At 43.1% G+C, this 57,671-nt stretch carries 41 protein-coding genes, 1 tRNA gene and 1 riboswitch (2 of these 43 running past the window's edge); of the genes, 8 read left to right on the forward strand and 34 right to left on the reverse strand.

All coding sequences use genetic code 11. The features are described from left to right. Positions 1–154, forward strand: partial view of a sugar transferase gene (locus tag MusilaSJ_RS05210; protein ID WP_274988996.1) — the final stretch only. It extends 1,190 nt beyond the left edge of the window; 154 of the gene's 1,344 nt are visible here — the last part of the coding sequence; its start codon lies beyond the left edge, outside the window; the stop codon is at positions 152–154. A gap of 251 nt (positions 155–405) precedes the next feature. After that, positions 406–1,044: an MgtC/SapB family protein gene (locus MusilaSJ_RS05215; protein ID WP_274988997.1), complete on the forward strand. Its 639-nt coding sequence runs from the start codon at positions 406–408 to the stop codon at positions 1,042–1,044. Between the two features lie 113 nt (positions 1,045–1,157). Here the strand turns inward: MusilaSJ_RS05215 and MusilaSJ_RS05220 are convergent. The 6 genes from MusilaSJ_RS05220 to kdsA form a co-directional block, all read right to left on the reverse strand. Beyond that, positions 1,158–1,242: transfer RNA gene (locus tag MusilaSJ_RS05220), tRNA-Leu, on the reverse strand. A 93-nt stretch (positions 1,243–1,335) separates the two neighbouring features. Further along, positions 1,336–2,124 carry a helical backbone metal receptor gene (locus MusilaSJ_RS05225; RefSeq protein ID WP_274988998.1) on the reverse strand — a complete coding sequence of 263 codons (789 nt, stop codon included), beginning with the start codon at positions 2,122–2,124 and terminating at the stop codon, positions 1,336–1,338. A 1-nt stretch (position 2,125) separates the two neighbouring features. Beyond that, on the reverse strand, positions 2,126–3,529 hold the full coding sequence (locus tag MusilaSJ_RS05230; protein WP_274988999.1) for an undecaprenyl-phosphate glucose phosphotransferase: 1,404 nt from the start codon (positions 3,527–3,529) through the stop codon (positions 2,126–2,128). Between the two features lie 209 nt (positions 3,530–3,738). Further along, positions 3,739–5,070, reverse strand: a complete 1,332-nt coding sequence (locus tag MusilaSJ_RS05235; protein ID WP_274989000.1) for a nucleotide sugar dehydrogenase — start codon at positions 5,068–5,070, stop codon at positions 3,739–3,741. Between the two features lie 111 nt (positions 5,071–5,181). Then, entirely contained in the window at positions 5,182–6,117 is a 936-nt protein-coding gene (locus tag MusilaSJ_RS05240; protein ID WP_274989001.1) for a KpsF/GutQ family sugar-phosphate isomerase, read from the reverse strand. Between the two features lie 26 nt (positions 6,118–6,143). Continuing rightward, positions 6,144–6,920, reverse strand: coding sequence for a 3-deoxy-8-phosphooctulonate synthase (kdsA, locus tag MusilaSJ_RS05245; protein ID WP_274989002.1), 777 nt, complete (start codon positions 6,918–6,920; stop codon positions 6,144–6,146). 340 nt (positions 6,921–7,260) lie between these two features. Between kdsA and MusilaSJ_RS05250 the strand changes: the two genes are divergently transcribed. The 4 genes from MusilaSJ_RS05250 to MusilaSJ_RS05265 all read left to right on the forward strand — a co-directional run bounded on the left by MusilaSJ_RS05250 (position 7,261) and on the right by MusilaSJ_RS05265 (position 9,153). Further along, positions 7,261–7,590, forward strand: coding sequence for an ArsR/SmtB family transcription factor (locus MusilaSJ_RS05250; RefSeq protein WP_274989003.1), 330 nt, complete (start codon positions 7,261–7,263; stop codon positions 7,588–7,590). Positions 7,591–7,596: 6 nt separating this feature from the next. Continuing rightward, positions 7,597–8,016, forward strand: a complete 420-nt coding sequence (locus MusilaSJ_RS05255; protein ID WP_274989004.1) for a VOC family protein — start codon at positions 7,597–7,599, stop codon at positions 8,014–8,016. A 124-nt stretch (positions 8,017–8,140) separates the two neighbouring features. Beyond that, on the forward strand, positions 8,141–8,629 hold the full coding sequence (locus tag MusilaSJ_RS05260) for a VOC family protein (protein WP_274989005.1): 489 nt from the start codon (positions 8,141–8,143) through the stop codon (positions 8,627–8,629). A gap of 23 nt (positions 8,630–8,652) precedes the next feature. Further along, positions 8,653–9,153 carry an SRPBCC family protein gene (locus MusilaSJ_RS05265; RefSeq protein ID WP_274989006.1) on the forward strand — a complete coding sequence of 167 codons (501 nt, stop codon included), beginning with the start codon at positions 8,653–8,655 and terminating at the stop codon, positions 9,151–9,153. 106 nt (positions 9,154–9,259) lie between these two features. Here MusilaSJ_RS05265 and MusilaSJ_RS05270 read toward each other — a convergent pair whose 3' ends face one another. The 3 genes from MusilaSJ_RS05270 to MusilaSJ_RS05280 all read right to left on the reverse strand — a co-directional run bounded on the left by MusilaSJ_RS05270 (position 9,260) and on the right by MusilaSJ_RS05280 (position 14,007). Further along, positions 9,260–9,460: a cysteine-rich CWC family protein gene (locus MusilaSJ_RS05270; RefSeq protein WP_274989007.1), complete on the reverse strand. Its 201-nt coding sequence runs from the start codon at positions 9,458–9,460 to the stop codon at positions 9,260–9,262. Positions 9,461–9,865: 405 nt separating this feature from the next. After that, entirely contained in the window at positions 9,866–12,190 is a 2,325-nt protein-coding gene (gene metE / locus MusilaSJ_RS05275) for a 5-methyltetrahydropteroyltriglutamate--homocysteine S-methyltransferase (RefSeq protein ID WP_274989008.1), read from the reverse strand. Positions 12,191–12,366: 176 nt separating this feature from the next. Then, positions 12,367–12,558: riboswitch (cobalamin riboswitch) on the reverse strand. 210 nt (positions 12,559–12,768) lie between these two features. Beyond that, the gene (locus MusilaSJ_RS05280) at positions 12,769–14,007 is read right to left on the reverse strand and encodes an MFS transporter (RefSeq protein ID WP_274989009.1); all 1,239 of its coding nucleotides are present in this window, start codon (positions 14,005–14,007) and stop codon (positions 12,769–12,771) included. Positions 14,008–14,358: 351 nt separating this feature from the next. Between MusilaSJ_RS05280 and MusilaSJ_RS05285 the strand changes: the two genes are divergently transcribed. Further along, on the forward strand, positions 14,359–14,955 hold the full coding sequence (locus MusilaSJ_RS05285) for a TetR/AcrR family transcriptional regulator (protein WP_274989010.1): 597 nt from the start codon (positions 14,359–14,361) through the stop codon (positions 14,953–14,955). Positions 14,956–14,960: 5 nt separating this feature from the next. On the opposite strand, the gene MusilaSJ_RS05290 is transcribed toward MusilaSJ_RS05285, so the two are convergent. Then, positions 14,961–16,406 (reverse strand): TlpA family protein disulfide reductase, encoded by a 1,446-nt coding sequence (locus MusilaSJ_RS05290; protein WP_274989011.1) that lies wholly within the window; start codon positions 16,404–16,406, stop codon positions 14,961–14,963. Positions 16,407–16,683: 277 nt separating this feature from the next. On the opposite strand from MusilaSJ_RS05290, the gene MusilaSJ_RS05295 reads away from it, so the two are divergent. After that, on the forward strand, positions 16,684–19,050 hold the full coding sequence (locus MusilaSJ_RS05295) for an alpha-L-rhamnosidase-related protein (protein ID WP_274989012.1): 2,367 nt from the start codon (positions 16,684–16,686) through the stop codon (positions 19,048–19,050). A gap of 64 nt (positions 19,051–19,114) precedes the next feature. Here MusilaSJ_RS05295 and MusilaSJ_RS05300 read toward each other — a convergent pair whose 3' ends face one another. The 24 genes from MusilaSJ_RS05300 to MusilaSJ_RS05415 form a co-directional block, all read right to left on the reverse strand. Beyond that, positions 19,115–19,723 (reverse strand): MCP four helix bundle domain-containing protein, encoded by a 609-nt coding sequence (locus MusilaSJ_RS05300; protein WP_274989013.1) that lies wholly within the window; start codon positions 19,721–19,723, stop codon positions 19,115–19,117. 108 nt (positions 19,724–19,831) lie between these two features. After that, on the reverse strand, positions 19,832–20,854 hold the full coding sequence (locus MusilaSJ_RS05305) for a LacI family DNA-binding transcriptional regulator (protein ID WP_274989014.1): 1,023 nt from the start codon (positions 20,852–20,854) through the stop codon (positions 19,832–19,834). 108 nt (positions 20,855–20,962) lie between these two features. After that, positions 20,963–22,198 (reverse strand): L-fucose:H+ symporter permease, encoded by a 1,236-nt coding sequence (fucP, locus tag MusilaSJ_RS05310; RefSeq protein WP_090527285.1) that lies wholly within the window; start codon positions 22,196–22,198, stop codon positions 20,963–20,965. A 68-nt stretch (positions 22,199–22,266) separates the two neighbouring features. Next, positions 22,267–25,233 carry a discoidin domain-containing protein gene (locus MusilaSJ_RS05315; RefSeq protein ID WP_274989015.1) on the reverse strand — a complete coding sequence of 989 codons (2,967 nt, stop codon included), beginning with the start codon at positions 25,231–25,233 and terminating at the stop codon, positions 22,267–22,269. Between the two features lie 289 nt (positions 25,234–25,522). Continuing rightward, entirely contained in the window at positions 25,523–27,799 is a 2,277-nt protein-coding gene (locus MusilaSJ_RS05320; RefSeq protein ID WP_274989016.1) for a GH92 family glycosyl hydrolase, read from the reverse strand. A 140-nt stretch (positions 27,800–27,939) separates the two neighbouring features. Next, complete coding sequence (locus MusilaSJ_RS05325; protein ID WP_274989017.1) at positions 27,940–29,130, reverse strand: DUF5005 domain-containing protein; 1,191 nt, start codon at positions 29,128–29,130, stop codon at positions 27,940–27,942. Positions 29,131–29,140: 10 nt separating this feature from the next. Then, positions 29,141–30,313, reverse strand: a complete 1,173-nt coding sequence (locus MusilaSJ_RS05330; RefSeq protein ID WP_274989018.1) for a prolipoprotein diacylglyceryl transferase — start codon at positions 30,311–30,313, stop codon at positions 29,141–29,143. An 83-nt stretch (positions 30,314–30,396) separates the two neighbouring features. Next, positions 30,397–33,489: a SusC/RagA family TonB-linked outer membrane protein gene (locus MusilaSJ_RS05335; protein WP_274989019.1), complete on the reverse strand. Its 3,093-nt coding sequence runs from the start codon at positions 33,487–33,489 to the stop codon at positions 30,397–30,399. 41 nt (positions 33,490–33,530) lie between these two features. Further along, the gene (locus MusilaSJ_RS05340) at positions 33,531–35,237 is read right to left on the reverse strand and encodes a RagB/SusD family nutrient uptake outer membrane protein (protein WP_274989020.1); all 1,707 of its coding nucleotides are present in this window, start codon (positions 35,235–35,237) and stop codon (positions 33,531–33,533) included. 28 nt (positions 35,238–35,265) lie between these two features. Continuing rightward, entirely contained in the window at positions 35,266–38,364 is a 3,099-nt protein-coding gene (locus MusilaSJ_RS05345) for a SusC/RagA family TonB-linked outer membrane protein (protein WP_274989021.1), read from the reverse strand. Positions 38,365–38,460: 96 nt separating this feature from the next. After that, complete coding sequence (locus MusilaSJ_RS05350; protein WP_274989022.1) at positions 38,461–39,465, reverse strand: DUF4961 domain-containing protein; 1,005 nt, start codon at positions 39,463–39,465, stop codon at positions 38,461–38,463. A 24-nt stretch (positions 39,466–39,489) separates the two neighbouring features. Next, positions 39,490–39,933, reverse strand: coding sequence for a DUF5004 domain-containing protein (locus tag MusilaSJ_RS05355; protein ID WP_274989023.1), 444 nt, complete (start codon positions 39,931–39,933; stop codon positions 39,490–39,492). A 25-nt stretch (positions 39,934–39,958) separates the two neighbouring features. Then, complete coding sequence (locus tag MusilaSJ_RS05360; RefSeq protein WP_274989024.1) at positions 39,959–41,710, reverse strand: RagB/SusD family nutrient uptake outer membrane protein; 1,752 nt, start codon at positions 41,708–41,710, stop codon at positions 39,959–39,961. 284 nt (positions 41,711–41,994) lie between these two features. Further along, a complete protein-coding gene (locus MusilaSJ_RS05365; protein ID WP_274989025.1) occupies positions 41,995–42,825 on the reverse strand; it encodes an alpha/beta hydrolase in 831 nt (276 codons plus the stop codon). A gap of 15 nt (positions 42,826–42,840) precedes the next feature. Continuing rightward, on the reverse strand, positions 42,841–44,226 hold the full coding sequence (locus MusilaSJ_RS05370) for an SGNH/GDSL hydrolase family protein (protein ID WP_274989026.1): 1,386 nt from the start codon (positions 44,224–44,226) through the stop codon (positions 42,841–42,843). Positions 44,227–44,268: 42 nt separating this feature from the next. Further along, entirely contained in the window at positions 44,269–45,963 is a 1,695-nt protein-coding gene (locus MusilaSJ_RS05375; protein WP_274989027.1) for an RICIN domain-containing protein, read from the reverse strand. Positions 45,964–46,093: 130 nt separating this feature from the next. Further along, a complete protein-coding gene (locus MusilaSJ_RS05380) occupies positions 46,094–48,430 on the reverse strand; it encodes a GH92 family glycosyl hydrolase (protein WP_274989028.1) in 2,337 nt (778 codons plus the stop codon). Between the two features lie 208 nt (positions 48,431–48,638). Next, the gene (locus tag MusilaSJ_RS05385; protein ID WP_274989029.1) at positions 48,639–49,694 is read right to left on the reverse strand and encodes an acetylxylan esterase; all 1,056 of its coding nucleotides are present in this window, start codon (positions 49,692–49,694) and stop codon (positions 48,639–48,641) included. 247 nt (positions 49,695–49,941) lie between these two features. After that, positions 49,942–50,355, reverse strand: a complete 414-nt coding sequence (locus MusilaSJ_RS05390) for an SRPBCC family protein (RefSeq protein WP_274989030.1) — start codon at positions 50,353–50,355, stop codon at positions 49,942–49,944. 3 nt (positions 50,356–50,358) lie between these two features. Then, complete coding sequence (locus MusilaSJ_RS05395; RefSeq protein WP_274989031.1) at positions 50,359–50,862, reverse strand: SRPBCC family protein; 504 nt, start codon at positions 50,860–50,862, stop codon at positions 50,359–50,361. Continuing rightward, the gene (locus MusilaSJ_RS05400; protein ID WP_090527244.1) at positions 50,859–51,179 is read right to left on the reverse strand and encodes an ArsR/SmtB family transcription factor; all 321 of its coding nucleotides are present in this window, start codon (positions 51,177–51,179) and stop codon (positions 50,859–50,861) included. Before MusilaSJ_RS05400 ends, MusilaSJ_RS05395 begins: the two co-directional genes overlap by 4 nt. A 50-nt stretch (positions 51,180–51,229) precedes the next feature. Beyond that, positions 51,230–51,610: a MauE/DoxX family redox-associated membrane protein gene (locus MusilaSJ_RS05405; RefSeq protein ID WP_091162734.1), complete on the reverse strand. Its 381-nt coding sequence runs from the start codon at positions 51,608–51,610 to the stop codon at positions 51,230–51,232. Positions 51,611–51,698: 88 nt separating this feature from the next. Next, entirely contained in the window at positions 51,699–56,528 is a 4,830-nt protein-coding gene (locus tag MusilaSJ_RS05410) for a RecQ family ATP-dependent DNA helicase (protein WP_274989032.1), read from the reverse strand. A gap of 216 nt (positions 56,529–56,744) precedes the next feature. Further along, positions 56,745–57,671, reverse strand: the 3' portion of a protein-coding gene (locus tag MusilaSJ_RS05415; protein ID WP_274989033.1) for a Gfo/Idh/MocA family protein. The gene runs 273 nt beyond the window's last position; the window shows 927 of its 1,200 coding nt (coding positions 274–1,200); its start codon lies off the right edge, out of view; its stop codon occupies positions 56,745–56,747.

Genomic DNA, 57,671 nt, shown 5'->3' on the forward strand with positions numbered 1-57,671 from the left:
AGGACAGGTAAATTATGGCTATGCCGAAAATGTTCAGGAAATGCGTCACCGGGTTCGTTACGATCTTATATATTTAAAAAACATCAACTTTAATAACGACTTAAGCATAATTTTCCAAACCATAAAAGTGATGGTTCAACTTAAGGGAAAGTAAACATTATTCTAAAACCCGGATATCGATCTTCTCGAAGATATAATAAGTATTCAAAAGACAGAGCAGGATGGTTTCATTACCATCCTGCTTTATTTTTATAAACCAATTTACTTGTTAACCTCCACCTAAATTATGACAGTACCATCTCTTATCGAATCTCTTTTTTTAATAGCTCAGTAATGATGAAACCCGGCAGGTTCAGGTATCTATAAAAATCATATATTCGAGTATAATCAAATAAAATTGAGTTTATGGCTTTCAATACAGAAATCCTGATCAGGTTTTTGCTGGCCCTGTTGTGGGGTGGACTTGTAGGCGCAGAAAGAGAATATCATGGTAAAGCCGCTGGCTTCCGTACAACCATTATGATATCTTTTGGCGCTTGTTTTTTCACCCTCATGTCAACAGCTATTGGAGCGCCCAATAATGCAGACAGGATCGCTTCAAACGTGGTTACCGGGATTGGGTTCCTTGGCGCCGGCGTTATTTTCAGAGGCGAAAACCGGGTTAATGGAATCACCACCGCAGCTACCATCTGGGCCGTTGCGGCAGTAGGCATGGGTATTGGAGCCGGTTACTATTTAGCTGCCGGGTGCGCCAGCATAATGATCCTGTTTATACTTTCCGTACTTCCTTTCTTTCAAAAAAAAATAGATTATTATAATCAATCCAAAACATTTTATATTAAATACCCGGTCTCGGCAAATGGTATCATGTTATGCGAAAATATGATGCGAACTCATAAATTGAAATTCAGGATGGTTAAGAGAGTGAAAGATGGCGACTATATGCTTTTAACGTGGCAGCTTCACGGGCCTTCAGTTAAAATGGATCTGTTCATCAACTCAATTAGCGACATTTCGGTTATCGAACATTTTGAGTTTTCGTGATACCAATTGAAGCTTTAGAGCAGTTTGGAAATCGAAAAATAGCGGCTTTTTAGAATTAAAAAGGGCCACTCTTTTAAAGTGACCCCTTTCAGGACTTAGACACAGTCCCTACATGGTGCGGAAGAAGGGACTCGAACCCCCACGCCGTGAAGCGCCAGATCCTAAGTCTGGTGCGGCTACCAATTACGCCACTTCCGCGTTTCTGATTTAACAGGCTGCAAAGATAGCGTTTAAAATTATACTTAAAAACATATTTCTCATTTTTTTGCTATCATGCTCATTTAGTAGCGATTAATTTTTTACAAGCCCATTTATCAACTGTTTGAAGTATGCCGGTGCGTATAAAAGCCTGCTGCCATACCATGAAAACATTTCACCGTCTACCAAAACCACTTCAGCATTTGGTAAAAGCACCTCAAACTCCTCTATATGTTTTTGAGCGAATGGATATGGCTCCGATGACAGAAAAACAAGATCGGGATTAACTGCGGCTAAAGCAGCTGCATCAATCTCCGGATAACGTTCGGCATCTGTTACATTGCTTAGCCCACATCTTTGCAGCATACTATCAATGAAAGTTCCCCTGCCGGCAAGCATATAGGGTCTTCGCCAAATGAGATAAGCAACTTTCAGCCCTGTTACAGGAAGTTTTATACCGCTAAAACGATCGTTGATTTCCATGCAAAGCATGTTTGCCTGCCCGGGCTTACCTATAATATCACCAATGCAAGCAATCATTTGCAAAGCCGAATCCAGATTAAAAATATCACTGATCCACACCGGGCATATATTCATTAACTCTTCTACCTGGAAACGGTCGTTCTCTTCTTTATTGGCGATAATTAAATCGGGAGCCAGCAACCGGATTTTTTCGACATCAAGCTGTTTAGTCCCTCCTACTTTCGTTGTTGAATTAAACCTTTCTGCCGGATGGATACAAAATTTAGTAATGCCTATCACCTCAACGTTTAAGCCAAGGTAAAAAAGCAATTCTGTTTGTGAAGGGACAATAGAAATGATCCGCCTGGGGGTTCCGGAAAGTTCAACCTTTCGGCTTAGCTGGTCCCGGAATACCAGCATGTTAAAACGCGTTCTTTTCGCCTTTAAACACGTTCCATACGGTCAGGAAGATAATCTTCATATCCAGCAGGAACGACCAGTTTTCAAGATACCAAACATCAGCCTCAACACGCTCAAGCATAGCCTGTGTGGTTTGAGTTTCGCCCCTTAGGCCCGACACCTGGGCCCAACCTGTAATACCCGGTTTAAGAAAATGCCTTACCATGAAAGTATCAATAAGCTGCGAATATTGCTGCGTGTGGCTTATCATGTGTGGCCTTGGGCCTACTACCGACATATTGCCTAATATTACGTTAAAGAACTGTGGCAATTCGTCGATACTTGTTTTACGGATAAACGCCCCGGATTTGGTTATGCGTGAATCGCCACGTGTAGCTTGTTTTTTATCCGAATCGTGATTAACTCGCATGCTGCGGAATTTGTAGCATTTAAATGGCTTATTGTCCCTGCCTGAGCGCTCCTGTACAAAGAATATCGGCCCTTTTGACTCGAGCTTTATAATGATGGCCAAAATGGGGAATAACCAGCTAAAAATAAACAGGATCACAAATATTGAAAAACAGATATCAAACAAGCGTTTGATAGAGCGGTTCAGCATGTTCTCCAAAGGTTCGGGCCTTACGGATATAACCGGGATATGGCCAAAGCTTTGTATAAAAGTTGGCTTTTTAGCGTAGTCGTAATATTCAGGTACAAATTTAAACCTAATCAGGTTTTTATCTGCATCAAGCATTAACTGCTCTATCTTCTCGGCTTCAGAGTTTGGTAGTGTACAAAATATTTCATCCACTTTATTGTTAAGCACATAGCTTATACAATCATTAGTGCCGCCTAAATAAAGGCTTTGGTCAAGTACACTGTTCAACCCATCATCAAAAAAGCCAACAAGTTTATACCCACGTTCGGGATTTTGTTTAAAAAAGCTATACAAGTCTGACCCGATGCGGCCCCCACCTATAATGATAACAGTACGTGTATCAATAAGTGACGCGCGGTCGCTTTTACGGATACTCAGGAATATTAGCTTCCATAAACCAAGCAGGAAACCGAATAATGCCAGCGAGTAAAAAAGATACTCGCGTGTTATAAAATACGCTTTGGTGCCTATTAATATGATGATCGTGAAGCAAATAAAGCTTACAAACAGCAAATAGGTTTTAATTACGCCGCGATAAGTTTTAATTGAATCCTTATTGAGAACATGTTCATAAAGCCCGGTGATATTAGCTGATAACAGCCAAATTAGATTAAAAACCAATACAATAGGCAGGTACTGCCTGTTGTTAATCCAAAAAATATATGACCGGTCTTCGATGAAGTAAGAAATTACCATACTCATATTAAGTATAATATAATCAATGGTAAGGTTCACTGCTTTAATAAAAGTAGCGTATCTGTGAATCATGTATATGTGCTTATGTAGTATGCAACCCTGCTAAAATTACTATAATTATTTACTAATAACAATGTCATAATTAAATGGAGACACGGTTACGAATGTATTATTTCCACAGCCACAAAATTAGAAATTAAGAAATTTATTCAAAATGAATTCTCTGTTAACAGTGAGAAAAAAATGATTTCTATGTGAAAAAACAACTGTAAAAACAACACTTACAACCGTCCGCTTACAACATCCTTGTTTAAAATGCCTTTTATGTCATAAATTACTGACGATGGTGTATGTTTTAAGCTTGCGTAGTCTAAATCATAAAACTCGCGATGTGCCACAGCCATAACAATAGCATCATAAGCGCCGCTTAGTTGCCGGTAATTTTTTAATGTAGAGATACCATATTCTCTTTTTACTTCATCCGGGTCAGCCCATGGATCATATATTTCACAGGCAGCGTCAAAACCATCAAATCCCTTAATAATATCGATCACCCTGGTGTTACGAACATCCGGGCAATTTTCCTTGAAAGTAAAACCGAGCACAAGGATCTTTGAGTTTTTTACCGAAATATCATTCTTCACCATTAGTTTAATGACCTCAAGGGCAACGTACGTACCCATTCCATCATTAAGCCTTCGCCCGGCCAGGATAATTTCAGGGTGATAACCCATTTGCTGGGCTTTTGCTGCAAGGTAATACGGATCAACTCCTGTGCAGTGCCCGCCTACAAGGCCTGGTTTAAAATTCAGGAAATTCCACTTGGTACCTGCCGCCGCCAAAACCGCATGGGTGTCAATATCCATGATGTTGAATATTTTGGCGAGTTCGTTTACAAAAGCGATATTGATATCCCGCTGCGAATTTTCAATCACCTTACAGGCTTCTGCAACTTTAATGGCAGGGGCCTTATGCGTTCCTGCTTTTACTATTGACTGGTATAAGCTGTCAATAAAATCAGCAGCCTCGGGTGTTGAGCCCGATGTTACTTTTAAAATATTGGTCAACGTATGAACTTTATCCCCCGGATTTATGCGCTCGGGCGAGTATCCTGCAAAAAAATCCCTGTTATAATGCAAACCTGATTCTTTTTGTAAAACAGGTACACAAACATCCTCAGTTACGCCGGGATAAACTGTTGATTCATAAATAACCACATCCCCCCTCTTCAATACACCTGCTATTGATTTACTTGCCCGGATAAGCAGGCTCAGATCGGGCCGGTTGTGCTGGTCGGTAGGTGTTGGTACCGAAACAATATAAACGTTACAGGAAGCAATGTCCGTTATCTGCGATGTAAAAGTAAGTCCTTTGCCTTCATCCTTTAAATTTAAAACTGCCGATAGTTCGTCGCTACTGGTTTCAAGGGTACGGTCAAATGCGTTATTCAGCTCATCAACCCGGCTTTGTTTAATATCGAAACCTTTTACAGGATATTTTTTGGCAAATTCAACAGCAAGGGGCAATCCCACATAGCCAAGACCTATTATTGCAATATGAATATTTGCAGGAGCCTGAAATTTATTAGTGATCGAATTTGATTGATCAGACATTTAATTTAACACGGTAGAATATGATAGATACCGGTAAAGATAATCAAATATTACCGAAATCAGCTGTCTCCCTGTCTAAAGAATTGGCGGCTTGGGCCAATCAAAACTGTTTCAGGCCGTATATATCTGGTAAACACCTGTTATTGATCGGTTTTGTGCAGAACCTACCAGTAAGGTAGTGATCTTTTTCTCAAGCATTAACTGCTCGGCATAGCCTACAAATTCATGCTCATCAATAATAACCGGGTTAACGGTCATGATTTCGGCGATAGTTAACGTTGAGGTATCCGGGTGTTTAAGCAAAGCCCGGCGAAGGTCGCCATCTGTAACCACCCCCTTAATCCGGGACGCATCGCCTACTATAACCATACCTAACCTGCCTTCAGACATGCGCAGTAACAGATCCATAAATGAAGCCTCTTCATTGATAAAAGGAAGCTTATCAGTACGCATGAGGTCTTTAACTTTTACCAGCAGTTTGCGCCCAAGGCTACCTCCCGGATGAAAACGTGCAAAATCATGCTGCTGAAAGTTTCGCGACTCCATTAATGCTATAGCAAGGGCATCACCCATAACCAACGCCGCGGTAGTTGATGAGGTTGGCGCCAGCTCGAGCGGGCAAGCCTCCCGTTCAACTTTTATATTAAGGTGATAACTGCAATTTTTGGCAACGGTTGAAACCGGGTTACCCGTTATACCGATCATCACATTCTTATTCCATTTTAAATAAGGAATAAGTTTCAGCACTTCGTCGGTTTCGCCCGAATAGGATATCAACAAAACAATATCATTAGGGCCTACCATGCCTAAATCGCCGTGAAAAGCCTCTCCCGGATGTAAAAAAAAGCTCGGCGTACCTGTACTGGCCAATGTGGCGGCTATCTTTTTCCCTATCAGCCCCGATTTGCCAATGCCAATAACAACCACCTTTCCTGTTGATTTTAGTATGGCATCAACAACCTTTGCAAACTCATCATCAATTGAGCCGGCTACTTGCTGCAGCGATTCTATTTCAATATCAAAAACCCTTTTTGCAATATCTTTCATAGATCCGGACATTCAGAACAAAAAACTTATCCTACTAATGGCGCTAAAACCTTATCCAGTTCGTGCAGCTTAACCATGTTAGGGCCATCGCTCAAGGCATTATCAGGATCGGGATGTGTTTCTAAAAAATAGCCATCGGCTCCAAAAGCCTTTGCTGCCAGCGCCATCATGGGCACAAAAGTACGGTCGCCGCCGGTTTTTCCTCCCGCTCCGCCAGGGCGCTGAACCGAATGGGTACAATCCATACAAACCGGGTGGCCAAAAGCTTTCATATCGTAAATATTCCGGAAATCGACAGCTAAATTATTATAACCATACATATTGCCCCTCTCGGTTAATATCACCTGGTTATTGCCGGCTTCAATAACTTTTTGAGCCGGATAAAACATATCATGGCCCGAAAGGAACTGGGCTTTTTTTACGTTGACAATTTTACCGGTTTCGGCAGCCGCAACCAACAGGTCTGTTTGACGGCATAAAAAAGCGGGGATCTGCAATATATCGGCAACCTCGGCTACAATAGCTGCCTGGAATGGCTCATGGATATCTGTAGTAACCGGTAAACCAAAACGCTGCTTGACATTCATCAGCATTTCCATGCCTTTCTCTAATCCAGGGCCGCGGTATGAATGAATAGATGTGCGGTTGGCTTTATCAAATGACGATTTAAAGATCACCGGCACATTGTATTTCTGCCCGGCTTCGGCTACTTTTTCGGCAACGGTATATAATAACTCCTGGCTTTCCATTACACAGGGACCAAGAATAAAGAACGGCTTTTGGCTTATTTGTTCAAACAGCATATTGTTAGGATCTATTTATCAGCCACAAAGATGATGATTTTTTTGAGAATCGTACAGAAGGGCCATTTCTCTCGAGGGCAAACGCGCATACGTGGGGTTAACAGGGTTAACACTTTTTTAAAATATCACTCACAAGATATTCATAATCAAATATTTATTTTTTTGCGGGGTTACACTACGCTAATGTTTTTGAGCGCTTAGGCAAGCCCGAATATTTAAATGTTGGCCCTGTACTTCTCCCCCTTCTTTATTTACAAATAAAAATATTCAAAAAACTTGCGTAAGTGATTGCTTACATATAAATTTGTAAGCAATCACTTACATATTATATTTGATTTAGATGAGACGAGATGTTTTCCAGGCCATTGCCGATCCAACCCGCAGGGATATCATTAACCTGATAGCCTTTAAACCCATGAACCTGAATGCCATAGCGGATAACTTTGATGTAAGCCGCCCCGCTATATCCCAGCATATAAAAATCCTGACCGAATGCGGTCTTATCGCTATTAAAAAACAAGGCCGTGAACGGTATTGCGAACCCCGGCTGAAACAGCTTGATGAGGTAGCTCAATGGGTAGAGCGATACCGGAAGGTTTGGGAAGAAAAATTTGACACACTCGATAGCCTGCTTGAAGAATTAAAAAACAATGATAAACCTTTAAAATAATCAATTATGACGAAGCAATTCTGGATCAATCTGCCTGTAAAAAATGTTAATGTATCAAGGGAGTTTTTCAGCAAACTCGGCTTCCGGTTTAACTCGCAATTTGGCAACGGCCCAAATTCTGCGGCCATGCAGGTTGGCGAAAAGGATGTTACCGTAATGCTTTTTGACGAAAGTACCTTTAAAGGCTTTGTTGAAAACTGCGGTCTTGCGGATACGGCAAAGGGAGTTGAAGTTCTGCTGTCTATCGACGCGGAAAGCAAGGAAGAAGTTGATGAACTGGCTCAAAAGGCTATCGAAGCCGGTGGCAAAAGCAATCACAAGCCCCGGGAAATGGATGGCTGGATGTACGGCTGCCTGTTTACCGACCCTGATGGCCATAGCTGGAATGTGTTGCACATGGATATGAGCAAAATGCCGGGGAGATAAAAAATCAATTTGTCGCTAATGCCCCCTTATCTCGTCGTTTTTGGACACTATTAGCCCTTGCCAGGGCAGGTAACTTTGAGATATCAAAAGCAACAAATTTTAAACATTAAAAAAACAGAAACCAATGGCAACATTTAAAGCAACCCAGAAAGTAACCCCTTTTTTATGGTTTAACGGCAACCTTGAAGAAGCATTGAAATTTTATACCTCGGTATTTAAAAACTCCGAAAGCGAAGTAAGCTCACTCACCGATCCCGGCAATGGCCGTAAAATGTTAGTTGGAACATTTCGTATCGAAGACCAGCAGTTTTTAGCGCTGGATGGAGGACCGATGTTCAACTTTTCGCCTGCTACATCATTTTACATCAACTGCAAAACACAGGAAGAAATTGATTACCTGTGGGAAGCCTTACCTGCCGATGGCGGTAAAACCAGTCAGTGCGGCTGGCTTGATGATAAATTCGGTGTTACCTGGCAAATTGTTCCTGAAGTTATGAGCGAGTTACTTTATAATAACGAAAATCCTGAAAAAGCCAAAAAAGTTATGGCTGCCATGATGAAGATGACCAAAATGGACATCAAGCTTTTGCAGGAAGCTAACGATAACGATTAACCAATCACCTAAATAAAAACACCATGATCACCACAAAAAATCAAACAGAAATTAAGGCCGAACCCGGCAAGCAGGAGCTTTTTATAACCCGCGAATTTGAAGCACCGCGTGAGCTGGTTTTCAGAGCTTTTACCGATCCTGAGCTTATTGTTAGATGGCTGGGCCCACGCGAACTTAAAATGCGCATAGATCAATTTGACTGCCGTAGCGGAGGCGCTTACCGCTACATTCATACCGACCCTGCCGGTAATGATTATGGCTTTCATGGTGTTATCCATGATGTAACCGCGCCTGAACGTATCATCCAAACATTTGAGTTTGAAGGATTGCCCGAAAGTGGTCATGTAACGCTTGAAACCACCAGGTTTGAAGCACTACCAGGGAACCGTACAAAAGTGACTGTACAATCTGTTTTCCAATCGGTGACCGATCGTGACGGCATGCTGCAATCGGGCATGGAACGCGGGGTAAATGATTCACACTGGCGTTTGGATGAGCTTTTTGAAGCAGGAGAAATAAAATAGATGCAAAAGGCTTAATGCATAAAGCCAAAAGCTTTTGATTGTCAGCACCGGGCTTGTACTATTACTTACCTTTCCTGATTGCTTCAAGTATCGTTTTCATTTTTTCCTAAGCTGCGGTTGAACTGATCTCATGCTTCATAACCATCAGGCATTTGCGGCAAAGGCAATCCGGGTAGGTTAAGCGGATATAATCGCGCTCCTGGTCGGTAAAGCTGATGCCCTGGCACTGACACAACAGGATGCTGCCTACTTTGCATTCAAAAGGAACACCACATCGTGGGCAGTGTTTATTTTCGTGATTTGCCATATATTAAGTATATAAATCCCGTGGCCCTTTAGGCCTGTCAGTCTGAGTGTTTAAATACAGAGGCCTCTGAAGGTGAAATGACAAAAGAGGGACCGTCAGTCTGAGCCTGTCGAAGACTCGCGCGCAGAGGCCCTGCCCACCATGCTTCGACAGGCTCAGCATGACACCCATTTTTTAAGTTGTCATGGGTAGCCTGTCGAAGACTCGTGCGCAGAGGCCGTGTCCGCCATACTTCGACGGGCTCAGTATGACACTCCTTTTTTTAAGTTGTCACGGGTAGCCCGTCGAAGGGTCGCGCGCAGAGGCCCTGCCCACCATGCTTCGACGGGCTCAACATGACACCCATTTTTTAATTATACTATAAAACTATTGTGTACCCGTAAGGATACACAGTAGTTTTTTTATTTAAGCAGTTACATTGCTGATAATATTTTCGCGGACAGCTTTCGCGGCTTCAACCATCTCTGTTAAGGCTTTTTGGGTTTCATCCCATCCCCGCGTTTTTAAACCACAATCGGGATTTACCCAAAGCTGGGCATCGGGTATTACCGCCTGGGCGCGTTTAAGCAAACCAATCATCTCCACCCTGTTGGGCACACGGGGCGAATGGATATCATATACACCGGGGCCAATTTCATTAGGATACTTAAAATCGGCAAAAACATCCAGTAGCTCCATTTGCGAACGCGATGTTTCTATCGTGATCACATCGGCATCCATGTCGGCTATGCTTTTAATGATGTCATTAAACTCCGAATAGCACATATGCGTGTGAATCTGTGTACTGTCCTGAACGCCGCTTGCCGAAATCCTGAAAGCTTTAACTGCCCAGTCGAGGTAATTTGCCCTGTCATTCCTGCGGAGCGGTAACCCTTCGCGAATGGCCGGTTCATCTATCTGGATGACTTTTATACCGGCGCTTTCCAGGTCACAAACTTCATCACGAATGGCCAAAGCTATTTGCCTGCAGGTTTCGGAGCGCGGCTGGTCATTGCGCACAAACGACCATTGCAAAATAGTTATCGGGCCGGTTAACATGCCCTTCATCCATTTTGAGGTTAACGATTGCGCATAAGCCGACCATTTTACCGTCATGGGCTGTGGCCTTGATACATCGCCATAAATAACCGGTGGCTTAACACAGCGGCTGCCATAGCTTTGCACCCAACCGTTTTGTGTAAAGGTAAAACCGGCCAGTTGTTCGCCAAAGTACTCAACCATATCATTGCGTTCAAACTCGCCATGTACCAGCACATCCAACCCTATTTCCTCCTGCCATTTTATAGCTTTTTCAGTTTCGGTAGCTATCAGTTTATTATACTCCCCCAGCGTTATCGCACCTTTTTTTAATTGGGCCCGCCAGCTTCGTACTTCGGCTGTTTGCGGGAACGAACCAATTGTTGTGGTAGCAAAAAGCGGCAGGTCGAGCAGTTGCTGCTGCTGTTCTTTCCGTGCAGGAAAAGCACTTATACGCTTTGCATCATTTTCGGTAATGGCGCTTACCCGTTGTTTAACTGCCGGGTTATGGATCAGTGCAGATGTTCGGCGGGCCTCGTTTGCCTGCCGGTTTTTTGCCAGCTGATGCAGGCTGCTATCGCTAACAACATCTTCCGATAATTTACTGAGCAATACCACTTCGTTTATTTTCTGCCGCGCAAAAGCCAGCCACTGCTTAATTTCGGGAGTAAGCACTTCGTCGTTGGTTTCATTTTGCAAATCGCATGGCGAATGGATCAATGAGCACGATGGAGCTATCCAAACGCGGTCGGCACCTAACTTATCCTTCGCATTCTTTATAATGCCAAGGGAATTAACAAAGTCATTTTTCCAGATGTTGCGCCCGTCAACAACACCTAAAGAAAGGATAGTTTTTTGGGGCAGATGCTCAATCACTTCATTCAATTGCTGGGGCGCCCGAACCAAATCGATATGTAAAACGTCAACAGGTAAAGTTGCCGCTAATTGAGTGTTATCGCCCAGGCGTTCAAAATAAGTTGCCAAAACTATCTTCAGGAAAGGAAATTCTTTCCTCAATTGCTTATAGGTATCTTTAAATACCTCCTGTTGTTTTTCGCTTAAATCAAGCGCTAAAAACGGTTCATCAAACTGGACCCATTCGGCACCCAAAGCTTTAAGCTTATTCAGGATATCAAAATAAACAGGCAGCAGATTTTTGATCAGGTCTATCCTATCGAAACCAGCCTCTTTCTCCTTACCTAACAACAGGTACGATACAGGGCCAAGAAATACCGGCTTGCTAACGATACCCAACTGTTTAGCCTCATAAAACTCATCGATAACTTTGGTGGAGAAAAGTTTAAACTGCTGGTCTTTATAAAACTCGGGTACGATGTAATGGTAATTGGTATCAAACCATTTGGTCATTTCCATAGCAACCACATCCAATCCATCTTTTTGATAACCGCGCGCCATAGCAAAATACAGATCGAGCTCGGTATTGCCTTTTTGACTGATCACTTCATGATAGCGTTTAGGAATAGCGCCAAACATCAGTGAATGATCAAGCACCTGGTCATAAAATGAAAAATCATTTGATGGGATCACGTCAATCCCGGCTTCCTTTTGCAGCAGCCAATTTTCTTCCCTGATGTATTTACCCACGGTAAGCACATTTTTTAAACCCGTTTTGCCTGCCCAGTAGTTTTCGCAGACTTTTTTTAATTCGCGCCGGCTACCAATACGCGGGTAGCCTAAATTTTGCGTTAGCATTTCTTTTAATTGATTAAATGAATAAATCGGTTAAAAGCTCTTTCAGCTAAGCTTCGTAATGGTTTGTGATATGTAAAATATGGAGAGAATATATGGGCACACAGCCTGTCATAACGGGCTATGGACCCAAACAGGCAAGTAATCATAACCCAGACCAAGCTTCATACCGCGAAAGCATTGTCAATTCAGTATTAGGCAGGTCTCCTGACTTGTAACATTTTTGCCGCCCTTCCCATCCCTGTTTATCAGGACAGTGGACATTACTGGCAAAAACCTTTGTGTTACTTACAGTTGCGCGACAGTTCGTGATTTGCACACGATTCCCTATTAATCTACAATTAAGTAAAACCTATACCGGTTGATGAAGTAAAGTAAAGAACTTATCAGGGCAAATATAAGGATATGCCGGCTGAATATTCAGGTTATTTATTGGTTAAATTGTAGATTATACCATGATCAATAAATAAGTTAGGCTGGCAAACCGTTGAATTGTACCGTTCTTATGTATCATTGTAAAACAGGTGAAGCCGATAATTAATTACCGGCTTCACCTGTTATTTAAGGCAATGTCATTCAGCTTATACTGCTATCTCAGCAGTTAAAATAACGGAAGCTTCTTCTTGTTTTTGGTGCGAAGCCCTCGCTTTGATGAAAAGCATCAGCGTAACAACAGCCAGTATCGCAAACGATAGATAAGCGGTTCCTAATAACTGCTGATTTTTGATAGCCATAATATTTACAATGCCGTAGCTAAAAAATGAAGTGATAATATAAAGTGAGCCGCCGGTCACGCCGCTTGCAATACCCGCATTTTTTGAAAACCTGCCTAAACAGTAGGCAAATATATTATTGAATATAAAGCCAGATAACAGGTGAACCAATGCTGTAAATGCCATTAGCGTAAATAAATTTGTTTTAATCCCTGCTGTAAACACCATTAAAGCGGCAAAGCCTAATTGCAGTGCAAGCGCTATAGATACTTTTTTGATAAGCGGTTTCCTGATGAGGGTTTTTGAAATAATACCGCCTACCATCAATGATACCCCCGAAAGCAGCGAACAATAACCGGTTACCACAGGCGACAAATGAAATACATGCTCAATTATAAAAGGGCTGCTCATACCATACACAACCAGCATGGCATAGCTCAGGGAGATCAGGATGAGGCCCAGGGAAAAATCACGGGTTTTAATGGTAGCCAGGTAAACCTGCAGAATACTTTTAGCCTTAAACGGGTGATAATTTTTCAATGATTCACCACCGTATACCAGCTCTAAAACAAGTAGGGAAAGAGTGGCTATCCCCAGGAAAAGGAAATTGGATTCCCAGCCAAAAGCTGCTTCAAGGTAACCTCCAATAAAAGGCGCTACAATAGGCGCGGTTGCCCAGATAATAGAAAAAAGGCTGGTATAATGTTTAAGCTGCTCGCCCGAGTACATATCTACAAAGTATGCCCTCTTCCCTACCACAATAAGCGCTACCGTGATGCCCTGCAAAATACGCATGGCATAAATAAGCTCGATATTATGACAGATAGCTATGACAAAACTTGCAAATGCAAACACCAGCAAGGAAACAGTACCGATACGGTACCGGCCAAAGCTATCGAGCAAGCTGCCAACAAACAATTGACTAACGCCCGAACTGATCATAAACGCGATGAGCGAAAGCTGAACGGCCGAATTATTAACAGCTAATTCCCTGGCCATGGAGGGCAGGGAAGGTATATAAATATCAGTTGCAAAACCCGAAAGCGGGATCAGCGCGAACGCTAAAACTGTGCTGATGCCCCTGTGGTGTTCTTTTATAAGTTTCATAGCTTAATGTTAAAATTTAAAAGATCGTAAAAACAGTATTGTGATCCGTTTTTTTTATTAAAACAAAAGTAGACTAATTGGTTTATTAAATAAAACCATTCAGTCTATTTTTAGCCATATTTACATTGCTGTGTCAATCGCTGTTTAATCAGCTTTATAAATACACGTATTCATAAGATCAGTGTAAAAAAACCGCCCTAAAGTTATACAATCACGAAACGAATATGAAAATAAAACACTAATTAACAGTCATTTACAAATAACAAAACACACAATTAATTTCAACAGGCAATCAACCGATTTTATTTTTTCAAACCATTTAGTCTATATTTGCATAGTAAATAACTGAAGATGAGCAAAGGCGAGCAAAAAAGGCAATTCATTATTGAGCAGGCAGCGATTTTATTTAATGAGAGGGGAATTGCCGGCACTTCTGTTGATGAGGTACTTGAAGTTGCCAATACCAGTAAGGGGTGTTTTTATGGCCATTTTGAAAGCAAAGACGAACTGGCACAAGCCGCTGTTGATTACCTTTTAGGAAAACTAAACGACAGAAGGAACAACACAGTAAGTAAACATAAAACTGCCATTGCCAAGATCAATGCCGCTTTAGACAACAGCAAAAATCCACTGAAAAGCTATATTGAAGGCGGCTGCCCGATAGTTAATTTTTCGACAGAGACGGATGACACTAACCCGGCCATCAAAAAAAAGCTAAAAGACATGGTTGATACCGCAATAACAACCTATGCCAATATTATTCAGGAAGGAATTGATAATGGGGAACTCTCAAACGCCATAAATCCCGTTGAATTTGCAACCCGTATGATGCTTTCGATAGAAGGAGGCAACGCGATCTGCAGGGTATTAAACAGCACAAAACCAATGCAGATCATGATCAAAAGCCTGAAAACCGAACTGGCATCATATGCCCTGGAAAAAGCATAAACAGACTATTGCTTCGCGATAGCTTCATTGATTAATTGTTCGGCCTGCGCACTCCCCGGGCCGGGAGCGTCAAAACTGAGCATTTTGCCTTCTTTATCAATAAGTATATATTTTGGAATTGCATAGGCTATGTATGATTGTGCAACTGTACCATCTTTGTCATAAAGCTGCAGCCAGTCCGGCTTTTCTTCTTTGAGCGCATTCCGCCATTCCTTTTCTCCGTCATGTACGGCAATACTGACAAAAGCAACCTGCTGATTAGTTTTAAACTTATAGCTTAGTTTTTTATATGCTGGCATCTCCTGACGGCACGGCCCGCACCAGCTGGCCCAAAGATCAATATAGATAACTTTCCCTTTAAAATCGGCCAAATTAAAAACCTTGCCACGGTCGCTGGGCAAAGTAAAAGCCGGGGCCGGTTTCCCAATTTGTACCTGCATCAGCTGTAACTTTTTTTCGGTAAAATTACCGGCGATGTTATTTTTTAAAGCCGGGTTATTAATTGCGTCAATGAACACGCGCATCTCCTTTTGGGCTATATTCAACTGTTCAAGAGATTTGGCACTACCAATTCTTTTTTCAACGTATCGGTTCAGATAATAGTCCCTAACCTTACCGGTAAAAAGCTGTTTAATTTTGCCGAGTGTGTACCCGGGCTGCTTTACCGATGCAGAATCGCGCAGCAGATCCAGCCGCAGTTCATAAGCATAATAAAGTGGCAAAACCCATGATTTATAATCTTCTGATACTAAATATTCGTCATGCGATATCCCTTTTGAAAATGCTGAAGGGGTGTTTTTTGATATCAGCTCGCGCATCTGCGCTGCATTGTATTTATTCAAATCAAGATGCTGAAGCAGCATGTAAAAATTTAAGCTTTGATTATCTAAATCAATCATTTTCTTAAACGTATTGAAATAATGATCCTGCTTTGCCGGTGTGTTAAACACAACATTTAGTAACGAATCTTCCAAAGCCTTGCTTTTTTTAAGGAATTGGATTAACTCATCGGTCTTGAGTTCATACCACGCTGTTTTGTCGTTCCGGGCTACCAGGGTTGAATCTAATTTTACACGGTATTGATTGGTTTCGGCACCTATACCAGTTATCTTTTTAGTTTTCGACAGGTTGACATAATCAATAGCGTCACCGGTTATGTGTAGATCATAGCCTGGTGCCACATAGATCCGGTTGATTTGAGTATTGTTTTGCTGGATGCTGGTGCGTTGAGGCTTGGCTATTTTGTATGTTTTTAAATAAAACTCACCCGAATCATTAAGCCTGATTGTATCCATAAGAAGTTTACCGTTGGCATCTTCAAAAAAGATCTTCAACATTTTTTCGGCCGAATTGCTGAGCTTTCCCTGGATAATAAGTGGCTGAACCGGGTTTTGAGCTACCCCCCTGCTGATAAAATAAAATGAAAGCAGGAACAGGATTATTTTTTTCATAGACGTAAAGGTAGGTTTAAACAAATATAAAATTCAGCAGCTGATTTCAATATAACTTCAGGATTTAGTTTGCATGTTACCCAACCCGGAGGAATAGGCCGAACATGCCGTCGGGCCACAAGTGAAAACGTAACCACACCGGCCTGAACAATCATAAAAAAACAAAAAAATTTGATAAAATGCTAAATCGATTTAATTATATTAGTCGAACCAATTTATCTACTTAATGCAAGCAGGGAAACAACCCTACCATCACCAATTAACCAATGAAATCTGCATGAAACACTTTCTGATTTTAATTTTTTCTGTAACTACACTTCTCTCATCACAAAACAGTAATGCCCGGTCTGTTCATAAAACTGCAGAGGAAAAGACATGGAATGCGCAATGGATCTCCGCACCCGGCATCACCGGGAATGAATACGGCATTTATTATTTCCGTAAAAACATTGAGCTGACCAACAAACCGGCCGGCTTTATTATTCATGTATCGGCAGATAATAGGTATAAACTGTACGTAAACGGCACATTGGTATCATTAGGCCCGGCAAGAGGCGATACTTTTTACTGGAACTATGAAACCGTCGACCTTGCGCCCTATCTCGTAGCCGGTAAAAATACCGTAGCTGCTTTAGTGTGGAACGAGGCTCAATACCGCCCTGAAGCGCAGATCAGTGTCCGTACCGCTTTTATTATACAAGGCAATTCAGCAGCCGAAGAGATCCTTAATACCAATAACACCTGGAAAAGCATTCAGGACAAAGGCTATCAGCCCATCTGGGGCTATTTCGCTGCCAGCACCGGCGAAATGGTGGATCTGAATAAAAGTATTATGAACTGGTACTCGCCTAACTTTGATGATAGCAGCTGGCCAAAGGCAGCTAACCTCTTCGGCGGGCAATTAAAGGGCCGGTGGGATGGGTTCGGATGGCAATTGGTCCCATCCTCCATTCCGCACCAGGAATTAATTTATGAGCGGATCCCTGTTGTACGTAAAGCCTCCGGGATAGATGTTCCCCCGGCTTTTCCGGGCACTAAAACACCGCTTACTATTCCTGCAAATACTACAGTTACCATGCTGCTTGATCAAACGTATCTTACCAACGCCTATCCTACTATTAATTTCAGCGGTGGGAAAGATGCCGGGATCTCTTTAAGTTATGCTGAATCGCTTTTTGATAATTTAAGCAAATATGGAATGCGCAAGGGCAACCGTAACGATGTGGAGGGCAAGGATTTTTCGGGCAGAAATGATAGTTTGATCTCCAACGGCAGCAAAGGGCAATCATATACTACGCTCAACTTCCGTACTTTTAGGTACATCCGCTTAATTGTGCATACACAAAACGAGCCTTTGATTATTGATGACCTGTACGGCACCTTTACCGGGTACCCGTTTAAGCAGCGTGCCGTTTTCAATACCGATAACAAGGAAATAAAACAAATGCTCGATATCGGCTGGCGTACCGCCCGTTTGAATGCGTTTGAAACCTATACAGATTGCCCTTATTATGAACAATTGCAATATATCGGCGATACCCGTATCCAGGCCATGATATCCTATTATTATAGCGGCGACGACCGGCTGGCCCGCAATGCCATTAACCTGATGGACCACTCCCGTTTAACAGAGGGCGTTACCCAAAGTCGTTACCCTACGCATGATACCCAAATTATTTCAACTTTTTCATTATGGTACATAGGCATGCTGTATGATTACTGGATGTACCGCAATGACAGTAATTTTATTAAGGATAAGCTGGATGGCGAACGGGCAGTATTAAAGTTTTTCAGCAAATACCAACAAACTGATGGCTCATTAAAAAACACCCCTTACTGGACTTTTGTGGATTGGGCCAGCGGCAAAAACTGGGATATAGGCTCGCCGCCAAAAGGCACCGACGGCAGTTCGGCCGTTATTGATTTGCAATTACTTTGGGCTTATGAGTGGGCTGCCGCTATGGAAACAAAAATGGGCATGCCCGGTTACGCCACTTTATACAACAAAGAAGCTGCGAAACTTAAGCAAACCATTCAACGCAAATATTGGGACCCGGCAAAAATGCTGTATGCCGATACATGGGACAAGAAACAATTTTCGCAGCATGCCAATTCATTAGCCATACTTACAGGCATGGTGAAAAACGCAGATCTGCCTGTGTTATCCAAACGATTATTAACCGATACCTCATTGACCCAATGCACCATTTATTTTAAATATTACCTGCACCAGGCCTTAGTAAAAGGTGGTTTAGGTAACGATTATATGAACTGGCTGAGTATCTGGCGCGAGAATATTAAAATGGGCTTAACTACCTGGGCCGAATATTCCGACATTAAATACAGCCGTTCAGATTGCCATGCCTGGGGAAGCAGCCCTAACATTGAATTTTTCAGGACTGTTTTGGGTATTGACAGCTATTCGCCCGGATTCAGCAAGATCAAGATCGAACCTCATTTGGGAACAATGACCAATGTGAGCGGCGAGATCCCGCATCCTAACGGTAAGGTTGCAGTAGATTATATTTTAGAAAATAAAAAGTGGAAAATAAAGGTCAGTTTACCGCAGCGTACATCCGGCGTATTGGTTTGGAAAGCAAAATCATACCCGCTTAAAGGCGGTGAAAATATGATAGTTATTTAAGAAACTTTGAGACTTACGAAGTTTTAAAAACTTCGTAAGTCTGGATTTCATTATTAAAACTACTTTAATTGAGCAAATGCCTTTCGTCCTGCCTTAAAATCATTTGTTCCCTGGCGCTTAGCAGCACCATAATAAATAATCCAAGTAAAATACAAACAACCACACCAAAATTGGCTGTAAGTATACTTGAACTTACATTTCTTTGTCCGCTTTGCAGCAGGCGGTTGCTCTCGCCAACCTGTATAGCTATCAGTTGATCAAGCGATTTAAGAGCCTGATTAAAAACATACTCTGCATTATTCAGGCCAGCTTGCTGCTGCTGCAGATGACGCAATTGCACACGAAAGGTCTTCCATTTTGCTGATTCTTCGCGTGTTAATTGAGTGGCCTCATATTTCTTTGCTAACGCTTCTATAGCTGCATAATTACCATTAATTTTTACCTGGACATCTGCACCAGAAACAGCTGCCAGTTTATTTTCATAAAGCCGAGTGCTTATTTCATGTACAAAAGTAGCCGGCAATAAGCGGTCCTTCATAATGGATGTCAACGTTTTATCCAATTCTTTAACATTGTCGCGACCATTCCAGTTGGCTAATAAAAGCATAGCAGTAAGCACAGCTAAGGCCAATACCATTCTTGCTTTATTTTTTATAATAAAAGCCCGTTTCATAACAGTAAATTTTTATTAAAGGTAAGATACAAACTGAATATTTACGAAATATCCATCTTTACAAATACTTCACTTTTACCTGCTAATATATGGCACTACTAAATTAAATCATCCTTTTAATCCGGATGATGAACCCCTGATCTGCAGATTAGTTTTAAGAATTATGGAATGAGAAGCAGTACTAACTCCCTTGGTATTAAGCTTTTTGAGTAGCACGGTGATCACATTATCCGCAATTTCTTCAACCGGCTGAGCTATGGCGGTTACTGGAGGAGAGTATAGCTTAAAAACGTCATAATCATCAAATGATATAACAGCCATATCCCGGGGCACTTTAATGCCCAGCGTGTTAAATACTTTTAACCCGCAGGTGCCTACATGGTTGGTGCCAAAAACTACCGCGTCGAGATCTTGATGCTTTTTAAAAAAGGCAGTCATCGGCTTAATGATCATTTCCTCGTCCTGGTTAAAAACAATCTCTTTAACCACGGGGGCAAAACGGCTTTCCTTCAGCGCATCCTTATAGCCCTGCATCCGGGCGAGCATTTGTGTTTGTGACGAAGCGAAAGTAACGAAGCCTATATTTTTGTAACCCTGTTGTATTAAGTGCCTGGTGGCATTATAGGTGCTGAAAAGATTATCAACCTCTACATAATCGGTATTTACCTTGGGTAAATGCCTGTCGAACATTACTACCGGCAAGCCATCCTTAAGCAGTTGTTCTACATCGTCTTCGATACCCTCGGGCGGAGCAATAATATAGCCATCCACATGCCTGTCACGAAACATGCTAATTAGTTCCCTGGTTTTTTGGGTATCGTTATCGGTACTGCAATAAATTATTTTGTAGCCGTTTTTATAAGCTCTATCCTCAATAAGCCGGGCTATGCTGGCAAAAAAGGGGTTTGAAATATCTTCAACCATTAAACCAATGGTATTTGATTTACCGGTACGCAGGCTTTTAGCCAGGGAATTAGGTTTATAACCCACTTCTTCCACGTATTTGGTAACACGCTCTACCAGGTCCTCACCTATCCGTTTTTCCTTGGCGCGCCCGTTCAGTATAAATGATACGGTGGTTTTAGAAACCTTTAATTCGTTGGCGATATCAACAATCGATAGTTTTTTCAATGGCTTACAATGGCTAAAATCAAATATAAAATATAATCGCTTAATAACTATGATTTATTAAGCGATTATTGGCCAAAATATAAAAATAAATCGATTAAGCTAATTTGATCATATTCCTTTTTTATTCAGTTTAGGATAACTGATCCCGAATAAAAATATCACCATATAACAAATGATAGGCAGGTAATATGCTGTAGCGACATTGTGATTAGCAATCAGGCCCATAACCGGCGGAAACAATCCCCCGCCTACAACTCCCATTACTATAAATGATGACGCGTTTTGCGTTTGTGAACCTAAATTTTTTAACCCCAGACTAAATATGGTTGGGAACATAATACTGAAAAAGAAGTTGATGAACAGCAGTGCCACAAATGAAACTACGCCAAAACCCTGCGCTACAATAACACACATCAGGATATTACCAAGGGCAAATACCGCCAGCAGTTTGTTTGGCGCTATGTAACGCATCAGGAAGGTGCCAATAAAACGGCCGGCCATCATCATCACCATGCTTAATGAAAAATAGTAGCTCGCGCGTTCGTCGGTTAAATGCATGATCTCGTGACCGTAGTTAATAAAAAAGGCCCAGGTGCCACCTTGTGCTGCCACATTAAACAGTTGCGCTATGGCTGCAAAAACAAAATGCTTTTTTTTGAACAGGCTTTCCGGAATATGCCCTTCACCGGCAACCGCATATGAATCTGTTGCTACAACATGCGGATCCTGCAATGACGGCACTTTTAAAAATGAAAATGCTACACCAACCAATGCTATCACTGCTCCTATCACAATATACAGGTGTTTGACAGATATCAGGTCGTTAGAATGCTCCTGCCCCCCTTTTAAAACAAAATAGCCGCCCAACAGCGGACCGATAACGCCGCCGACACCGTTAAAAGCCTGCGAAAAGTTAATGCGCTGGTCGCTGGTGCGCTGGTCGCCGAGAGAAGCAACAAATGGATGGGCAACGGTTTCGAGCGTAGCCAGGCCGCAAGCCAGGATAAACAAGGCAATCCGAAAGAAGTCAAACGATTTAGCATCAGCCGCCGGAACAAACAGGAATGCACCTGCAGCATACAGCCCCAGACCTAAAAGCACACCATTTTTATAACCGAACTTTTTCATGAACATACCTGCCGGGATGCCCATCACCGCGTAAGCGCCAAATAATGATAACTGTACATAAGCCGAACGCGATTTTGAAACGTGTAAAACATTTTGAAAATGCTTGTTTAATGTATCGCCAAGGGTCATTGCTATACCCCAGAGCATAAATAAGGAGGTTACAAAAATAAGTACGACAAGGAACTTGCGTTCGGTGAATTTGGGTTTGGTATCCATTGTGCAGGTTTGTTTGTTAATTGGACCGGTAAATTAGTTTAAAACTTCAAGGTACCAAAAGCTTATTATTATTTTTCCGTTATTACCGGATCATTATAAGGCTGTACCAATAGTTTCAGCTGATCCTTGCCCAGCAAGGCTGCGTCAAATTCAATCCTGATATCTTTTGATTCACCCTTCATTAGCGAAAAATAGTTATCATTCATTATTGCCGGCAGGATCTGTTCACCCGTGGTGGCTTTCGTTGCCTGTACACGAATGGCAAATGCAGCCGCCTTTGATGATGACGGGTTGCTGATCTTTGCATTCACATAATACTTGCCGTTAATTTGTTTTATGGTTGATGATACTTTAAGGTTAACCTTTGGCAGTTGGTTAAGGGCGGTAAAATCTGTGCGTTTATTGCCTCGCCAGTAAAAATTATCTGATACCAGTTTTCCGCTTTTATCAATCAATCTTAGTTTGATGAAATGAACATCCGTAAGACCGCTGCTTTTCGGCGCGCCGCCGTACACCTCAAAATCCCAAAGCGAGTAGCCCCAACCCGATCCACGCTGCAATCCATACATACGCACGTATCGGCCTTTTACTTCATCAAAGGTAACCTGTTGAACACCGACATGCCCATCGCCGCTTTCATAAACATCTTTCCAGCTTTTAGCATCGTCAGATACCTGGATCTTGAAAGCTTTACCGTATGCCTCCTCCCAGTTTAATTTCACGCCGTTTACTTCCTGCTCTTTACCCAAATCGACATAGATCCATTCGGCATCGCTGGAATTACTGGCCCACCTGCTTCCCGAATTGCCATCCGTTACAGAACCGGCCTCACCCATGGTGGTTGATGATGCAAATGCAGGTTTGTTTAGTGCCAAATTTTCGGGGTTATCAGCAAAAGCCATGGTAAAGCAATTCAGCGCTGTATTCGATGGCGCATCGATAGTTTTTGACAGGCTGTATTGTTTTACGATCTGTCCATCACTATTATAAACATCCGCGTAAGCAGTGAGGTTGTTTTCGTCGGTACGGGTGGTGTTGATCACTTTAATGACATTATTTACCGGGTTCCATTGAATATGTACCGGTTCGCAGGCTTTTTTAGCTCCCCAGTAGGCACCGTTGAGGTCATAATAGTAATCATAGGTTTGCCACACCAATGAAGGATAGGCCGACTGGCTCATCCAGGTCATAATGCCCGATGCATCTTCCCAGATATTATCTTCCCAACCTTCGTACATGGCTTTATTGGTTTCGATGTTCAGCAGCTGAGCTTTGCGGCAATAATCCTCGATACCCGAAGCCGCACCGTAACGGTTTTTAATACCATCGTCGTACCTGTCGGGCCCGGCATTGCCTGCGGACGGGCCAAAGAAATGCAGGTTCCACATCTCGTTCCGCGGCCACCATTTATCTTTAGGCATAAATTTTTTAAAGCTGTCAAAATTGGTAAATACCGCTGTACCTATCTCGCTGCGAAGCCCCCAGCCCTGGTTACCGCCAAAGCCATTAGGAAAACGGCTGAAATACCAGCGCGGATCAAAGTTAGTCCACGGACCGCTGCCTGTTAAATTCCCCGCATGCGAGTTGGGTTGATAATACCTGTCGTTACCGTCATAGGCGCTGATATCTTCACGAAGCCAGTTACTTAGCGGAGGTAAAGGCTCGCCCTCATTATCACCGCACCAAATGGCAATGGAAGGATGGTTCCTGAATCGTTTTATTTTTTCGATGGCGTTGGCATTGAAAGTATTTACGTCATTAGGCAGGTTAGGGATAGAGTTAAGCCAGAAATCATCCCAGATCATGATGCCGTATTTATCGCAGGCATCATAAAATTCTTCATCCGTGGTTGAGCCTATCCAGTTGCGGATGATGTTAAAATTCATCTCTTTGTGCAGGCGCACTTTAGTATCGTACTCGTCTCCCCGGCAACGTAACATATACTCGGCCATCCCCCAATTGCCGCCCTTTAAAAATACTTTGGTGCCATTTACATACAAATGCAATACATGGCCCGCGGTATCATAGCTGTACTTTTTGATGCCGAACCGGATCTGTTTGCTGTCAGATACTTCATCGCCCAGCTTCAGGCTTAAGTTACAGGTGTACAGGTTGGCATCGCCATAGCCATTGGGCCACCACAGTTTTGGGCCGTTGATCACCAACTGCGAAAAATGTTTTGGGTCGATTTTTACCTCGGCATTGCTGTTAGCGCCCACAAATACCTTTTGAGTAAACTGGATATTTCCCGGATTAATAACACCAGTTAAGGTTCCTGTTTGAAAAGTATCGGTGCTGTTTTTCACCCCAACCGAAACCGATACTTCAGCCCGGGCCGTGGTAGGCACATCCGTACGAATCCAGGGATCATTAATGGTAAGGCTACCTGTGTTGCTCAGGTAAACATCATCGGTAATGCCGCTGTTGAGGCCTGGTACATAAGGCATCCAATCCCAACTGGCGCTGGGGATATATGTTGGACTGGCATAATTTACCAACGGGTTCGGCGGGCAATAAACCAAAACAGCCAGCGTATTTGCCCCCATTGTATTTACGAGTTTCGTCACATCATACATGCCCCGCTGCATAAAACCGTCCAGGCCACCTATTTTCTTCCCGTTCAGGCAGATCCCGGCTTTGCGGTTAATACCTTTGAAATTAAGCCAGATTTTTTGTTTGGTGAAATTGGCGGGAGTATTAAACTCAGTACGGTACCAGAAATTGCGGTCGTACTTCTTTTTATCAACCTTATAAATATTATCGCCAAAATTGGGATCCTTTTCCAAACCGGCTGCTACGTATGATGAAAATACAGTACCGGGTACAATAGCCTTTACCCAATCAGTAGCAGCGTAACCGCTTTTATAGATATCGAGGCTGTCGGCTCCCAGGTCGGTCTGGGCTTTTACTTTCCAGGTAATCTGTTTATAGGTGTTGTTGAGGTAAAAGATTTCCTGTGCTGATGCCGGGTTGAGCAGCAGCATCACCGAAGTAAGTAATAGAATTGACTTTTTTATTTTGTAAATATTGATCATAAAATCGTTTTAGCAAATGTTCTAATAATTCTTAAAGTAAACCGTCATTGCGAGGAACGAAGCAATCCCAAACTGTACAGGGCGGACCTGCTAATCGGGATTGCCTCGTTCCTACCCATGACAACTTAAAACGGGTGTCATGCTGAGCCTGTCGAAGCATGGTGGGTAGGCCTCTGCGCGCGAGTCTTCGACAGGCTCAGACTGACAGGCCCTTTTTTGTCATTTCACCTTCAGAGGACTCCGGATTTAAACACTCGCAATGACGTTTTCCATATTCTTCTTAATTTTGTTATTGAGCTTTTGAAAGCGAGAACGGTCTGTCTTCAAGCGCTACGCCTCGGGTCACAGCTGGTTTGTCGCCCATTTCAAAATGCAGTACACCGCCGTTCATAATATCGGCCTGGGTGATCCAGTTATGGGTATAAGGTCGGCCATTAAGCGTCGCCGACTGGATATACACGTTCTCCTTGTTGTTATTGTTAGCTTCTATCACGAACTTTTTGCCATTTTCCAAGGCGATGGTCATCTTTTTAAATAGCGGACTGCCAATTACATACTGATCAGTACCGGGACATACACTGTAAAAACCGGCAGCGCTCAGTACAAACCAAGATGACATCTGGCCTTCATCCTCATCGCCGGGGTAACCGTTTTCGCCGGCGTTATACATCTTATCCATCACACTGCGCAAATGTTGCTGCGCCTTCCATGGCTGGCCGGCATAGTTGTACATATAAAGCAAGTGATGGATAGGCTCGTTGCCCTGCGCGTACTGCCCCATTTTAAATTCGGCCATCTCCGTCATTTCGTGAATCACCTGTCCGTACCCTCCTACTTTGATGGTTCCCGGCTCAGTAAATACCGAATCGATCTTAGCAGTAAAATTCTTCTCTCCGCCCATCAGGTTGATCAAACCCTGCGTATCCTGGAAAACAGACCAGGTCCAGTGCCAGGCATTACCTTCGGTATAGGGGCCACCCCAATCCATGGGGTCAAAAGGTTCAATCCAATTACCTTGCGAATCTTTCGCGCGCATGAAACGGGTTTTGGTATCAAACAGGTTTTTATAATTGTACATCTGCCGGGCAAAAACATCTTCATAAAATTTATTGCCGGTGAGTTTAGCCAGTTGATATCCGCAAAAATCATCGTATGCAAACTCCAGCGTCCAGGCAGTTGAACCAAGGGTTTGCGGTGTAAAAGGCACATAACCATTGGCATAATATTCTTTCCAGCCCGGGCGACCATTGGCACTCCCCCACGGGCCTTTATTGGTTGCTTCATGATAGTAAGCCTCCAGTGCCTTTTTGGGGTCGAAGGTGCGGATCCCTTTTACCCATGCATCGGTTAATAGAGAGATGGCATGATTACCCAGCATTCCTCCCGTTTCACCCGGGAACGACCAGGCCGGCAACCAGCCGCATTGTTGTTGTGCATCAAGCAGCGCATTTACAAGCTGGCCTTCCATCTTGGGGTGCAACACCGTATTGAGCGGAAATTGGGCACGGAAAGTATCCCAAAAACCATTATCGGTATACATATAACCATCATGTACCTTGCCATCGTAAGGGCTATAATAGTATGGCTTTCCATCTTTATTATATTCAAAAAACTGGTGAGAGAATAGATTGGCGTGATACATGCAGGAATAAAAAGTTGCCTTCTGATCTTCAGTAGCCCCCTCAATGGCTATACGGCCAAGTAACTGGTTCCATACTTTATCAGCAGCTTTCCGGGTATCATCAAATGATTTGTATTTACCCAGTTCAGTTGTCAAAGTAAGTTCGGCTTGCTCCGGGCTGATATAGGACGAAGCTACTTTGGCTTGTACCGTTTCGCCATCTTTAAATTTGATATAGGCCCCGATACCTTCGCCCTCTGCCGATCCGTTCTTTTCCGAAAAGGTATTCTTTTTATTTTCCCATGTGCCGTAATCGGTAAAGGGTTTATCAAAAATAATGACAAAGTAGTTCCGGAAATCTTTAGGGGCCCAGCGGCAGTTGTTTACGTAGCCTGTTATCTTTCGCTCGGCCGGGATAATTTTTACCCCGCTCATTTTAGTGTAGCCATCTAAAACAAGATAAGAGGCTTTACCCTTCGGGAACGAAAACCTCAGGTGCGCTCCCCGTTCGGTCGGCGACATTTCGGTTGTAATATTATTATCAAGTTTTACCTTATAGTAACCTGGTTGCGCTATCTCGTTATCGTGGCTAAATGATGCCGCCCGTCCGTCTTCATTAACAACAAGTTTCCCGGCAACCGGCATGAGCGAAAACACCGCATAATCGTTAACCCACGAACTGCACTGGTGCGATTGCTGAAAACCGTGGATAGTATGCTCAAAATACTGGTATTTCCATCCATCGCCGTTTTTGCCGGTTTGCGCCGTCCAGGTGTTCATGCCGAAAGGCAGCGAAGTAGCCGGATAGGTGTTACCGTACGAAAACTCATATTTGGTATTAGTACCCTGCCGGGTATTCACATACTTAACAAGATTAGCCTCCTGCGCAAACAGGTTTCCGGCATACATAAGCGCAACTGCGCAAATAAGCGAACGTATTTTCATTGGGTTATAATGGTATCAGAGGCAGATTGTAGAATAATTAGCCTCCGAACAAAATTAAAAATTAAATCGATTTAGCAAGGTAATATTTTTATGTTCTTTAAACAGAAAAGCTTCGTCGAAAAAGTTCTTTAGAACATTGCTTATTCAAACTTTACCCTGATAAACCTTGGGCGGTAGAGGTTTGGATATTTTTTCAGATCGTTTAAAAAATCAACGGAGTTAATGTTGTAGCTGATCAGCAGTTCACCGGGCTTTGATAAGCTTGGATGCGCCTTGGCATTATAAACTACAAACGTTTTGGCGATAAGATCAGGCTTGCAATCCCATAATTTAACGATCGGGCCAAACGGGCCTACCGGGCTTGCACCTATCCGCATCCCTACCGATGTGGTCATCCCCCTTACCTGGAATATCAGCGCGTAACGACCATCCGGCAGCGGACTAAAACTTAACTCATTTGATACGCTGCTTGTTACATTGGCAACCTGTTCCATATCGGCAACCCAGGCTTTACCATTATAGAAAGTCCACTTGCTGTAATCTTCAAAATCCCCCGGCAGTACACGGGCAACCATCAGGTGCTTGGCCATGCCACGTACCCCATAAACGTAAATATAACCATCGGGCTTTGGCGCACCGGCTTCTTTAGTATTTACATAAATGCCGGCGCCAAACGAACCGCTTTCCCCTTTCTGATCTACCAGGTAAAAGGGTGTATCCATTTGTTTCATGTCCTTATAAGGAGGTTTGCTGTTTGCCGGGATCTTGATGAGCGTGTTGCCAACTTCCCTGAAACCAAATGCTTCGTTGCTTACGTTATGTACCCTGTAACCAAAAATATAGATATTGTTATTCAATGCCTGGTTTACAAAGCCATCGCCAAGCCAGTAGTAATCTGTAGCTCCTGTTTTAGGTGTATGGGGGATAAAAATAGACTCCGGTTTTCCTTTGGCGTTTTTATCCCAGTAAAACTTCATCTGTTTATCCAAAGGCTCATTGCCTTTTAGTTCAGCTACGGCATTGTGGATCATGATGGCCCCCGGAGCCATAGTGTTATCACGCACCGCTCCTATCATGCTATCGCTGAAAATAAAAAGCACTTTATCGTTATGTTTTGCCTGGCCGGTCTCCTTCCCATTCAAAGGAATAGTATAAATACCATCGCCCCCAAACCAGCCTGAATCACGCTTTAACAGGGCCGACCATTCCGGTGCGGCCTCTACCTTAAATTTAATATCGGTAAGATTAACGGTATCAGCTTTTTGCGCAAAGGCTCTATTGGTTAAAACCAGGCTCAAACAAGCTAAACAAACAAGGGTAATTTTCTTCATTAAATAATATTTATACAGGTAAATGTTTATGATGATGGCTTTTGTGTTTAGCAAACAGCACAATAAAGCCTGTTAACCCTCCCATCAGCATTAAAAAGCCAATGAAGCCGGCCTGGGTAAATGGTAAACCTAAAAAATGATAAACCGGGTTTATCCGGATCTGCTCTATCAAAAAACGTTCGGTACCGTTGAGCACAAGGTAAAGGAAAAACATAAAACCGGGTGTAACTATCCGTTTACGAAAAACCCACATCAGCCAAAACATACCAATGCAAAGTGCAGCCTCATAAAACGGCGTGGGGTATACCGGGTTAGCCAGTTGATTGCAATAGTTACCCAGGCAACCGGGCAGCAGTGTACCGGCATTGATAGCATTATGCGGATAATTGAACGCCCACATCCAATCGGGCAGCCAGCTTAAAAAACCGGGTTGTAGATGTGCGTTAACCTTACCCCAATCACCGTCGCCCGCCAGCTGGCAACCAATACGACCAATGCCATACGCCAGCATCATGCCCGGCGAACCGATATCGGCAAGGTGGACCAGCTTCATGTTATGCCGGTGGCCGATATAAAGATATGTCAGCGCGCCAAAGATCAAGCCTCCATAATAAGCAAACCCATTGGCAGAAAATATAGTACCCAGCGGATCATATCTCAACCTGCCAAAATGCTCAACGATATCAAAAAGCTTGGCGCCTATGAAACCAAAAAATCCAACACTAAAAACAATCAGCCCCATTAATTGATAAGGGTGTACAGTATATTCGGTTGTTTGCGGTTTAGGCAATGCAAATTTCTTTCGATCGCGGTAAATCCAAAAGGCAAATGCACCGCCAATAAGTACGCCTGCTGTTAAATTTCCCTGCAATGAAAGAATATATGCCCGCGGGTTTGCAGCAAAAACCTGGTAATTAAAAACGGCTCCAAAAAGTTTAAAGCCAAATAAAAAACCGGGTAAAAAATTAATGATCATTTCAGTTGCCGAAGCGGGTTTTCCGATGATTACCTTCCGCTTAAATGCACTGATCTTTCCAATGGCTTCATATCTTTTAAATTCTGACGTAAACACTATGTAGGCAAATAGAAAGGCGAGTGCAATAAAAAAACCAAGCGTTTGGATAGGAAATCCAATCCGAATATGGAAGAGATAATATATCAGATCGCCGATGGTTGGAAACATATCCTAATTTAAAATTTATCTGCCAAATCAAAAAAGGAAGCCGGCACCGCACCGCCGGCTCCTTATGGTTTATCTATTGGTTTTTAAAAACCTGCCTGGATGCCCAGGTTAATCACCCGCTGGTTAATGTACGCATCGCCCGCGGTATTGGTAGCAATTTCGGGGTCCTGCTGATATTTTTTGTAGTTATCAAACGTGAGCAGGTTATATGCGCTCATATAAATGCGGGCGTTGTTAATCTTAAATGGTAACAGCTTAGTTGGCAATTGATAACCGATATCAACCGTTTTTAACCGCACGTAATGCGCGTTTAATAACCAGTAATCAGAAAAATAAGCCGCAGGGCTGTTTACCGAAGTTGGATTGGTAGTTAACCTTGGGAAGGCGGCATTAACCGGGTTTTCGGGCGTCCAGCGTTCCTGGTGTATGGGCTGAAACTGGCTTTGAAATGGTTCGATACCTGTACCAATCACCGCGAAACTGTAGTTAAACGATCCCTGCAAAAGCACACTTACACTAAAACCTTTGTAAACTGCCTGCAATGAAAGACCGAGTATGGTATTTGGCAGGTTTGGATTGCCTATCGGCCTTTTGTCAAACACATTAATAACGCCGTCACCGTTCAGGTCCTGGTATTTCAAATCACCGGGCTGCAGTGGAATACCATTATCTGGCACGGGTACCGATTTGCCTCCCGAATTGATGGCGGCAATATCGGCAGCGGTATAGTATCCCAAAAAGTGATAACCATATTGCTGTCCAATTGAATGACCGGTTTGCGCCAGCCATGGATATGCCGGGGTAGCCTCATCTTCATATAGAATCTTGTTTTTAGCGTACGAGAACACGAAACCAACGTTGTACTGTACTTTGCCAAGCGTGCTATGATAGCTGATCTGCCCATCCAGGCCCTGGTTACGGGTTTTACCGATGTTTACGGCAGGCAAACCAACACCCAAAATCTCCGGTATACTTCCGGGTGTAATCAGCTGATTGTAACGGATATCGTGGAAATAATCGGCCGTGATGGATATTTTATCATTAAACAAGTTGGCATCCAGGCCTATGTCGATCTTTTTGGCACGTTCCCAAACTACGTTCGGATTGCCCAATGAGCCTTCATATATAGTATTGTAGTTTTGTGCTGTTTCGCCAAAATTGTACCCACCGCCCTGGTTGTAAACCTGGTTATATACATAACGGTTACCCGGCGCTGCATCCGAACCAACCAAACCATAACTGCCCCTTATTTTCAAAAGACTGAACATAGGGAGGGCCTTTTCAAAGAACGACTCTTTGGCGATGTTATAACCAAAGCTCACAGCCGGAAAAATCCCAAAGCGATGATTGGCTGCAAAGCGATCGGTACCGTTATAGGCTACGTTAAAGTCGAACAGAAATTTCTGTTTAAAGTCATATCCCACCTTGCCCGATATACCGCGGAACTTTTGCGGCACACCAACCTGCGCGCCATCAAGCAGCGGATAGGTGAAATACGTTTGCGAAGTTTGATTGAACAACAACAATCCCGAAAAATGGTGCGAACCACGAAATGTCCTGTCGTAATTGGCATAAAGCTGCAGGTTGTAGTTATTGGTATTGATATCGGTGCTGCCCGTTAAAGCATAAGTTTGATACACATAAGTAGCACCCGGCCTTAATGAATATTGATTAGTAGCCGGATCGTAATGATAGGCAGGGATACCACCGTTAAAAATTTGCTTGGTAAATTGTTCAATGCTTGAATAAGCAACCCTGCCCGTTACCGAAAGGCCATTGGTTAAAGCATCGAGCCTTTGGGTAGCACCAAAAAGCACGTTAAAATCGGTACGACGGGAATGCTGATAGCCGCCCGTTGCCAGCCTGGCGTTAAGGGTTGGCAGGTGATCGGGATTAAACGATGAATAGGCGTATGAATAACTTCCGTTAGGGTTAAGATACGGCGCTGTAAAAGGCGTTTCCTTGGTAAAATTATATACCTCGCTCACGGCGTTTTGGTTATAAGGCTGGTTCAGGTCGGAGAAGCGGGTGGTGATGTCCAGCCTCAGGTCCAGCGTTTTATTGGCTTTCAGATCGAGGTTTGAACGAAAGTTATAGCGTTTAAAATAGTAATTGGTATTCACCAAACTTTGCGGATCGGCAAAATCACGTACCAGGCCATTTTGGTTTAGCGCGCCACCCGAGATGAAATATTTTACCCCGGTTGTACCACCCGAAATATCCAGGTTGGCGTTGGTTTGATAAGTGTATCTCTTAAAGATCTTGTTATACCAATCAACATTGGGGTGACCGTATGGATCGGATCCATTTTTAAACAGGTCAAGGTCCTGCTGGGTAAAGCTAAGCGGGATGCCGTCATTATGCTGCGCCTCATTAATCAATACCGCCGTATTGTATGAATCTAAAAACCGCGGCGTTTTAGTAGGCTGCTGGATGCCGCCTTCCACACGCAGGTTCACTTTAGGGGTGCCGGCCTTGCCGCGGCGGGTGGTTACCACCAATACACCGTTAGCGCCTTTGATACCGTAGATAGCTGTAGTTGACGCGTCTTTCAGAATCGAGATGCTCTCTATCTCATTAACATTGATCTGCTGCAGCTGGTCATAGCTGTACTCGATGTCATCTACAATAATGAGCGGCTGGTTACCCGATGGGTTTAGCGAGCTTACCCCGCGGATATAAAAATCTGAAGCATCCTTACCCGGCTGGCCCGAACCCTGCTGCGAAAAAAAGCCCGGCAATTTACCGGTTAAAGCATTTTGCACGTTGGCCGTTGGCACGGTACGGATCTCGCTGGCTGAAATGGAACTTACCGCACCGGTATTGGTGATCCTTTTTTTGGTTCCGTAAGCTACTACGGCTACTTCATCCAAACCGTTGGTATTGGTTTGCAGTATGATATCCATTCTGCCCGATTCAGATACGCGGAGCTCACGCGGGATATAACCGATAAAACGCACAATGATGGTATTTGACTGCCCTTTAAGAACAAGTCTGAACTTACCACCCTGATCTGTAATAGCACCGTTATTAGGAACACCTTTTTCAATTACCGATACGCCTGGCAATACCCCGGTAATATCGCGTACAGTACCTGTTACAGTCCTGCTTTGCGCAAATGACACCGCCGGGAGCAGGATCATTAATATCTGGAAGAGAAGTATTATTTTTCTCATAAAGCTTAATTTTTTTGGTTTAACTGGCTGAAGTTTTGAGATTACCATCCTGGATTTTGTTTCATATTCGGGTTCTTCAAAACCTCGTCATAAGGTATCGGGTACAGGTACATCTTAGGCGCTTCGAATTTGGTAGTGAGCGCATTCACCACGTTATAGGTAAGGCTGGAGCCTATCTTCACAATGCTGATCCCTTTTTGCGGCTGGTTCATAACCGTTTCAGCAATTTTCCAGCGGCGGATATCCCAGTAGCGGTTCTCTTCAAAAGCCATTTCCAGGCGCCGCTCATTTTGGATGATGGCGCGCATCTCCGCTTTGTTCATACCGGCTTTAAGTCCGTAGTTACCGGTGCCCGCATCTATCCCTGCCCTTTTCCTGATGCTGATAACAGCATTATAAACCTCGGGAGTTGCACCTGCCGATTCATTGAGTGCTTCGGCATAGCCTAAAACCACATCAGCATAGCGCAGGATCTGCCAGTCTATGACATGAGCAGCGTAGGCATTGGTGTTTTCAAAATTGCCCATGAACTTGCGCATGTAATAGCCTGTTTTGGTTTGCTGTAATGAGCCGTTGGGTTTGCTGGCCCCGCCTTCGTACAATTGCAGATCTGAGTTAAGCCATCTTGCACCGTTATAGAGCACGGTATAGGTTAAGCGCGGATCTCGGTTCTGGTAAGGGTTGTCCGGGTTATAACCTGATGCCGGATCAGTAATAGCCAAACCGCTTTTCATGGGGAAGGCATCAACCAATTGCTGTGTAGGACTGGTTTGCCCCTTACCTACCGCCCCGGTAAAGCCCACCGGACCGTTAGTGGTCTCTATCGAAGATGAATTATCAGTTTGGCGGATAAATATATTTTCAGAGCTGTTTTGAGTCAGAAATACATCTTTAAAGCTGGGCAATAACGAATAAACATTCAGGTCCATTACCGCTTTTTCGGCAGCAGCAGCCTGTGCCCACCTGTCGGCGCTAAAATCGGTGTAACCGGTTAGTGGATTTGAGGCATCAATATTCTGCCCGTTAAATAATGGGCTTGCCGCATACAGCAGTACTTTGGCCTTTAAAGCCATGGCAGCGCCTTTGGTAGGGCGGTGATAATCAGCATTAGGGTTGCTTAGCGGCGCGCTCATCAGGGTATCCTTAATGGCATCGCATTCGCTTACAATATACTTGATACAATCGGCAAAGGAATTACGGGGCAAGGCTACATTATCCGTTATAGTAAACACCTTGTTGCCCAATAATGGCACGCCACCGTAACGTTTAACCAGTTCAAAGTAATACAGTGCCCTTAAAAAACGGGCCTCGCTTTTCCATACATATTTCATGGAATAACCATGGTATTGTGCAAGTACCGGCACTACATCAATATTATTCACAAACTCATTTGCCTTGCGGATGCCTGCGTAATAATAAGCCCAAAGGTTTTCGCCGGCGGGGATAGTATATGAATTATAAGATGCTGTTGAAAGTATGGTTACTACATTTGATGATACCGAAGCCGATGACATGGCATCATCACTGGCCGCGTCAAGGTAGTCGTTCCCTACCCTGTTGTGCCCGTTTTGGAGCGCTGCATAAATCCCATACAGGAACATTTGGGCATTGGTGCCTAAGGAGTCCTTTTTGTCAAACACGTAATTGATAGTAACCTTATCAACCGGGAACTGCTCATATTTTTTACAGCCGGCCATTATGGTTAAGATGCTGGTGGCCGCTAAAATTATTTTGTTGAAACTCTTCATGATCGTAATATTTTTATGATGGCCAAAATCAAAGCTTAATGTTAACGCCGGCATTTATTACCCTTTGAATTGGGTAAGCAGTACCGTATACCTCCGGATCAAAATCTTTGTAGCCATACAGTGTATACAGGTTTTCGCCGTTCACAAACACTCGCAAGCCCGATAGCCTGAGCTTATGCGCCCACTCATAAGGCAGATTATAACCTACTTCGGCATTTTTTAGCCTTACATAATTGCCTTTGCGCAGGTACAAGGTTGAGTTGGCGGTATTATTGGCGTTACCTATTGATAACCTTGGCGCAGTAGCCGTAGCGGCGGTTTCGGGTGTCCACCGGCCTAAAATGGTTTCGTACGCCTGCCCGCTGTAGGTAAGCCCGAGGAACCCCACACCTGCAAAGCCGTTCACCTGCGAGTTATTGAACATCAGCTCACGGTTCGCTACGCCCTGCAACAGGAAACTCAGGCTAAAACCTTTATAATTGAAGCCCGCCGAAAAGCCATAATAAACCAGCGGCCGGTTACCGCCTATAGCCGAAACATCAAACTGATTGATAATATGATCGCCGTTAAGGTCTTTGTATTTTACATCTCCCGCCTGTGCGGTGTAGCCGGTAGTTGTTGCACTGGTGGCAGCATCCTGGGCATCCTTGAAATAACCGATAGCCGTGTAACCATAAATAGCATTGGTTGAGCGGCCGGTGTGCCTGAGCCATGGGTAAGGATATGGCTCTTCGTCGCTAAAAATGATTTTAGACGATTGAATAGAGGCATTACCCGAAATAAAGTAATTGAAATTTTGGATGTGGTTTTGATAAGTTAAAGTAAGTTCGCCGCCCTTATAAAGGTTGATGCCCAAATTTTCATACGGGTAAGCAGTACCCAGCAAGGCTATGCTGTTTCCTCGTACCTGTAACAGATCATAATACCTGTCGCGATAATAATCGGCAGCAATATTGAAATGATTATTAAACAGGGAGATATCGGCCCCTATATCCAGCTTGCGGGCTTTTTCCCAACGGATGTACGGGTTGGCCAATGTGTTTTCAAAATAACCCTGTACCGGGCTTTTGCTGGTACCTGTGCTGTATGAATAGCCCTGCGAAGGGCCGTAGGTTTGCAAAAAATTATAGTAACCGTAATTATCTACGTTGTTGTTTCCGGTTTTACCATAGGCGGCGCGCCACTTCCATGAGTTTATCCAGCTGAAATTATCTTTAATAAAATCCTCTTTACCCATTTGCCAGCCAATACCGCCGGCGTAAAACAAGCCATATTGATTGCCCGGAGGATAACGGTTATAACCGCTGCTGTTGGCGGCCGCTTCAATAAAATATTTACCGTCATAATTATAACCTGCTTTTAATGCACGGTTTGTTGTTACCTGCGAAAGGTCATAGTTTAATACAACTGAGCGTACATCATATAGTGCCATACCGGTTATATTGCTTTTACCAAAAGTCCTGTCGTAATTAACCGATGCCTGGGCAAATGAGTAGCGGGCGCTTGAAACCGTACTGAACGAATTGTTTTGCGCAACTGATGAGCCCACTGCCGAATAAGAACTGTCGGCGTTAAAAGAATAGGCATTATTTTGCAATGAGCGATTTAAAAAACTTTGCGATGAAAAAGCAAGGTTGCCTTTTGCCTTTGCCGACAAGCCTGGTGTTATGCTGCTGAGGTTATAATTCAGATCGAGGTTGGCCAGTACATCATTGCTGCTGGTGCGCTGATAGCCTGAAAACTCGGTTTGCGACAGCAGGTTATTTGTATATGTTGTTGTACCGCCAAATGTGTTATTTGGATTATAAAGCGGATATGCATTGTTTGGCGTGCTGTAAAGTGCGCCCAATATGTTTCCATACCCTGCTCCTGGCTGTGTGCTTTGCTGGATACGGCCGAATAACTGCAGATCGACAGTGAATTTTTTGGTTACGTTAACTGCAAGATCGGAGTTAATGATATAGCGGTTAAGATCATTATTGGTGTTATAGGGTACAGCTGATGCGGTGCGGAACATCCCGGCCTGGTCAAGGTAGTTTAATGACACGCTGTACCGCGCTACCTGGGTACCGCCGTTAACATTAAGCTTGTAGCTGGTCATAGGCGAATTATCGCGCAATATGGTTTTAAACCAGTTAACATCCGGATGTCGTAAAGGGTCGGTGTGGTTGCGGTAGGCGTTAAAATCGGCACTGCTGTAAAGGGCCGGCTTACCATCGTTTTGTAACGCTTCATTATATAAATACGCATATTGATAAGCAGGCAGCGGGTTTGGCAAGCCTAAAGGCTGTTGGGTGCCTGTTTGTGCAGTGAATGAAATATGCGGTGTGCCCACCTGACCGCGTTTAGTAGTAATAAGTAAAGTACCGCGCGAACTGTTGATGCCCAGCATCATATTTGAAAGCGCATCCTTTAATACCGAAACCGATTCGATACTTTCCGGATCAAGCGACGCTATCTCACGCTGAACACCATCGATAATCGTTATTGGCCCCTGCCCTCTTAATGAAAGGCCGAACTCGGTATTGTCATTGGCCGAATAATTATTGTGCTGCACTACCGCCCCGATAAAGTCATTGACAGTCTGCACACCGGTTTGAGGTGCGGCGAAACCGCTATACTGCTGGGTATATAAACCGGGGAGTTGCCCGGGCAAAGCATAGGTATACAAAGTTGCTGGTGTGCTGGTAAGCTGATTGGTATAGATAGTTGATATGGCGCCCACATTTTTTGATGTGCTTATGGTATCATAAAGCACATTAATGGTTTTAGGTGCCTGAATATAGGTATCTATGAGCCTCACCGTTAATTTAGCAGTGTTTTTAACGGTAACCTGACGGGCATTATAATTGGCGGCGGTAAATACCAGGGCATCTCCCTTTATGGCATTGATAGCAAACATGCCGTCTTTACCGGTGGTCATGGTACTATTTTTTCCTTTATTGATTACTTTAACACCCCGCAGTGGGTTACCATACTCATCAAGTACAATACCACTTACCTGACCGGGCCGTGCAGGCGCCACGGCAGTTGTATCCTGCTGCATGGCTGCATAGCTGGTTTTAACCAGTAGCAGCATCAACAGCGTGATACCTGTTAAACATTTATTTATGTAGCAATAAGCCATATTTTTCAGGTTTAAAATTGTTGGCAAAAGGTTTAAATATCGTTTTAGCAAAAGCAATATTGTTTAGTGCATTTGCTTGTTATTTACATTTTCAGATCAACCGCATTTAAATGTATAGGTGAACGGGGCATCAGTATTACCATAGCCTACCTTTACCTTGCCCGTTTTATCTGTAAGGAAGTACTCCATTCTTGTGATGGTTTGCGTATCCCCTGCATTAAAGAATGATCTCGGCCAAAACGTAAGCTGGTACTTTTTACTGGTGGCAGTAGTTTGTTTCAATAATGTTTTAGAGGTTTGCTCACAAACTTTTATGGTTTTGCCATCGCTGGTGTAGGCCGTTGCGCACAGGTAAACTTCACTTGCGCCGCTCAACTGTGTATCGGTAACTGTACCATCAAAAGTCAGGGTTACAAAATCGTTATCCAATGATTTTGGCGGATCGATAGTGGTAAGCTGCGGGTTACAAAAGTCAACCAGGTCACCGCTGCCGCCGGTTACTTCAAAACAGGTATTACCAAGCAGCACGCTATAATAAGTACCGTTGCCGTCGCTGGTAAAACCGTTACCGCTGTCGGTTATGGTATAGCCCAGTTTAACCAACATGTTATTATTATCGGCGCCTACTTTTGTTTTGATATTCAGATCGACAATAAACTCTACCCCACCGGTATGGCTGTAGGCTTTATCAGTTTGGTAAGCCACCCATTCCATATCATCAATAAGGTTACCACCGTTCCCGAAAGTTTTTTTCATGTATGCCGACCAGGTAAGGCCGTCGCCCTTTTTAGGTAAGGTACCGTCGGGTATCAGGGACATGGTTCCGTTACCTTGTTTACTGGTGTAAGTTATAGTGGTATTCTGCGCTGCCTTCCAGCCTTTAGGAACCAGAAAACCAAAAATGAGGTAATCGGGGCCTCCATCTCCCACGGTAGGGATATCACAGTGTACCGTTATCGGCACAACTGAACCTACGGTAGCTGTGGCCGGCTGATCAACACTGGTAATTTGTTCGCCGCAGCAGGCTAAAGCAATACCCAGCACCACCAAAGCACACAGCTTCCATAAATTTTTACCTTTTATATGTAAATATGATCTCATAATTTATCGGTTGCTTTTAGTTTATCAATTGGCTTTTTCAAGCACGTACACATAAGTATTATTGGTACAGCCCGGACTGAAGGTTATGCTAAGCTGCCTTTTGCCGTTTACGATAGGATAAGTAAAAGCTGTTGAAACCGGCTTATCGCCCGTGGCAGTAAAGGTGATCTTAAACGGATACTGCGGATCATCAAGTGCAAAAGCACCATCCTTGCTTACCAGGAAAGGCAATTTGTTCACCAGGGTATACCCTTTATCGGTAAAGCTGATCCTGAACTGGCTAAAATCAATAATGGAGGTTAAATCGGTGCCATTACGGGTAGCTTTGATCACCCGCCAGTTGCCGGCGATATCTTTGGGAGCCTCGCTTCCGGGTACTATCTTTTCGGTTTTACATGATGATACTGCCATAATGAAGACAGTTATCAGCAGCATGTAAAACCATTTTGCTTTGTAATTATATTTCATATCAATACTATTATGCTGTCGGTGATTAATAGCCCGGGTTCTGGATCAGTTCGGGCGATTTGGCTACCTCGCTTTGAGGAAAAGGCCACAGGTACATCGCTTTACGAAAATTGCGTTTGCGCACATCAAATTGTTTGTAGGCCACCGCAGCGCCATCGCGGTCAACCTCCATGCCTTTGGTAGTAATGTTGTCTGTTTGATCAGCAATTTTCCAGCGGCGCACATCCCAAAAGCGGTGCTCCTCAAAAGCCAGCTCAATACGGCGTTCATTTTGAATGGCTGTACGCATATCAGCCTGGCTCAAACCCGCGGGCAACTGGTATGGGTTTAAGCCCGCCCTTTGACGGATAGCCTCAACTGCCGAATAAACTAATGCGGTTGGCCCTTCATATTCATTGGCAGCTTCGGCATAGTTCAGCAGGATTTCGGCATAGCGCATCAATGGCAGGCAACGATCTGTCCGGTGCATAAAATCATTGGCTACGGCAGCCGGGTCAAGCATTTTATTGGTATAGTATCCGGTGGTAGTGCCAACATGTACGGCATCCGGCCCTGTTGTATTTCCGTTGTATTTACCAACAAAAATATTTATAGGCGAGGTACCCGACGAAAGCCTGATTTGCAGAGGCGTTTGGTCATGGATGATGCTATAATCCAAACGCGGATCGCGGTTAGCATATGGATTATTGGGATTATAGTTTGACGTAGGGTCTGTTATACTTTTACCATTACTCATCGGGAAAGCATCAACCAATCCCTGCAAGGGGAAAGCACCGTTTTTACCTGTACGGGTTGGCGGCTGCCATAAGTTTTCTAAATCCACGTTGCCGGTCGGGCGCATCAACTGGAAAATATATTCGGTATTTACACGCTTGGTAAACAGCTTTTGAAAGCCAAAACCCGGGGCGGTGGCATTGTCAACGTTGAGGCTATACACCCCTGTTGAGATAACGGCGGCCGCAGCTTGTTCGGCAAGTCTCCAGCGCTCTTTATCGTAAGCCGGGTACCCCACCAATTCAAGCGTTTTACCCTCACCAATAGATTGCCCGTTGAACAAAGGGCTTGCGGCATAAAGCAGCACCCTTGATTTTAAAGCAAGGCAGGCCCCTTTTGATGCACGGCCATAGTTTACCCCCGATTGCACAGTCGGCAGGTCCTGCGCTGCCGCGTCACACTCGGCAAGGATATAATTCACACAATCGGCATAGGTATTGCGGGCAGCCGGGATCTTATCCGTATACGTGTAAACACTGTCGCCAAGTAAATGCACGCCGCCGTAATGTTTCAGTAATATCGCATAATACCAGGCCCGTAAAAACCGCGCCTCGGCTTTCATTTGTGTTTTGACGAAATTATTGATTGGTGCCTTAGGCAAATTTTTAAGCAACTGGTTTACCGAGCGGATATTGGTATAGCAGGTTTTATACGCATCATCGGTAACCACGGCGGCATTGATGGTGCCCGTTTCAAATGCCAGCGCGGTTGATCCGGCAGATGCTGATACTTCCGCTTCGTCGGATACAGCATCGATACCGCCGTTAGGTGTAGGCGAAAGTATTGGCCCGTAGGTAAACCTTCCTGCCGCCGCACTAAAACCAACATTGCTGTAAATGCCGGCTAAAAACGATACGGTATTGGCACTATCGGTAAACACTGTCTCCCCGGTTAGGTTTGATGTTTGTGTTTGCCCCAGGAAGCCCTCCTTTTTACACGAAGTAAAAACAAGGAAGCCCCCGAAAACCGAATAAGCAAGAACCTTGAAGTAAAGTTTTTTCATACTATAGGGTTAGTTAACATTATGCTTCCACAGAAAAAACATAAAATCGTTTTAGCAATTTCACATTTTAACCCGCGGAGCAAACGTTTTAAAAGCTGTTTGTTAATTGGTTTATAATTCAGATGTTGAAATCTGATACTAATATAGTTTATAAAAACGATTTAGCAAATTTTTCGAGTTATTTTTTTATAATTTTTAAAATCACAATTTCGATACCGGAATTTTAACAATTACAACATTTGCAATCGGTTGAAAATGTTGTAATTGTTATTATAAAAAGCTATCTATTTTATTCCTTCAAAAAAACGACTGAAATACAGTGCCTGGTAGTTAATGGAATTGCCCCAAAATTCCCAGGTATGGCCCCCCGGCCTTACGGTATAATCATGAGGAACTTTGCGTTCAAGCAGCTTTTCATGCAGTTCCTGGTTGGCCTGGTAAAGGAAATCGTCATAACCAACATCAAAAGTAATAGCAAGTGAGTTGGGTTTTAACAGGTAAATGAGGTTTACCACGCTGTTTTGTTCCCACCTGTCGGGGTGTTCGCTGTATTTACCCAGTACACGTTCGATGCCGAAACTATCCGGAAAAGGCCTGATATCAACCGCGCCACTCATGCTCCCGGCAGCACCAAATTTATCTAAATGCTTAAAAGCTATATACAACGCGCCATGTCCGCCCATACTCAAACCGGTTATGGCCCTCCCCTTTCGGTCGGTTATGGTTGAATAATGCTTATCAACCCAGTTCACCAGTTCGGTACCTACATAGGTTTCGTATTGCGAATCCTTAATGGTTGGGCTATCAAAATACCAGCCCGCAAAATCGCCGTCGGCACAAACTATAATAAAATGATAAGTATCGGCCAAACCGGCAACAGCAGGGACTTTTTTAATCCAATCGCTGTAATTGCCGCTAAAGCCATGCAGCAGGTATAATACCGGGTACTTTTTGGTGCTTGAATAATCGGCCGGCTTGATCACCACAGCCTTAATGTCTTTGTTCATTACGGCACTGTGGGTCAGCACCGTATCAACCGTTGCGGCGGCAGCTTTCAAACTGCAGACTGCAAAGCCAATAAACAATGGAATAAATAGTAACTTTTTAATATTCATCAGTATACAGTGATTTTATTTTGAGGCGATGATGGTGATGCGATGGTTTTGCGGTTTATTGATGGCATAGATCTGATTGGTAAGTACATCCATTTCTTTTTGCCAGGCATCGCGCAGGCTTTTGTAGCGGGCACGGGTATAGTTATCTTTATTTCCGTTAACAAAAATGTCTTTTTTGGCATACTTGCTTATGGTATCCATAGCGGCGTTGGTATCATGGAATAACAAGCCTTTGCCTTTTAAAAAGTCAAACTGCATCCAGGTATACATGCGGATACGCCTTTCAATGTCCCAGCGCTCCTCGTTCAGTTCCCTGATCTGGATAGCCTGCTGATATTGCGGTGTTATAGTGATCTCGGCCAGGTTGATACCTGCACCCAATTGCTCAGCCGACCAGCTACCCATTTTTTCTCCATCGATAAGGACATCATAATTGGCTGTTTTTAACCCTTTAACGGTAAGCAACTCCTGGTTCATTTCTTTGGTAAACGGCACAACCTTAAGCGCATCGGCTTGTTTTTTTCGGTTTCCCCAACCACGCGGAATAGTATCAATGGGATACGGCAATGAATTTGCGAGGTAATTGAACGATACAGAGTCTGCCGAAGAAACCACGTTAGTTACTTTACAATTCACCGCCTTAATGGTCTTTTTACTTTTTGCATCAACAGCCACATCAGCCACTACCTTATTGCTAAAGCCCTGCGCCTTTAGAAAAAGATAAGCCATCACGAGATGCCCGTCATTGTCAGGATGTACCCTGTCATTGGGCGTTAAGCTGAAGGTGGAATCTTTGGCTTGCTCACGCAGGTTGATCTCTGTCATGGGGTGGAAGAAATCAACATAACCCCAGTTATTTCTTTTCGCTGCTGCTTGCTGAAAATCGATCACCTTTGAAAAAGCCGCACTTTTTTTAGGATAGATGTTTTTGACAGTAAACTTACTGGTTTCGTCATAAGGCGAACCGAGAATAAAAATTTTACGGATCTCGGGGTGTTGGTTTAGTTTGTTTTCCAGCAGTGCATAGTTATCGTATGAGCCCTGGATCCTTTTATCCATAATATCCTGTGCATCGGGACGGTACCATTCAAAATAACCGGTGTCGTTCATGCCCCAGGTAAGGGTTAACACATTGGGCTTTTTGCTGAACACATCATCTTCAAAACGGTCGTTGATCTGCCCCACTACGTCGCCACCAATGCCGGCGTTATAACAGGTTATCCGCATGTTAGGGAAACGGGTCATATAATACAACCAGATGTACGAGTGGTAATGGCCCCCATCTGTAATGCTGTTGCCAACAAAAGCCACCCGGTCACCCGCGCGAAATGGCGCTATGTTTTGGGCTGTTACTGCTCCCCGGGCTGCTATCAGTACTAATAATAAAATCAACTTTTTCATTAACTGTTAATTATAATGTGTTCAGCAAAAAATAAATTCAAACTATAAACCCACCAGGCTGTACGGGACCCTTACTGCTTTTACCTGGTAAAAGTTAGGATCCTGGTTATTATTTACGCAGGTGGTTGTGCTGCAGCTGCCGCCATCACCATTATAATTAAGGCAATAGGTAACAAGCAATTCGTTATGTCCGTTTATAAACTCAGCGTGGATGGCCGGGGTATAGTACTTAGCCAAATGGCCCTGGTAAACATCATTAATGGTAAAAACCATTTTAGGCGCAGTGAAAGGCCCTTTAGGGCTGTGGGCTGTTGATATGTAGATATTGTGGCTCGCCGGGTCGCAAAAGTAGCCCAGGTCCATTTGCATCATTACGTACTTATTGTTCACTTTTGATATGGTCACATTTTGCTGCGTGGTATTGCCCGCGCCTACAGATATAGCTGCCGCCGAAGCGGTTGTCCGGGTTGACGACCATGCAGAGCCTGTCCAGAACGACCAGTTAGACGGGTTACTTACCGGGAAGCGGGCCAGGAATACATTGGACGTATTGAAGAAAACGCTTTTGCTTCCGTAAACATATACCGAGTCGTTAGTAGCGTTTTTAACCATCCCGTTTGAAAACCCGGTTTCTGTTTGGCCCGACATGCCCGCAGGTGTTAACCGCGCGGCTGTACCCCAGTTAAGTCCGGATGTATTTTGAGTTAAGTCATAAAGCACCTGGTTTTCGGGCGTAGCTCCGTTGGCCGATTCAAATGTGTAAAGATAAACGTGGCTACCGGCCTCAATTCCCGCGCCGGGCCAGCGATAGGTTGAGTTATGATCGCCCGGGCTTTCAATGATCTCCATGCTGTTTACCGGCGAATTATTGGTAGTGATATTTGGCGTAAGTGATTGATCCCAGCTGTGACTGGCAGGCTGCAGCAGGGCCGAATTGTGATACTTAAAAAACTGGCAATACAACTGTCCGTTACTTTGAAGCTGTGACGATTCATAAGCATCCTCAGTTATCCAAAGCACTTTTCCGTTGTTGCCTCCATAGGTAAGCGGGATACTTTTTCCCTCATCAAAAGCCACGGTGCCATTGGTACGGTGAAAAAAGTTCACGACATCATCGTCGCGGTAAGCCTCGGCTGTAAGCCCGTTAAGCAGCCAGGTTTGCGCCGTATTGCCGGCAACAAATACTTCCTGGGTAATAGGCGTACCATTAGTGGCAGATGACCCATGATTAGTAACTGCCAGGCCATTTCCCACATTAATAATTTTATAAACACCGGTGCTAACCGGCTGGATATACCATTGCTGGGCATTGTTAGTATTGGCTTTATCCTGCCATAGGCCCGTACCGGGATTCGTGGTGGCTAAGGGTACTTCCAGATATTTACCGCTGGCTACATTCATGATCTTAAATTTGGTAGCGCTGGTTATAGCGCCGCTGCCCTGTTGTACAATTATCCATTTTTGGTTGGGGGCCGTGGCCGTACCGCTGCCCGAGTATTGGTTTTGCTGCGCGCCGGTGCCATCATTAAGCATACCGCTGCTATTAATTTCAATAGCTTTACCGCTTAACACGTTAGTGATAAAAAAGGTTCCGTATGAGCTTACCGGCGATCCGCTGGTTAGTTGTACGGAATCTGTGCGTACAAAAGGTTTGGGGTACTTAACGGCAGCTTGTTTACTGCACGAGGCCAGCAAGGCCATGGCCGTCATGGTACAGGTGAACAGGTTTGTTTTCATAATTTGGTTTGGTTTATAATTTGGTTTGATGTTTGGTCGGTGCTGTAAAATCGTTTAATTTATAAAATCGATTTAGCAATTTTATATAGAAAATCCCCTTTCATCTTTCCTTTACGCATATCCTAAATTATCAGATCCCCCAGTTTTTATTGGGTATTGCACCCATACTTAGTTCAAGGGTACCGCCGGCAGCAATATCCTTATAATCTATATAGCATTTATTGTAAGCTTTGCCGTTAAGCTTTGCTCCCTGTATATAAATGTTTTTTGCCGAATTATTATTGGCGATGATGGTAAAGGTTTTACCCTTTGCGTATTTAGGATCAAGCTTTAACGATACTTTATTGAATACCGGACTGGTGATCTCCTGCCTGGTATCGCCGGGACAAACCGGATGCAAACCACTCGCTGCCAATACATACCAGGCCGACATCTGCCCGACATCTTCGTTGCCTACCAAACCCTCTACGGAATTTTTATAAGCCCGGCCGCAGATCTCACGGGTCCATTTCTGGGTAAGCCATGGAGCGCCCAACCTGTTATATAAAAATGGAACATGGTGCACAGGCTCATTGGAATGATTGTAGTAATCGTTCCACATCATGTTATCGGGCGTTTTTTCAAAAATATTGTTCAGATCAGCTATCACCTTGTCGCGGCCGCCCATCAGTTTTGCCATACCATCAACATCCTGCGGTACAAACCATCCCTGCTGATAAGGGTTGCTCTCAATACAGCCATACCATTGTTTAATGCGCCCCTCCGCAGGCCATGGAAGCCAGTTGCCGGTACTATCCTTAGGCCGGAACCAACCTTTATCCGTATCAAAGATGTTTTTAAATGCCTCTCCCCTTTCGCCGTATTTTTTTACGTCTTTTGTTTTGTTAAGCGCTTTTGCAAGCTGTGCAACGCACCAATCATTATAGGCGTATTCAAGCGTATAGCTTATGCTGCCACCACCCGGAGTAAAACCTTTATCGCCATTGCCAAATTTTTCAACGGTGCTCACCGCTAATTTATAGGCATCTGGTATATTATAGTTACGAATGCCTTTAGCATAAGCATCGGCCATTACAGCTACAGCCGGGTTGCCAAGCATACATCCGCTGTAAGCATTTAATAACTCCCAGCGTTCCAGGTAATCTTTCTTCTTTTCATCGGCAAGCGTAACCAGCGAGTTAACCAGGTCATTAACCAGCGAAGGGTTAATAATAGTTTGTAAAGGCATCTGGCTCCTGAAAACATCCCACCCGCTAAATATGGTACGTTTTTTAAATGTTGTAGTATGATGCACCTTACCATCGCCGCCCATATATTGCCCTGTAACATCGCTTACAATGCGGGGATCGATCATGGTATGGTACAATGCTGTATAAAACACAGTTTTTTGCTCTTTAGTGCCACCCTGGATACTTACTTTTGATAAGGCGTTATTCCAGAGGTTAACGGTATGCTGATGAACAGCATCGAAATTCCAGTCCTTTATTTCGGCTTGCAAATTGGCTTTGGCACCGGCTATACTCACAAATGAAATACCCGATTTAAGCAATACCTGTTCACCGGCTTTGGTAGCAAATTCGCTATAAAAACCAAGGTGCTTTCCCTGCTTTTCCTTCAATCCTTTAAGGATCTCAGCATTAGCTACGCGTTCCTGGTATTTATCGCCGGTAACATCGTCCAGCTTACGGCCCCAGTCGCTTGGAATATCGGCACTCCAGATGCCATAGTTTTTAAGCGGCTTGCTGAATTGTGCATAAAAATACACTGTATAATCTGCATGTCCGTCACCATTGCCCCAGCCGCCACCCTCAGGGGTGCATTTCATATAGCCCTCAATAGTGTGGTCATCAACTACTTTTACATATTGCAGCGTTGACGTTCCCCCTACCCTGCGGGCCAGATCAATCTGGATACGCGATTGTTTATTTTGAGAAAAGGTAAAGCGCAACATACCGCTATGAGGGGCGGCAGTGGCTTCGGCCTTGATATGATTATCAGTTAGCAGAACACTGTAATATCCGGCCGATGCTTTTTCAGTGCTTTTGTCGTAAGCAGAACGATATCCAACCCCAGTAGTGCCTGGTTTACCGGCACTGGTTTTAATTGGCCCGGCTGTAGGCATTACCAAAAAATTTCCCAGATCGCCATACCAGCCAATGCCACTCATTTGAGTAAAGGCAAAGCCCTCAATACTTCTATGTTCATAGCTATAGCCCGAGCCATTGTCGCCTCCGGTTATGGTGTTTGGGCTTAACTGTACAAGCCCATAAGGTGAGGCAGCGCCCGGAAAGGTTTTACCTAAGCCATGGTAAACCCCTGCTCCATCGGCACTGGTGCTGGCTCCTATAAAAGGATTAACATAGGAAGCCATTTGCGCTTTCAGCACTGTTGCCGGAATAGACAACATACCCGTGGCAAATACGGTTATTAAAGATTTTTTTAAGGCTGGCAGCGTAGTTATGTTCATAATAGTAGTACCGGATAGAAAGTTTAGTTTACCGTAAGTTTTTTAGGACAGATAAACCGTCAGAACTAAAATTGACCGGTATTTATTAATTGGTTATTGCACGACCAAATTATATAATAAAATCGATTTAGCAAATTTTTGTTAATTTTATTTTTTCAGATAGATATTCTGTCTGAAGCTTCCATTAACATTGCAATAACATACATACCTACAGCCATTTGCTAAACCAATCCAACGTCATTTTAAAATGTTCCGGCGTAGATGTATGGAATAGCTTTGGCGTTACATCGCGCATAATCTTATCGGTTGCCCCTTTCGATCTATATGCTTGTATGGCCGAAGCGTAAGCTATGTTTGCTCCGGGAAGCGGGCAATTGGGATCATTTTCTGTGCCTACAATCAACATGGCACGGGGCGCTATCAATCGCAGCATCGACGGACAGTCGAACTCGCCGGTGATACCGGGTAATAGTTTATCCCATACAGCCTGTACATTATGCTTGTTTAATACCGAATCGCCAAGGTCTTTGGCTGCCTGCAAATGCGCTCCCCGGATAGTACCTGCACGCCCCTGCCATTTATCATTATCTAACGACCATTTGAAACTTTGCACTGCAATATCCAGCACAATTACTTTTATCCGCTTATCTATTGATGCCGCAAGCCATGTTTCCATCCCTCCCATGGATATGCCGCCCATACCGATGCGGTTAGCATCTACATCAGGCCTGCTTGCCAGGTAATCGGTTACCCGCCAAAGGTCAAAAGCGGTATCAAACAAAAATGGATGCGTTTGATGGGCTTTGTCCTTATTTTCCCAGGCAACGGTAGCAGCTGCTACGTATTCCTTTGAGCCGTGAGCGCCTCCGGCAATGCGTTCACCATGAAAACGGGCATCAATGGCTACGCCCATGATCCCTCTTTTAACCAATTGGTACAAGATATTTTTGTTGTCTTCCTTTTTACCACCTGTACCATGTAAAAAAATTACAGCGGGATATGGCTTGGTCCCGGTAACCGGCTTATAAATAAGAATAGGTACCCGCTCATTCTTTTCGCTATAAATAAAACCGTGTTCTATAATAACTGAATCTGTATGAGTGATAGTAAAAGATGGATTTAACGGAACACGAGGCCTTTCTAACAGTTTTTTAAAATCAGCAGCAACCTTATCAACAGGAGGGTAATTTATTTGCTGCGCAAATGAAAATAAAGAGCATAACGATAATGTAATGCAGGCACAAAGCACTTTCTTAAACAACATAACATGATTGATTTACCTGTACAATGTATAAAATATGTGGCTTGATAAATGTAACAATACTAACATGCCACGTGAGAATATTGAAGTGTACAGGCGGGACAGGAAGCGTGGACTTTGTAAAAAGAATAATAGTTTTGTTGAGTACATTTTCCTACTCCTAAATTAAGGGCAGAGTAAAAAGTACAAAAGCTGAATATCTCCATCCAGCTTCTGTAAAACTACCATTAACGGTAACTTTTTGAGCACGTTAATTTTCTTCGGCGTATTTCTTAAAGTTGTTAAGTATCGCCTGCCAGCCATTTTTTTGCATTTCAAGGGGATTTTGATCTTCAGGATCGAAAGCTACCTCAACTTCAGTTTGATTGTCATTGGCTTTGAAGGCAACCGAGGCCTGCCTGCCGTTTGGCATGGTATAGGTAAACTTTTCGCCATCAACAATTTCGTCATAAGTAGCTTCAAAGTCAAAACCGAAGCTCCCATCTTTGGCTTCCATTCTTGCCGAGTATTTTCCGCCTACCCGCATATCATTTGATGCAGAAGGACATTGCCACGAAGGATCGGCAAAGTTCCATTTGGTAATGTGTTCGGGATTGGTGTAATAATCCCAAACTTTTTTAGCATCTGCATTTACCGTAGCGGTAACAGTGATCTTATTGCTCATTTCTTACTTTTTTAAGGTTAATAATAATTGGTCAAGTTTTTCGAGGGTTGCCATCATTCCCTGTTCCATACCCATCTGGATAACCGTTTCCAAATCTGAAAGCGATTTGTAAGTTACAATGGTTTCTACCAAAGCGTTTTCTCCTTTATCGGTGAAATTTACAAGCCACTCCGCACGGGGAAGATCCTTATTTATTTCACCTTCTGCATTACAGAAAGCATCTAATGATGTATAGTAATCAATAGGTTTGATTTTCAGATAATCTGTCCATCCCCAGTATTCTGTACCGTTGGGCTCCACCATTGCATAGTGCCAGTGGCCACCTTCGCTAAAATCCATTGATTTAGTTTTGGTGGTTAAGGGCGCTGGCGCAAACCATTGGTCAAGCAATTCCTGCCGGGTGTAACAATCCCAAACCAATGGTCTGTCGGCTAAAAACTCACGTCTGATGGTCAGCGTATTTTTTACTTTGTCGGCAATAAAATCAAAGTGCAAGTTGTTTTTCATTTTTGTTGTTTTTTTAAGGTAGCTAAAAGGTTGTCGAGTTGCAGGAACCGGGTCTCCCAAATCTTACGGAATTGCTCCAGCCATTTGTCTATTTCTTTCATTTTGTCAATCTCCAGTTGATAGTAGATCTCACGCCCCTGGTGTTCCTGTTTCACCAGTTCGCATTCGGTTAAAACCTTCAGGTGTTTTGAAATTGCCTGTCGCGTAGTGTCAAAATGCTCGGCGATGGCATTAGGTGTCATTGCCTGTAAGGCGATTAAGGCGATGATAGCCCGCCGTGTAGGGTCGGCAACAGCCTGAAAAATGTCTCTTCTCATTGAAGTACTATTTACGAACCGGTTAATAAGACCGCCGGTTCATTTAAAACTTATTTCCTGATCATAGGCAGGTATTTTTCCCAATTGTCAATAATTACCCAAAGAACAATTGCGATCAATACTAATACGATAGGTAAACCTGATGGGGCCATACTAATATTAGCCAATAAAATACCGGTTAAAAGAGGTACAAGTACTAATGCGCCGAGCGCCCTGGTCCTTGGGATAATTAATAATAAACCGCCAAGGATTTCCATGGCACCAACCAGCGGCATGAGCCAGCCGATTTGCATAAAGGCCTGCCCCGCTTTCACCATTTTTTCGGGCATTTCTTTAGGCATGGGCATGTAATGAAAAAATTTGTCACAACCGGCGTTGATAAACATTAGCCCGGTTAACAGGCATAAAACAAATAGGATTTTAGTTTTCATGGTTTCGTTTATTTAAATAAGAAACTGATTGGTTGCAAATATATGCGCAACTAATTGGTTTCACAAATTTATTTTGATTTTTTTGGAGCTAAGATTCAGAGAGGGTGAGGAGATGGGAACAGTCCATCTTTTCAAACCAAAGCTTCGGTAAAACAATTTTAATCTCCTTTGCTGAGTCTTTCTTTTGCCAATACAGGATAAAGTTTACTTTGATGGACTTTACTTGGTAGCCCTTTGCAGTAATATCATTTATTCGCCGTAAAAAGGACGTGGAGAATTTTAATATTGGTTGCCCGTTTACATTTAAACATTCGTCACCTGATATAATTAAATCGTCCCCAGCCATCAATAAAGAAACCTGAAGTTGTGTTCTTAAAAAATAATCGAGCCAGACATCTTCATGGATCAGATTTATCGCCAAATGAGCTGGCGGTTCATTTTTTTTATGGCGTTCAATGTATTCCAGGTTACTGACTTTTATATTATCGAAAAGATTCGCATTGATATGGATTGTCAAATTTTGTTTGGCCCTGGTAATTGCGACATATAATTGACGTTTAATTTCGTCTGTTGGTGGTGCAAGATTTTCCAGCATCAAAAAAACGTTATCAAATTCTTTCCCCTTAGCCTTGTGTATAGTGGAGACAAAAATTGTTTCACCGCCGCGCTGATAGAAGTCTTCCAATTTCGATTCCCGGATAAAAACATCAAGGTCCGACCTGTATTTCTTTTTGGTATTAGTAGCCTCAAAATCTTTGATCAGGTTTTGGCAAATCAACCAATTATCGCTATTCTTAAACGTGGATGCAGCTGTACGCAGTGCATTTTCCCAAACATCATCGCTTATCACATGAACCTGATCTTCAGTATTCAACAAACTAAGGAAAAACCTTATTTCTGCCAGATTATATAAATTAAACGTATCGTTGGTTTGTACTAATTTAGCTTGTATTCCGTTTTGCTGCAGTAATCCGGTTATCTGTAATGCCTCTTCGTTAGTTTTAACAAGCACACAGGTTGTACCGATCAGTGGTGTACTTGCTACATTCTTTGCAAGTGGTACTATCAAATTGCCGTGCTGATAACGGAACATCTTTATTTTTCCATCACCTGCCTGTTTTGCCATAATCGGCGTATTTTTTAATCTATCTGTTATGTTATTTAAAAACTGGTTTGCAAATTCAACAAGGTTACTTTTACTCCGATAGTTTTCAACGAGCTCATATTTATCGGCTCCATATACTTCAATTAGTTGATGAAGATATTTTGAATTTGAACCGCGAAACTGGTAGATATTTTGGTCATCATCTCCAACCGCAATTACCCTCATTTCTTCGTTCTCTTTGATTAGTGTCCGAATCAGTTCAAATTCTTCATCATTGATATCCTGCGCTTCATCAACTACCAGAACGGTTTTTGTAATGCGATTGGTTTCAACTTCTTTATTTCTTATCTTTTCGATAGTCTGTTTTAAAATGGTATCAGATTTTTCAAGGTTTCCCATCTTACCCAGTAAATCAAAACAATAAGAATGAAAGGTTTTTATCTCTATATAATTTGCAGCATTACCAATTAAATTTAACAATCTTTTTTTAAACTCAGTTGCAGCAGCCCTTGAGAAAGTAAGCATCAACAATTGCTCATGTTTTACGTCCTCCATTAACAATAATGATGCAAGTTTATGCACAAGCACTTTCGTTTTCCCGCTGCCCGGACCAGCAGCTACAACAATGTATTTGGAGACATCATCTTTTATAATTTTGAGTTGTGTTGGGGAAAGCTCTCCAAACAATTCCCTGAACTTTGCCGGTGTAAGGGTTAAATTGATTTCTTTTTGACGACTACCTTTAAAATATTTATTAAGAAATGATGTATAATTAAGCTGGAAATAATCTTCGGTGAATTGCAGCGCCTCCCGATAGTTTTCTATCATTTTTTTAGCATACTCACCGACAATATGAATCTGCTGAATTTTATTTTCATAGAACTGACCCATCTTTTGATAATCCTCGGCCTTGTAGCGCTTTTTGTTATCCGGTTCAAGTCTTTCTATCGTAAGCCTGTTATAAACCACCAAAAAGCCACCTTCAATTTTAATAGCTTCAATTCGCGAAAGGTAGAACAAAGCATCTTCTATATCATCGGCATCAATATTCATTTTAAAAAGATCGGCACTCTGTTCGTAAGTCACTTTTAATTCATGTACAGAAAATTCGACCAATACATCATCATCCTTATTATCTGTATTTACAGCATTGGCTTTTTGATATAAAAATTCAGCTATAAAACGTGCCAGTTGATATCGTTTGTCAATTTTATCCTTTAGTGTTTGCTGTGGATGTAAACTGTAAGCCTTAAAATGATTTTTTGAAGATGATAAACTTTTCCGCCTGATCCAATTTTTTATCGCCCAGAAATTGATGATGGTTTTTATTTTATAAGGCGTTACATCATTGCATCCCTCGTTTTCAAGATGCTCATTCAGCTCCTTAAGTTGAAATGTATTTGGTTGTTCATTTATAAAAGATAACAGACACTTTTCTATCTTACCAAATGATTCGGCGATATTGATTGAACGGTTTTTATTTTCCCCTCGTTTAATAAACGCTGTCAAATCTTTAGCATCGGCCAAAATGTTTTCCTCGCGCAGCAGATTTATAATGCCGATCACTTCTTCTTTCACTATCCCTAAATGGTCACTGATATAATCAATCCGGGATTCGGCAATCTCATCGTTCAACTGCTTTCTGTTTTTACTGGAGAAAAGCTTTTTTATAATTCTTGTCGCTTTTTCTTTTTGCTTTTCGGTAAACCGTTCAGAGGCAGCTATTTTATCTATGGCTTCTTGTGCGTTTTTGGAAAGAATACTATTGGCGAAAACCCTTGGAGAGTTTTGTCCACGTTTCAAATAACCGGCGTCTTCAAGTGCTGCAATTGCAGTGGTTACCCTGGTTTCAATTTCAGCAACGCTATCATCCCAGCCAGCTTTACGAGCAATTTCTAAAGCAGAATTAGACACAGTGGAACGAAACCGGGTTATATCTTTTATCGCCTTCCATATCTGCTGAATTTCTTTGATAGATAACTTAGTTTGATTAAGCAGGATAAAGTGCTTGCTTAGGTCTTCCTCATTGAACAGAACATAACAATCAGCAGATATATTCTCATCACGCCCGGCCCGGCCCGCTTCCTGTACATAATTTTCGAGCGAATCGGAAATATCATAGTGAATCACTACGCCAATATCTTTTTTGTCAACGCCCATGCCAAAAGCTGAGGTAGCTACCATAATCTTGACCTCACCCGATAAAAAGGCATTTTGATTTGCTGTTTTCTCGTTAGCATCCATTTTGCCATGATAAGCTCTTGCATCCATGCCGTCAGCAATTAAACGTTTGGCAAGCGTAACAGCCCTTAAGGTTCTGGAAACATATATTATAGCAGGACAATTTTTCCCTGCAATCAAATCTCTTACGGTTAAATATTTTTCCTCATCGCTTTGCTTTGGCAATACTTTGTAATTGAGATTTGTGCGGGATGCTGCTGTTGTAAACAGTTGAAGTTGCAAACCCAGTTTTTCACTGAAATAATTACAGATATCCTCAATTACTTTTGGCTTCGCAGTTGCTGTAAAACAGGAGACTGGCAAGGGTTCGGGAAGATTTTTCTTTTCCCGGATAGTGCGGATAAAATCACCTATGTACAGATAATCAACTCTGAAATCCTGCCCCCACGATGAGAAACAGTGTGCCTCGTCAATTACAAACCGTGCAATCTTTCTTCTTAAAAGCAAACGCTCAATGGTTTTTGAACGCAGGGATTCTGGTGCAATGTAAAGAATACAAGCCGATCCATCTTCAATGCGTTCAAAAGACTTTGCCCTTTCAATGGGATCGAGTAAGCCGTTTATTGTAACAGCCTCCGTTAACCCGGCTTTTTCAAGGTTATCCACCTGATCTTTCATTAAAGATTGCAGCGGCGATATTACAATTGTTAAACCTTTAGTACTTTCACCGCACACTAACGCAGGCACCTGGAATGTGATGGATTTGCCCCCGCCAGTGGGGAATACGGCCAAAAATGATTTGTTGTTAATTGCCGCCTCAACAGCCTTTAACTGCAATGGTTCACCTCCATACTGCCTGAAAGTGCTAAAACCGAAAAACTTTTTTAGCGCAAGATGAGCATTTAACGCCTGATTGCAATAACTACAGCCGCTAAGGCAGGGCATATTTCTCAATAAAAACATTATGCGCTCCACATCAGGGTAATTTTTTAATACCCATGGCGGTGTTATTGAAGTTCGGCTGCCTACTTTAATTAGAGACAAGCAATAGGCAAGTTCTACGGGGTAGTCAGATATTAATTGTTCAAGATTAGCCTGAACACAAATTTCATCTTTAAACTTCTGACGAATAAGGAACGAAGCGTCCTGATTAGCCGTTGAGTAATCAAGAAATCTAAAAAAAGCTTGAAAATGCCTATTACTTTTAAGCAACAAGAAGTAAATGTCACTAAGTGTTTTGTCTGTTTGTTTGAATGTGGCTACTTCATCAAAAAATAAATCCCGGGCTTTAATAGCGTCATTAAGCGGGTTGTTTAGTTCATCATATTGTAGTTTATCATCTTTAACAAGTGCATGATAAGGCTTTGATGGAAATAAAAGAGGCGATAAATATAGTGTATCGATGATATCATCAATTGCCACTCCGACGAGATTAAGCAGGGATCCGATATATTTTACATCGTGGTTTAATATATTATGACCACACACAAAAGGGGTGCCTCTTATAAATTCAGTAAAAGCTGTCGCCGAGGTTTGGTGAAAGATATTATTATCATCCTTAATACAGCCAAAATCAAGGACTTTTCCAGTCTTCGGATCAACCTCAGTATCTATAAAGACGATAGCGCTCAAAACCTATTAACTTAGCTCAAGTGTATTATTTGCAATCTTAGTCTATCTGGTGCAATGCAAATTACTATTATAGTAAATATATTGAATGCTTAATAATAAGTTTATTTTAAAAACATAAATAACTGACAGAATAAAAACCTTATTTTGAACTTATGGCCGGTGTTACCCGGCATTTAAAACACAAAGCCCCGATATTTGCGATATCGGGGCTTCTAATTATCCAATCTTATAACTGTTATCCCAGTTGCAGATCTTTTTGCTGTACAGCGCCTGGTTGCCCAGGTGCACACTGATGGCGGTGCGGGCTCCCGTGAATACATTACTATCCGGTAGCTCATTATGCAGTATTTTCTGATAAAAATCGTTGAATGCATACCAGGTACCATCTTTCGTCGCCTCGGGCAGAATGGGTGTGCCTCCTTCTTTATTCCATACAATACGTGTTGCACCGGTTACGCCGTCTACTGTCCCTTTTTCTTTCAATAGTTTTTTCTCGGGGTAAAACATGCCCTGATCAGTTAGCAGGGATACAGTACCCAGGGTACCTTTAATCTTGAAAAGATAGCCGTCATGCGCATTGCCGCACATTGCGCCGAAATTACCGATCAGGCCCAGGTCCGGGTAACGTAACATCAGTTGCACGTTATCATAGGTCTCCCGGCCATCTTTAAACACATCTATCCCGCCGGTGGCAAAAAATTCCTGCGGATGGGTATCAAAAACCCAGTTAATAAAATCAATCTGGTGCGAAAGCAGTTCGGCCGCCAGTCCGCCCGAATATTCTTTGTACATGCGCCAGTTGATGGCCCGTTCCAGTGAAGGATCAGGCACCGGGCGTCGCCAGTTGCCATTGCGGTCCCAGCGGCAATCTACTTGCGTTACTTTGCCCAGGTAGCCTTTATTGATCATCTCTTTAACCCGGTAATATAAAGGCGAATAGCGGTACTGGTGACCAACCTGCAGCACCTGGTTGCTGCGCCCATGCATCAGGCTCACAAGTTCAAGCGCTTGATCAATGGTATAGGTCATCGTTTTTTCCAGGTATAAATGCTTGCCCGAGCGGATAACATTAGCAGCCACAGCGTAGTGCAGGTAAAGCGGAACAGCAACGATGATCGCCTCCACCTGCTTATCATCAATTAA

The sequence above is a fragment of the Mucilaginibacter sp. SJ genome (assembly GCF_028993635.1).
Taxonomy (GTDB): Bacteria; Bacteroidota; Bacteroidia; order Sphingobacteriales; family Sphingobacteriaceae; genus Mucilaginibacter.

Bases quoted from the DNA above. Each gene is read 5' to 3' on its own strand.
- MusilaSJ_RS05330 (WP_274989018.1), bottom strand. From the start codon at position 30,313: ATGTTTCCAACCATCGGCGATCTGATATATTATCTCTTCCATATTCGG.
- kdsA (WP_274989002.1), bottom strand. From the start codon at position 6,920: ATGCTGTTTGAACAAATAAGCCAAAAGCCGTTCTTTATTCTTGGTCCC.
- MusilaSJ_RS05350 (WP_274989022.1), bottom strand. From the start codon at position 39,465: ATGAGATCATATTTACATATAAAAGGTAAAAATTTATGGAAGCTGTGT.
- MusilaSJ_RS05285 (WP_274989010.1), top strand. From the start codon at position 14,359: ATGAGCAAAGGCGAGCAAAAAAGGCAATTCATTATTGAGCAGGCAGCG.
- fucP (WP_090527285.1), bottom strand. From the start codon at position 22,198: ATGGATACCAAACCCAAATTCACCGAACGCAAGTTCCTTGTCGTACTT.
- MusilaSJ_RS05270 (WP_274989007.1), bottom strand. From the start codon at position 9,460: ATGGCAAATCACGAAAATAAACACTGCCCACGATGTGGTGTTCCTTTT.
- MusilaSJ_RS05395 (WP_274989031.1), bottom strand. From the start codon at position 50,862: ATGAAAAACAACTTGCACTTTGATTTTATTGCCGACAAAGTAAAAAAT.
- MusilaSJ_RS05340 (WP_274989020.1), bottom strand. From the start codon at position 35,237: ATGAAGAGTTTCAACAAAATAATTTTAGCGGCCACCAGCATCTTAACC.
- MusilaSJ_RS05255 (WP_274989004.1), top strand. From the start codon at position 7,597: ATGACGAAGCAATTCTGGATCAATCTGCCTGTAAAAAATGTTAATGTA.
- MusilaSJ_RS05300 (WP_274989013.1), bottom strand. From the start codon at position 19,723: ATGAAACGGGCTTTTATTATAAAAAATAAAGCAAGAATGGTATTGGCC.
- MusilaSJ_RS05240 (WP_274989001.1), bottom strand. From the start codon at position 6,117: ATGAAAGATATTGCAAAAAGGGTTTTTGATATTGAAATAGAATCGCTG.
- MusilaSJ_RS05335 (WP_274989019.1), bottom strand. From the start codon at position 33,489: ATGAGAAAAATAATACTTCTCTTCCAGATATTAATGATCCTGCTCCCG.
- MusilaSJ_RS05290 (WP_274989011.1), bottom strand. From the start codon at position 16,406: ATGAAAAAAATAATCCTGTTCCTGCTTTCATTTTATTTTATCAGCAGG.
- MusilaSJ_RS05230 (WP_274988999.1), bottom strand. From the start codon at position 3,529: ATGATTCACAGATACGCTACTTTTATTAAAGCAGTGAACCTTACCATT.
- MusilaSJ_RS05345 (WP_274989021.1), bottom strand. From the start codon at position 38,364: ATGGCTTATTGCTACATAAATAAATGTTTAACAGGTATCACGCTGTTG.
- MusilaSJ_RS05215 (WP_274988997.1), top strand. From the start codon at position 406: ATGGCTTTCAATACAGAAATCCTGATCAGGTTTTTGCTGGCCCTGTTG.
- MusilaSJ_RS05360 (WP_274989024.1), bottom strand. From the start codon at position 41,710: ATGAAAAAACTTTACTTCAAGGTTCTTGCTTATTCGGTTTTCGGGGGC.
- MusilaSJ_RS05260 (WP_274989005.1), top strand. From the start codon at position 8,141: ATGGCAACATTTAAAGCAACCCAGAAAGTAACCCCTTTTTTATGGTTT.
- MusilaSJ_RS05320 (WP_274989016.1), bottom strand. From the start codon at position 27,799: ATGAAAATACGTTCGCTTATTTGCGCAGTTGCGCTTATGTATGCCGGA.
- MusilaSJ_RS05315 (WP_274989015.1), bottom strand. From the start codon at position 25,233: ATGATCAATATTTACAAAATAAAAAAGTCAATTCTATTACTTACTTCG.
- MusilaSJ_RS05265 (WP_274989006.1), top strand. From the start codon at position 8,653: ATGATCACCACAAAAAATCAAACAGAAATTAAGGCCGAACCCGGCAAG.
- MusilaSJ_RS05370 (WP_274989026.1), bottom strand. From the start codon at position 44,226: ATGAAAAAGTTGATTTTATTATTAGTACTGATAGCAGCCCGGGGAGCA.
- MusilaSJ_RS05380 (WP_274989028.1), bottom strand. From the start codon at position 48,430: ATGAACATAACTACGCTGCCAGCCTTAAAAAAATCTTTAATAACCGTA.
- MusilaSJ_RS05400 (WP_090527244.1), bottom strand. From the start codon at position 51,179: ATGAGAAGAGACATTTTTCAGGCTGTTGCCGACCCTACACGGCGGGCT.
- MusilaSJ_RS05280 (WP_274989009.1), bottom strand. From the start codon at position 14,007: ATGAAACTTATAAAAGAACACCACAGGGGCATCAGCACAGTTTTAGCG.
- MusilaSJ_RS05325 (WP_274989017.1), bottom strand. From the start codon at position 29,130: ATGAAGAAAATTACCCTTGTTTGTTTAGCTTGTTTGAGCCTGGTTTTA.
- MusilaSJ_RS05365 (WP_274989025.1), bottom strand. From the start codon at position 42,825: ATGAATATTAAAAAGTTACTATTTATTCCATTGTTTATTGGCTTTGCA.
- MusilaSJ_RS05250 (WP_274989003.1), top strand. From the start codon at position 7,261: ATGAGACGAGATGTTTTCCAGGCCATTGCCGATCCAACCCGCAGGGAT.
- MusilaSJ_RS05405 (WP_091162734.1), bottom strand. From the start codon at position 51,610: ATGAAAACTAAAATCCTATTTGTTTTATGCCTGTTAACCGGGCTAATG.
- MusilaSJ_RS05235 (WP_274989000.1), bottom strand. From the start codon at position 5,070: ATGTCTGATCAATCAAATTCGATCACTAATAAATTTCAGGCTCCTGCA.
- MusilaSJ_RS05385 (WP_274989029.1), bottom strand. From the start codon at position 49,694: ATGTTGTTTAAGAAAGTGCTTTGTGCCTGCATTACATTATCGTTATGC.
- MusilaSJ_RS05390 (WP_274989030.1), bottom strand. From the start codon at position 50,355: ATGAGCAATAAGATCACTGTTACCGCTACGGTAAATGCAGATGCTAAA.
- metE (WP_274989008.1), bottom strand. From the start codon at position 12,190: ATGCTAACGCAAAATTTAGGCTACCCGCGTATTGGTAGCCGGCGCGAA.
- MusilaSJ_RS05355 (WP_274989023.1), bottom strand. From the start codon at position 39,933: ATGAAATATAATTACAAAGCAAAATGGTTTTACATGCTGCTGATAACT.
- MusilaSJ_RS05375 (WP_274989027.1), bottom strand. From the start codon at position 45,963: ATGAAAACAAACCTGTTCACCTGTACCATGACGGCCATGGCCTTGCTG.
- MusilaSJ_RS05225 (WP_274988998.1), bottom strand. From the start codon at position 2,124: ATGCTGGTATTCCGGGACCAGCTAAGCCGAAAGGTTGAACTTTCCGGA.
- MusilaSJ_RS05295 (WP_274989012.1), top strand. From the start codon at position 16,684: ATGAAACACTTTCTGATTTTAATTTTTTCTGTAACTACACTTCTCTCA.